This is a genomic window from Methanocalculus sp. MC3 (assembly GCF_054767395.1).
Map to the genome: position 1 here is coordinate 396,181 of NZ_BAABMP010000002.1, position 56,567 is coordinate 452,747.

Annotated in this window: 61 protein-coding genes (2 of these 61 only partly in view); 30 read left to right on the top strand and 31 right to left on the bottom strand. The window is 46.3% G+C overall.

All coding sequences use genetic code 11. The features are described from left to right. The 5 genes in view from ACYUBO_RS05645 to ACYUBO_RS05665 are tightly spaced (each overlapping or abutting the next) and all read left to right on the top strand, a layout consistent with a single transcriptional unit that may run on beyond the window. Window positions 1–230, top strand: the end of a protein-coding gene (locus tag ACYUBO_RS05645; RefSeq protein WP_460372997.1) for a prephenate dehydrogenase/arogenate dehydrogenase family protein. 613 nt of this gene lie to the left of the window's left edge; the window shows 230 of its 843 coding nt (coding positions 614–843); its start codon lies off the left edge, out of view; the stop codon is at window positions 228–230. Continuing rightward, entirely contained in the window at window positions 224–1,015 is a 792-nt protein-coding gene (locus ACYUBO_RS05650; RefSeq protein ID WP_460372999.1) for a prephenate dehydratase, read from the top strand. Before ACYUBO_RS05645 ends, ACYUBO_RS05650 begins: the two co-directional genes overlap by 7 nt. Further along, entirely contained in the window at window positions 1,012–2,295 is a 1,284-nt protein-coding gene (aroA, locus tag ACYUBO_RS05655) for a 3-phosphoshikimate 1-carboxyvinyltransferase (RefSeq protein WP_460373001.1), read from the top strand. The genes ACYUBO_RS05650 and aroA overlap by 4 nt, the downstream gene beginning before the upstream one ends. Continuing rightward, window positions 2,277–3,617 carry a shikimate dehydrogenase gene (gene aroE, locus ACYUBO_RS05660; protein ID WP_460373003.1) on the top strand — a complete coding sequence of 447 codons (1,341 nt, stop codon included), beginning with the start codon at window positions 2,277–2,279 and terminating at the stop codon, window positions 3,615–3,617. The genes aroA and aroE overlap by 19 nt, the downstream gene beginning before the upstream one ends. Then, window positions 3,614–4,606, top strand: coding sequence for a chorismate synthase (locus ACYUBO_RS05665; protein WP_300328989.1), 993 nt, complete (start codon window positions 3,614–3,616; stop codon window positions 4,604–4,606). The genes aroE and ACYUBO_RS05665 overlap by 4 nt, the downstream gene beginning before the upstream one ends. Here ACYUBO_RS05665 and ACYUBO_RS05670 read toward each other — a convergent pair. Genes ACYUBO_RS05670 through ACYUBO_RS05695 form a run of 6 tightly spaced genes read right to left on the bottom strand, consistent with a single transcriptional unit; the run spans window position 4,593 to window position 12,138 of the window. Beyond that, window positions 4,593–5,231 carry a type I 3-dehydroquinate dehydratase gene (locus tag ACYUBO_RS05670; RefSeq protein WP_460373005.1) on the bottom strand — a complete coding sequence of 213 codons (639 nt, stop codon included), beginning with the start codon at window positions 5,229–5,231 and terminating at the stop codon, window positions 4,593–4,595. The genes ACYUBO_RS05665 and ACYUBO_RS05670 overlap by 14 nt on opposite strands. Then, entirely contained in the window at window positions 5,228–7,786 is a 2,559-nt protein-coding gene (locus tag ACYUBO_RS05675) for a U32 family peptidase (RefSeq protein WP_460373007.1), read from the bottom strand. The genes ACYUBO_RS05670 and ACYUBO_RS05675 overlap by 4 nt, the downstream gene beginning before the upstream one ends. Before the next feature lie 40 nt (window positions 7,787–7,826). Next, complete coding sequence (locus ACYUBO_RS05680) at window positions 7,827–8,555, bottom strand: phosphate signaling complex PhoU family protein (protein WP_460373009.1); 729 nt, start codon at window positions 8,553–8,555, stop codon at window positions 7,827–7,829. 2 nt (window positions 8,556–8,557) lie between these two features. Then, window positions 8,558–9,316 (bottom strand): phosphate ABC transporter ATP-binding protein PstB, encoded by a 759-nt coding sequence (pstB, locus tag ACYUBO_RS05685; protein ID WP_460373011.1) that lies wholly within the window; start codon window positions 9,314–9,316, stop codon window positions 8,558–8,560. A gap of 3 nt (window positions 9,317–9,319) precedes the next feature. Then, complete coding sequence (gene pstA / locus ACYUBO_RS05690) at window positions 9,320–11,257, bottom strand: phosphate ABC transporter permease PstA (protein WP_460373013.1); 1,938 nt, start codon at window positions 11,255–11,257, stop codon at window positions 9,320–9,322. Window positions 11,258–11,277: 20 nt separating this feature from the next. Then, window positions 11,278–12,138, bottom strand: coding sequence for a phosphate ABC transporter substrate-binding protein (locus ACYUBO_RS05695; protein WP_300332441.1), 861 nt, complete (start codon window positions 12,136–12,138; stop codon window positions 11,278–11,280). Between the two features lie 135 nt (window positions 12,139–12,273). Between ACYUBO_RS05695 and ACYUBO_RS05700 the strand changes: the two genes are divergently transcribed. After that, the gene (locus ACYUBO_RS05700) at window positions 12,274–13,302 is read left to right on the top strand and encodes a PhoU domain-containing protein (RefSeq protein WP_460373015.1); all 1,029 of its coding nucleotides are present in this window, start codon (window positions 12,274–12,276) and stop codon (window positions 13,300–13,302) included. A 41-nt stretch (window positions 13,303–13,343) separates the two neighbouring features. Continuing rightward, entirely contained in the window at window positions 13,344–13,730 is a 387-nt protein-coding gene (locus ACYUBO_RS05705) for a thioredoxin family protein (RefSeq protein ID WP_300332437.1), read from the top strand. A gap of 596 nt (window positions 13,731–14,326) precedes the next feature. Here the strand turns inward: ACYUBO_RS05705 and ACYUBO_RS05710 are convergent. Beyond that, window positions 14,327–15,670 (bottom strand): deoxyribodipyrimidine photo-lyase, encoded by a 1,344-nt coding sequence (locus ACYUBO_RS05710; protein WP_460373017.1) that lies wholly within the window; start codon window positions 15,668–15,670, stop codon window positions 14,327–14,329. A gap of 87 nt (window positions 15,671–15,757) precedes the next feature. Between ACYUBO_RS05710 and ACYUBO_RS05715 the strand changes: the two genes are divergently transcribed. Beyond that, complete coding sequence (locus tag ACYUBO_RS05715) at window positions 15,758–16,654, top strand: HhH-GPD family protein (RefSeq protein ID WP_460373018.1); 897 nt, start codon at window positions 15,758–15,760, stop codon at window positions 16,652–16,654. A 9-nt stretch (window positions 16,655–16,663) separates the two neighbouring features. Here ACYUBO_RS05715 and ACYUBO_RS05720 read toward each other — a convergent pair whose 3' ends face one another. Together ACYUBO_RS05720 and ACYUBO_RS05725 are read right to left on the bottom strand one after the other, a co-directional pair. After that, window positions 16,664–17,140, bottom strand: coding sequence for a pyridoxamine 5'-phosphate oxidase family protein (locus ACYUBO_RS05720; RefSeq protein WP_300329255.1), 477 nt, complete (start codon window positions 17,138–17,140; stop codon window positions 16,664–16,666). A 56-nt stretch (window positions 17,141–17,196) separates the two neighbouring features. Continuing rightward, window positions 17,197–18,354 carry an MFS transporter gene (locus tag ACYUBO_RS05725; RefSeq protein ID WP_460373020.1) on the bottom strand — a complete coding sequence of 386 codons (1,158 nt, stop codon included), beginning with the start codon at window positions 18,352–18,354 and terminating at the stop codon, window positions 17,197–17,199. Window positions 18,355–18,442: 88 nt separating this feature from the next. Here ACYUBO_RS05725 and ACYUBO_RS05730 point away from each other — a divergent pair, with 88 nt between their 5' ends. Beyond that, window positions 18,443–19,129: an HAD family hydrolase gene (locus tag ACYUBO_RS05730; RefSeq protein ID WP_460373022.1), complete on the top strand. Its 687-nt coding sequence runs from the start codon at window positions 18,443–18,445 to the stop codon at window positions 19,127–19,129. A gap of 238 nt (window positions 19,130–19,367) precedes the next feature. Next, window positions 19,368–20,315: a cation diffusion facilitator family transporter gene (locus ACYUBO_RS05735; RefSeq protein ID WP_460373024.1), complete on the top strand. Its 948-nt coding sequence runs from the start codon at window positions 19,368–19,370 to the stop codon at window positions 20,313–20,315. 45 nt (window positions 20,316–20,360) lie between these two features. On the opposite strand, the gene ACYUBO_RS05740 is transcribed toward ACYUBO_RS05735, so the two are convergent. Both ACYUBO_RS05740 and ACYUBO_RS05745 read right to left on the bottom strand, forming a co-directional pair. Beyond that, entirely contained in the window at window positions 20,361–21,983 is a 1,623-nt protein-coding gene (locus ACYUBO_RS05740; protein WP_460372630.1) for an IS1634 family transposase, read from the bottom strand. A gap of 162 nt (window positions 21,984–22,145) precedes the next feature. Further along, window positions 22,146–22,481, bottom strand: coding sequence for a DUF1622 domain-containing protein (locus ACYUBO_RS05745; RefSeq protein WP_460373026.1), 336 nt, complete (start codon window positions 22,479–22,481; stop codon window positions 22,146–22,148). 157 nt (window positions 22,482–22,638) lie between these two features. Between ACYUBO_RS05745 and hxlB the strand changes: the two genes are divergently transcribed. From hxlB to ACYUBO_RS05760, 3 genes are read left to right on the top strand one after another with little or no spacing between them, the layout of a single operon-like run. Further along, window positions 22,639–23,241: a 6-phospho-3-hexuloisomerase gene (gene hxlB / locus ACYUBO_RS05750; protein ID WP_460373028.1), complete on the top strand. Its 603-nt coding sequence runs from the start codon at window positions 22,639–22,641 to the stop codon at window positions 23,239–23,241. An 11-nt stretch (window positions 23,242–23,252) separates the two neighbouring features. After that, entirely contained in the window at window positions 23,253–24,347 is a 1,095-nt protein-coding gene (locus tag ACYUBO_RS05755) for a pyridoxal phosphate-dependent aminotransferase (RefSeq protein ID WP_300329268.1), read from the top strand. A 9-nt stretch (window positions 24,348–24,356) separates the two neighbouring features. Continuing rightward, the gene (locus ACYUBO_RS05760; RefSeq protein ID WP_460373030.1) at window positions 24,357–25,388 is read left to right on the top strand and encodes a M42 family metallopeptidase; all 1,032 of its coding nucleotides are present in this window, start codon (window positions 24,357–24,359) and stop codon (window positions 25,386–25,388) included. A gap of 82 nt (window positions 25,389–25,470) precedes the next feature. On the opposite strand, the gene lysS is transcribed toward ACYUBO_RS05760, so the two are convergent. Continuing rightward, entirely contained in the window at window positions 25,471–26,988 is a 1,518-nt protein-coding gene (gene lysS / locus ACYUBO_RS05765; RefSeq protein ID WP_460373032.1) for a lysine--tRNA ligase, read from the bottom strand. A 205-nt stretch (window positions 26,989–27,193) separates the two neighbouring features. Further along, window positions 27,194–28,588 (bottom strand): DUF4352 domain-containing protein, encoded by a 1,395-nt coding sequence (locus ACYUBO_RS05770; protein ID WP_460373034.1) that lies wholly within the window; start codon window positions 28,586–28,588, stop codon window positions 27,194–27,196. Window positions 28,589–29,096: 508 nt separating this feature from the next. Here ACYUBO_RS05770 and ACYUBO_RS05775 point away from each other — a divergent pair. Beyond that, a complete protein-coding gene (locus ACYUBO_RS05775; protein ID WP_460373036.1) occupies window positions 29,097–31,643 on the top strand; it encodes a PGF-pre-PGF domain-containing protein in 2,547 nt (848 codons plus the stop codon). Window positions 31,644–31,782: 139 nt separating this feature from the next. Here the strand turns inward: ACYUBO_RS05775 and ACYUBO_RS05780 are convergent, their stop codons facing one another. Beyond that, the gene (locus ACYUBO_RS05780; RefSeq protein WP_460373038.1) at window positions 31,783–32,478 is read right to left on the bottom strand and encodes a TIGR00266 family protein; all 696 of its coding nucleotides are present in this window, start codon (window positions 32,476–32,478) and stop codon (window positions 31,783–31,785) included. Window positions 32,479–32,691: 213 nt separating this feature from the next. On the opposite strand from ACYUBO_RS05780, the gene ACYUBO_RS05785 reads away from it, so the two are divergent. Further along, window positions 32,692–33,897: a tyrosine-type recombinase/integrase gene (locus ACYUBO_RS05785; RefSeq protein WP_460373040.1), complete on the top strand. Its 1,206-nt coding sequence runs from the start codon at window positions 32,692–32,694 to the stop codon at window positions 33,895–33,897. Here the strand turns inward: ACYUBO_RS05785 and ACYUBO_RS05790 are convergent. Beyond that, window positions 33,894–34,685: a hypothetical protein gene (locus tag ACYUBO_RS05790; RefSeq protein WP_460373041.1), complete on the bottom strand. Its 792-nt coding sequence runs from the start codon at window positions 34,683–34,685 to the stop codon at window positions 33,894–33,896. The genes ACYUBO_RS05785 and ACYUBO_RS05790 overlap by 4 nt on opposite strands. A 167-nt stretch (window positions 34,686–34,852) precedes the next feature. On the opposite strand from ACYUBO_RS05790, the gene ACYUBO_RS05795 reads away from it, so the two are divergent. The 3 genes from ACYUBO_RS05795 (at window position 34,853) to ACYUBO_RS05805 (ending at window position 36,411) form a co-directional block, all read left to right on the top strand. Next, window positions 34,853–35,011: a hypothetical protein gene (locus ACYUBO_RS05795; protein WP_460373043.1), complete on the top strand. Its 159-nt coding sequence runs from the start codon at window positions 34,853–34,855 to the stop codon at window positions 35,009–35,011. A gap of 522 nt (window positions 35,012–35,533) precedes the next feature. Then, window positions 35,534–35,893, top strand: coding sequence for a hypothetical protein (locus tag ACYUBO_RS05800; RefSeq protein ID WP_460373045.1), 360 nt, complete (start codon window positions 35,534–35,536; stop codon window positions 35,891–35,893). 176 nt (window positions 35,894–36,069) lie between these two features. Beyond that, a complete protein-coding gene (locus ACYUBO_RS05805) occupies window positions 36,070–36,411 on the top strand; it encodes a hypothetical protein (protein ID WP_460373047.1) in 342 nt (113 codons plus the stop codon). A gap of 805 nt (window positions 36,412–37,216) precedes the next feature. Here ACYUBO_RS05805 and ACYUBO_RS05810 read toward each other — a convergent pair. Next, entirely contained in the window at window positions 37,217–38,944 is a 1,728-nt protein-coding gene (locus ACYUBO_RS05810; protein WP_460373049.1) for a TIGR03768 family metallophosphoesterase, read from the bottom strand. 486 nt (window positions 38,945–39,430) lie between these two features. On the opposite strand from ACYUBO_RS05810, the gene ACYUBO_RS05815 reads away from it, so the two are divergent. Together ACYUBO_RS05815 and ACYUBO_RS05820 are read left to right on the top strand one after the other, a co-directional pair. After that, complete coding sequence (locus tag ACYUBO_RS05815; RefSeq protein WP_460373602.1) at window positions 39,431–39,520, top strand: type II toxin-antitoxin system HicA family toxin; 90 nt, start codon at window positions 39,431–39,433, stop codon at window positions 39,518–39,520. Further along, the gene (locus ACYUBO_RS05820) at window positions 39,520–39,729 is read left to right on the top strand and encodes a type II toxin-antitoxin system HicB family antitoxin (protein ID WP_460373603.1); all 210 of its coding nucleotides are present in this window, start codon (window positions 39,520–39,522) and stop codon (window positions 39,727–39,729) included. Before ACYUBO_RS05815 ends, ACYUBO_RS05820 begins: the two co-directional genes overlap by 1 nt. Window positions 39,730–39,994: 265 nt before the next feature. On the opposite strand, the gene ACYUBO_RS05825 is transcribed toward ACYUBO_RS05820, so the two are convergent. The 3 genes from ACYUBO_RS05825 to hcp are packed head-to-tail and all read right to left on the bottom strand — an operon-like array spanning window position 39,995 to window position 42,264. Next, window positions 39,995–40,261: an NAC family transcription factor gene (locus ACYUBO_RS05825; RefSeq protein WP_460373050.1), complete on the bottom strand. Its 267-nt coding sequence runs from the start codon at window positions 40,259–40,261 to the stop codon at window positions 39,995–39,997. A gap of 2 nt (window positions 40,262–40,263) precedes the next feature. After that, window positions 40,264–40,635 carry a cupin domain-containing protein gene (locus ACYUBO_RS05830; protein ID WP_422656650.1) on the bottom strand — a complete coding sequence of 124 codons (372 nt, stop codon included), beginning with the start codon at window positions 40,633–40,635 and terminating at the stop codon, window positions 40,264–40,266. Between the two features lie 15 nt (window positions 40,636–40,650). Continuing rightward, entirely contained in the window at window positions 40,651–42,264 is a 1,614-nt protein-coding gene (gene hcp, locus ACYUBO_RS05835; RefSeq protein ID WP_460373052.1) for a hydroxylamine reductase, read from the bottom strand. An 85-nt stretch (window positions 42,265–42,349) separates the two neighbouring features. On the opposite strand from hcp, the gene ACYUBO_RS05840 reads away from it, so the two are divergent. After that, window positions 42,350–42,709, top strand: a complete 360-nt coding sequence (locus ACYUBO_RS05840) for a winged helix-turn-helix transcriptional regulator (RefSeq protein WP_460373053.1) — start codon at window positions 42,350–42,352, stop codon at window positions 42,707–42,709. A 301-nt stretch (window positions 42,710–43,010) separates the two neighbouring features. Here the strand turns inward: ACYUBO_RS05840 and ACYUBO_RS05845 are convergent, their stop codons facing one another. Together ACYUBO_RS05845 and ACYUBO_RS05850 are read right to left on the bottom strand one after the other, a co-directional pair. Continuing rightward, on the bottom strand, window positions 43,011–43,268 hold the full coding sequence (locus tag ACYUBO_RS05845; RefSeq protein WP_460373055.1) for an MTH865 family protein: 258 nt from the start codon (window positions 43,266–43,268) through the stop codon (window positions 43,011–43,013). Next, window positions 43,265–43,462, bottom strand: a complete 198-nt coding sequence (locus tag ACYUBO_RS05850) for a hypothetical protein (RefSeq protein WP_460373057.1) — start codon at window positions 43,460–43,462, stop codon at window positions 43,265–43,267. The genes ACYUBO_RS05845 and ACYUBO_RS05850 overlap by 4 nt, the downstream gene beginning before the upstream one ends. Before the next feature lie 192 nt (window positions 43,463–43,654). On the opposite strand from ACYUBO_RS05850, the gene ACYUBO_RS05855 reads away from it, so the two are divergent. After that, a complete protein-coding gene (locus tag ACYUBO_RS05855; protein ID WP_460373058.1) occupies window positions 43,655–44,320 on the top strand; it encodes a winged helix-turn-helix domain-containing protein in 666 nt (221 codons plus the stop codon). A gap of 272 nt (window positions 44,321–44,592) precedes the next feature. Here the strand turns inward: ACYUBO_RS05855 and ACYUBO_RS05860 are convergent, their stop codons facing one another. Then, entirely contained in the window at window positions 44,593–44,997 is a 405-nt protein-coding gene (locus ACYUBO_RS05860) for a winged helix-turn-helix transcriptional regulator (protein ID WP_278100032.1), read from the bottom strand. Window positions 44,998–45,168: 171 nt separating this feature from the next. On the opposite strand from ACYUBO_RS05860, the gene artA reads away from it, so the two are divergent. From artA to ACYUBO_RS05875, 3 genes are all read left to right on the top strand, one after another. Beyond that, complete coding sequence (gene artA, locus ACYUBO_RS05865; protein WP_278100033.1) at window positions 45,169–46,008, top strand: archaeosortase A; 840 nt, start codon at window positions 45,169–45,171, stop codon at window positions 46,006–46,008. Between the two features lie 2 nt (window positions 46,009–46,010). Then, the gene (locus tag ACYUBO_RS05870; protein WP_278100034.1) at window positions 46,011–46,766 is read left to right on the top strand and encodes a heparan-alpha-glucosaminide N-acetyltransferase; all 756 of its coding nucleotides are present in this window, start codon (window positions 46,011–46,013) and stop codon (window positions 46,764–46,766) included. A gap of 76 nt (window positions 46,767–46,842) precedes the next feature. Beyond that, window positions 46,843–47,067 (top strand): hypothetical protein, encoded by a 225-nt coding sequence (locus ACYUBO_RS05875; protein WP_278100035.1) that lies wholly within the window; start codon window positions 46,843–46,845, stop codon window positions 47,065–47,067. Between the two features lie 22 nt (window positions 47,068–47,089). Here the strand turns inward: ACYUBO_RS05875 and ACYUBO_RS05880 are convergent, their stop codons facing one another. Further along, on the bottom strand, window positions 47,090–47,425 hold the full coding sequence (locus ACYUBO_RS05880) for a winged helix-turn-helix transcriptional regulator (protein ID WP_278100036.1): 336 nt from the start codon (window positions 47,423–47,425) through the stop codon (window positions 47,090–47,092). A gap of 94 nt (window positions 47,426–47,519) precedes the next feature. Here ACYUBO_RS05880 and ACYUBO_RS05885 point away from each other — a divergent pair, with 94 nt between their 5' ends. The 4 genes from ACYUBO_RS05885 to ACYUBO_RS05900 all read left to right on the top strand — a co-directional run bounded on the left by ACYUBO_RS05885 (window position 47,520) and on the right by ACYUBO_RS05900 (window position 51,170). Further along, complete coding sequence (locus ACYUBO_RS05885; protein WP_278100037.1) at window positions 47,520–49,427, top strand: heavy metal translocating P-type ATPase; 1,908 nt, start codon at window positions 47,520–47,522, stop codon at window positions 49,425–49,427. A gap of 178 nt (window positions 49,428–49,605) precedes the next feature. Then, window positions 49,606–50,451, top strand: coding sequence for a DUF63 family protein (locus ACYUBO_RS05890; protein ID WP_278100038.1), 846 nt, complete (start codon window positions 49,606–49,608; stop codon window positions 50,449–50,451). A 20-nt stretch (window positions 50,452–50,471) separates the two neighbouring features. After that, the gene (locus ACYUBO_RS05895) at window positions 50,472–50,624 is read left to right on the top strand and encodes a hypothetical protein (RefSeq protein WP_460373062.1); all 153 of its coding nucleotides are present in this window, start codon (window positions 50,472–50,474) and stop codon (window positions 50,622–50,624) included. 204 nt (window positions 50,625–50,828) lie between these two features. Next, a complete protein-coding gene (locus ACYUBO_RS05900; RefSeq protein WP_278100039.1) occupies window positions 50,829–51,170 on the top strand; it encodes a YnfA family protein in 342 nt (113 codons plus the stop codon). A 146-nt stretch (window positions 51,171–51,316) separates the two neighbouring features. On the opposite strand, the gene ACYUBO_RS05905 is transcribed toward ACYUBO_RS05900, so the two are convergent. From ACYUBO_RS05905 to ACYUBO_RS05940, 8 genes are all read right to left on the bottom strand, one after another. After that, window positions 51,317–52,744: an IS1634 family transposase gene (locus tag ACYUBO_RS05905; RefSeq protein ID WP_460373064.1), complete on the bottom strand. Its 1,428-nt coding sequence runs from the start codon at window positions 52,742–52,744 to the stop codon at window positions 51,317–51,319. A gap of 222 nt (window positions 52,745–52,966) precedes the next feature. After that, a complete protein-coding gene (nifU, locus tag ACYUBO_RS05910; protein ID WP_278100040.1) occupies window positions 52,967–53,383 on the bottom strand; it encodes a Fe-S cluster assembly scaffold protein NifU in 417 nt (138 codons plus the stop codon). A 75-nt stretch (window positions 53,384–53,458) separates the two neighbouring features. Further along, a complete protein-coding gene (gene nifS, locus ACYUBO_RS05915) occupies window positions 53,459–54,616 on the bottom strand; it encodes a cysteine desulfurase NifS (RefSeq protein ID WP_460373066.1) in 1,158 nt (385 codons plus the stop codon). A gap of 162 nt (window positions 54,617–54,778) precedes the next feature. Further along, entirely contained in the window at window positions 54,779–55,447 is a 669-nt protein-coding gene (locus tag ACYUBO_RS05920) for a bifunctional DNA primase/polymerase (RefSeq protein ID WP_460373068.1), read from the bottom strand. Next, on the bottom strand, window positions 55,444–55,626 hold the full coding sequence (locus ACYUBO_RS05925; RefSeq protein ID WP_460373070.1) for a hypothetical protein: 183 nt from the start codon (window positions 55,624–55,626) through the stop codon (window positions 55,444–55,446). The genes ACYUBO_RS05920 and ACYUBO_RS05925 overlap by 4 nt, the downstream gene beginning before the upstream one ends. Next, window positions 55,619–56,062, bottom strand: a complete 444-nt coding sequence (locus tag ACYUBO_RS05930; RefSeq protein WP_460373071.1) for a hypothetical protein — start codon at window positions 56,060–56,062, stop codon at window positions 55,619–55,621. The genes ACYUBO_RS05925 and ACYUBO_RS05930 overlap by 8 nt, the downstream gene beginning before the upstream one ends. Further along, window positions 56,055–56,210, bottom strand: a complete 156-nt coding sequence (locus ACYUBO_RS05935; protein WP_460373073.1) for a hypothetical protein — start codon at window positions 56,208–56,210, stop codon at window positions 56,055–56,057. The genes ACYUBO_RS05930 and ACYUBO_RS05935 overlap by 8 nt, the downstream gene beginning before the upstream one ends. Further along, the gene (locus tag ACYUBO_RS05940) at window positions 56,185–56,337 is read right to left on the bottom strand and encodes a hypothetical protein (RefSeq protein WP_460373075.1); all 153 of its coding nucleotides are present in this window, start codon (window positions 56,335–56,337) and stop codon (window positions 56,185–56,187) included. Before ACYUBO_RS05940 ends, ACYUBO_RS05935 begins: the two co-directional genes overlap by 26 nt. A 77-nt stretch (window positions 56,338–56,414) precedes the next feature. Between ACYUBO_RS05940 and ACYUBO_RS05945 the strand changes: the two genes are divergently transcribed. Continuing rightward, on the top strand, window positions 56,415–56,567 hold the 5' portion of the coding sequence (locus ACYUBO_RS05945) for a hypothetical protein (protein ID WP_460373076.1). The gene runs 678 nt beyond the window's last position; only the first 153 of its 831 coding nucleotides appear in the window; its start codon is at window positions 56,415–56,417; its stop codon lies beyond the right edge, outside the window.

Genomic DNA, 56,567 nt, shown 5'->3' on the forward strand with positions numbered 1-56,567 from the left:
CACAGGACAGCAGCCTGTATGGGGGCATCCTCCAGGGAAATCAGTCAGTTGAAGAGGCGATATCCGCCTATCTGAAGGCTGTCAGAGAGGTAGGGGAGATGATTCTTCAGCACGATCCTGAGGTATTCAGGGAGGAATTTGATAAGGACGCTGCACACTCCGCCTCATTTCAAAAAGAGGCAATTGCTCTTACCGATCGACTCCTTGATCAGGTGGTGAGCGAGTGGTAATAGCAGTCCTTGGACCTGCCGGGACATTCAGCCATGAGGTGGCTGTCCGGCTGAGCGGGGCTGAGCCGCTCCTCCTCCCTACGATATCTGCGGTCTTTGCACTCGCGGAGAAGGGAGAGGCAATTGGTATTGTTCCCATAGAGAATAGCGAGGCAGGAGGTGTCGGGCCGACCCTTGACGGGCTCTGCCGGTACGATGTGAAGATCACAGGAGAATGCTATCTCCCTATCCACCATACCCTTGCCTCATCTGTTTCGATTGAAGATGTAAGAGAAATTTATGCACATCCCCAGACACATGAGCAATGCAGCGAGGCATTTGATCGCCTCGGCCTGCCGGTGATCCATACAAGCAGTAATGCAGCCAGTGCTCTCAAGGCACTGGAGAACAGGCAGGGTGCTGCTGCCATCTCTGATGCGGCAGCAGAGTATTATGGCATCCCGATCATCCTCAGGGGACTTGAGAACAACGCCTCAAACACCACCCGGTTCATCAGGATTGAAAAGAGCGGATACTCAGGGGAAGGTATCATCAAATGCAGTATCCTGATAGATCCAGAGGAGGATGTTCCGGGTCTTCTTCATACACTTCTGAGCCCCTTTGCCAAACGTAATATCAATCTCTCACGAATCGAATCACGCCCATCCGGACGCGGAATCGGCAGTTACCGGTTCTTCCTTGATTTCGAATCCGGGCAAGCAGCACAGGAGGCTCTAAATGAGCTGAAGAAGACCGTTCCTGTCAGGGAATTTGGGTGTTACCCGAAGCTTGTGGTGCAGTTATGATCGTGAGACTTGAGAAGAGGACTACGCCTGTTGATCTACGTGTGAGGGCTCCGCCATCCAAGAGCTATACGCACCGGGCACTCATCGCTGCCGCACTGGCAGAGGGTGATTCAATGATCATTGAACCATTGGTAGCAGAGGATACCCTCCTCACCCTCTCTGCCCTCAGGCAACTGGGTGTTGCCATTGAAGAGCGTGAGAATGGACTCCTGATCCATGGTACTGGGGGAGTCCTCTCCCCGGGTGGAAGAGTTACCATTGATCTGAAGAATTCGGGGACAAGCATGCGGCTCCTCGCATCAGTTGCATTGCTTGCAAATCAGCCTGTCGTACTCACCGGGAGTGAGAGGATGTGTGAGCGGCCGATTGGGGATCTCGTCTCTGCATTAAATGCAATCGGGGGGCAGGTCAGGTATCTTGGCAGAACCGGCTATCCTCCGATCGAAGTATCGGGGCGGATTCTTGGTGGGAACGTTGAGATATCTCCTGAGATAAGCAGCCAGTTCGTCACCTCGCTATTAATGGCAGCACCCTATGCAGAGGAAGATCTCATCATATCGCTCAGGGGCAAATCCGTATCTGCCAGTTACCTCGATATTACCCTTGACCTTATGGCTTCATTTGGCATATCTGTCAACGTCGATGCAGTGAAAACGTTCCAGGTTGGATGCGGGAAGCCATTTGCAGGAAGAAGCTATGAGGTTGAAGGCGACTACTCATCTGCGTCCTACTTCTTTGCGTTCGCAGCGGTCTGCGGGGGGGAGGCTGCGGTAACAAACCTGAAACCCACATCTCCACAGGGAGATCGGCAGTTCCTCTCTCTCCTGAGGGAGATGGGATGCCAGGTACTCTCTCATGAGAATGGATACCAACTCATCCGGGATGGTCCGCTCACCGGGATCACCTGTGACATGTCCGGGATGCCAGACACCGTCCAGACATTAGCAGCAGTGGCACCGTTTGCCAGCGGCACGACGATGATCCGGGGGATTTCACATCTCAGGCATAAGGAGAGTGACAGGATAGCGGCAATCGAACAGGTATTGTCTGGTTTTGGGGCCGGTGTAGCTACAACCGGGGATTCCCTTTCAATTACTCCCGGGGAACTGCACGGGGGTATGATCGATCCGGCAAATGATCACCGGACCGCAATGAGCGGGGCAGTTCTTGGCCTTGGGATTGGAGGTGTATCAATCCGTGATGCAGGATGTGTCGCCAAATCCTATCCGGAATTCTGGGATATCCTGAAAGGAGCAGGTCTATGGAACGGTATGTCTTAATCGGGCTTCGGGGATCCGGTAAATCTGCTATTGGCAGGAGGCTGGCAGAAAAGCTCCAGATACCCCTGTATGATACCGATGTCTTGATTGAGAAGAGGGCAGGACAGAGCATCCCGGAGATCTTCTCTGATCTTGGAGAGGAGGCATTCCGGCAGATGGAGCGGGAGGTGATCGCCTCTCTTCCTGATGGACCGGCCGTCATTGCAACCGGCGGCGGGGCAGTGATGGATCCGGAGAATACTCGCAGGCTCCGAAGGCGATCACACATCATCCTCCTGACAGCAGATGAAGAAACCCTTCACTCCCGGATACAGGGGAGCAGCCGTCCGGCACTCACCCATCTGTCGGATCTGGATGAGATTCGCCATCTTGCCGGGGTGAGAATGCCGGTATTTCGCGGTCTGGCCGATCTCTGCATTGACACTGTCTTGCTCAGGGCTGATGAAGCCGCAGCCAGGATCATCCATCTGAATGGGATGCGAAGACGGAATCCGGATCTCTTTGCAGAGACCCTGGCAGAACTCAATTGCGATACTCCGGATGATCTCATCAACTGCCCGCTTATCTTTGGGATCACAGGAAACCCCGTCTCCCATAGCAGGAGTCCGCATCTCTATAATACACTCTTTCCTGAGTATGCCATACCCGGAAGGTACCTCTACCTCCCCGCGAAATCGGCAGAGGATGCAATCCGGATAATGCGTGGCCTTGGAGCGAAAGGGCTATCTGTCACGATTCCATTCAAAGAGATGATGATCTCCTGTATCGATGAGCCGGATGCGGATGCCCATGCTATTGGCGCCGTCAATACTGTTATCTCCTGTGATGGGCGGCTCTATGGACACAATACTGACTGGATCGGCATCCGTGAGCCCATCCGCGATCTTCGCGGAGGGGATGCTCTTGTGGTGGGTGCAGGCGGAGCAGCGGCAGCCGCAGTCTATGCCCTTCAATCGCTTGAGATGGATGTTACCATCTCAAACAGAACAGAAAAGCGTGGTGAGGTGCTTGCAGAGCGGTTTGGATGCAGGAGTGCCCCGCTCTCCTCTTCGATAAACGCCGATCTGATCGTCAATGCGACCCCTGTCGGGATGAAGGAGCGTGACCACTCTCCGGTTCCATCCGGATTATTGAAACCGGATACAACCATCTTTGATCTTGTCTACACCCCCCCGATGACCCCGCTCCTCAGGGAGGCCGAAGCAGCGGGATGCCGGATCATACAGGGAACAGAGATGTTCATCCATCAGGCGCGGGCCCAGTTTACCATCCTCACCGGTATCGATCCCGGAATCGATCGGATCAGGGAGGTGCTCTCATGAATATCTTCGGCCGCCTCTTCTGCTGCACCACATTCGGCGAGAGCCATGGTCCCGGACTCGGGGTGGTGGTGGATGGCTGCCCCCCCGGTATACCGCTCACTGAAGATCTGATCCAGCCATACATGGATAGACGGCGTCCGGGCCGGGATCCGACCATGTCGCCTCGGGCAGAACCCGATCATGTGGAGATCCTCTCCGGAGTTTTTGAAGGCAGAACCACCGGGATGCCGATAGCGATACTGATCCCATCAGTTGCACAGAGAAGCGGTGATTACGACTCTCTCAGATCGGTATTCCGTCCGGGACATGCGGATTACACGTACCATCTGAAGTACGGGCACCGCGATCACCGGGGTGGCGGGCGGAGCTCAGGGCGGGAGACAGCGGCACGTGTGGCTGCGGGTGCAGTTGCATTCCAGTGCCTTTTCAATCAGGGGATCTCGATTAGATCCCGCATACTGGAGATTCATGGAAATTCCAATCCCGATCAGTTCGAAGAGGAGATCCTTGTGGCAAAGGAGCGCGGCGATTCAGTCGGTGGCATCATCGAGCTTTTTGCTGTGGGTTGCCCACCAGGGCTTGGGGATCCGGTCTTTGGAAAACTGGATGCTGCCATTGCCGGTGCGATGATGGGGATCGGCTCGATCAAGGGAGTTGAGATCGGGGAAGGGTTTGCTGCTGCACGGATGTCTGGGAGCGAGCACAATGATCCCATGCAAAAGAGCGGCTTTGCCACAAACCATGCAGGGGGTATCCTTGGTGGCATCAGCAATGGAGATCCGATCGTTATCCGGTGTGCTGTCAAGCCGACACCCTCGATCTCGCTTCCACAACAGACGATCAATTCGGAGGGTGAGGAGGTCGAGATATCAATAAGGGGGCGTCATGACCCCTGTATTGTGCCAAGGGTCCTTGTCGTTGCCGAATGCATGCTTGCACTCGTGCTTATAGATGCAGTTCTGATGCAGAAGAGGTTCACTGGCTTTTGAGCAGGAGCCTGATAATCTCTCTCATCTCCCTCATATGGTACTGTCCGGCAGCAGTCGCATTCCCGGCATGGCAATAGGCATATCCTGATCCCATAACAAGGAGCAGGGGCCTGAGCCATGCATACCCGGATCCCATAATCGAGACGCAGATCGGTTTTTCCGCTCCAATGGTATATCCAAGGAGTGTAACCGCATCTTCGTTCTTTTTCGGAGAGACGACAATCTTTGGGATATCACCATATGACCGGAGCTCTTTTTCGCAGAGTGAGAGCTGATCAGAGTCCGGCATCTCTTCGGTATGATACGAGGCTATGATCGTCTTCTGCTGCGTCCGCACCCAGTCTGCATGATGAGAGAACCGACGCTCTATATCGACCATATCTGCATAGGGAAGAAGGATCTCAATGCGGCGTTTCCATTCCGCCGCATCCCCGGCAAACCGTCCTCCTTCATGTACACTCCTGATCGTAAGGAGCAGCAGTCCTGTCCATTTTGATCTGATCGCCTGAAGGTCTGCTGGCGTGCAGGTCTCCATCAGGTCAAGCCGAAGCTCGATTGCCCATGGATCCTCGGCTGCTGCACCCTCAAATTGTGAGAGGTCATTAATTGATATGATATACTTCATCTGAAACCACCGCCAAGGAAGGGGCCTGTTGTGATTCCCCCCCATGAGATCGAACGGATATCATCTTTGAGCTGATCGATAGTGCCACCTGAGAGAGCTGAGGAATAAGCCCGGCATATAGCAGCGGCATACTCTTCAGTTCTGGACCGGAGCTCAATCCCGAGAATTGCAATTCCGGCATCAAGGATGAGATCCAGATGATCGATGAGGCAGGTCTCAACGGCATTTCCTATAATTGTCCTGCACTCGCTATCAACCCTGAGCGGAAATGATCGTCCGGTCTGATCCATTATAGCTGCAAGATGCAATCCGGTATGTGACGGACAGGGGTATCTCCCATATGCAATACAATGTTCGGTGATCATCGCCGGAACCGATCCCTGTACAAAGAACTCAACCAGTTCATCATCCCCGATGCAGAGGCTTTGAAGTTCTGCCAGTGAGATCTCTCTTGAGAGGGCAACTGAGTTGTGTGCTGGTTTGAGTGCTTCGAGCGCAGAGTGATTGGTGATATTCAGTGCTGAAGATCCACCAACCGCCATCTCCGGAACATGTGCCCGTACTGCCTCGGAGACACCCACACCCCCGACCATCACTCCATCGATTCCGGCAGCGTACAGATCACCCAGAAGGGGCAGGGCATCATCAAGGAATCTCCGGCGTGTGATATCCGGGAACTTCCAGAAACAGGCTGCCCCATGCTGATGGCAGAGTTCCTTTACGACACAAAGCTCACTAAGGACGGCCGCCTGCCATTCTGAATGATCAAGCTTCTGCCTTCTTCCGCATGAGGAGAGTGCGGCTGCTGGTTCATAATAGATCCGTCTGCACCCGCCTGCAAGCGCACCCCTCACCTGATCGATTGAATCGGCATAGGCGGCGATCACCGGTGGATCGGATCGCCTGACAGCGGGGTTTCTTCTCTCTTGTCTGAAGAGCCCGAGTCGCTTCCTTGATTCTTCCACTTCCCCGGGAGCGGGCTCAGCAGATTGGATCAGGGCTTTTTCTGCTTCGGAAAGAAGCTCTCTCCTGAGTGCGGTTATCTCCTGTATAGGAAGGAAGAGCCCGCCATCATAGTGCAGCTCTTCGATAACAGCCTCAAAGTGTGTCTCACCTGTGCGGGTTAAGAGATCTGAGATAGTTTCCGCAGTCAGCGGCCTTGTCCTCGCCTCTGCCATCGGGGAGGCAGACCGTGCGGTGACGATAAGATCCTCCCCCTTCATCCCCCTGAGATGGCCGGACACAGAGAGATGCCCCTTATCCATCCCAATGAAAAGCGATATCCTGACCCTCCTGCCGCCTCCACGTCCAAAGGTTGCGATAATTGCTGCGGCTGCCTGCTCCACAGAGGCACGCCTGTTGATCGCAACCTCCATCCCCCTCTTCACGGGAACCGGGACTTTCACCCGCATCCGTCCGCTTTCAATTCGAAGATTGGTCCGGATCTCACAGCCGATATCTTCCTCTCCATCTTTTGAGAAGACGATCCCATCCCCTCTCTCCGGGTATGGTGCCGTCAGATCCCCGACGACTGCCTCACCGCGCTCACGATCATACCACTGGACGGTTCCAAATCTGACACCGCGGTTGTCAGGGCGATCTTCTGAGACAAATGCTGATCCAATTGCGCCAAAGAGGTGTCCCTCAGTAAAGCCGCGATTAAATGCAAACTGTGCTGAGAGCAGTTCCACCGGATCGGGTGAGAATGTCCCGGATTGAATCTGATCGAGTGCCTTTCGGTAGAGCGAGATGACGGTTGCCACATATTCAGGGGATTTCATCCTCCCTTCAATCTTGAGTGCCGCGACATCCATCATCTCAGGTAACCGGGGATATGTAGCGAGATCCTGGGGTGAGAGGAGGTACCCCCCGTCCCTCTCCTCCCCATCCGGAATTATTCTCCCAAATCGATCTCCTGATCCGATGATCGGAATGTACTTCCGGCGGCATGGCTGGGCGCAGGTGCCACGGTTTCCGCTTCGCCCGCCGATGACAGAAGAGAGAAGGCATTGCCCCGAGTACCCCATACAGAGGGCTCCATGTGCAAAGAGTTCCAGTCCTATGCCAAGCGTCTCTGCCTCATGCTGGAGACTCCTGACTTCATCGATTGAGAGCTCACGCGCAAGGACGACACGGCTGATCCCATGTGCTGCGGCATATCTGAGCCCTTCGATGGAATGGATCGTCATCTGGGTTGAGGCATGGAGCGTGAGCTTTGGCACAATCCGGCGTGCAATCGAGAGGACCCCGTGATCCTGGATGAGGATGGCATCGGCTCCGATCCTGTAGAGGAAGAGGAGGTATTCGGCTACAGCAGGCATTTCATCATCAGATACGAGGGTATTGACGGTAACATAGACCTTTATGGAACGGGCATGGGCATCCTGTATGGCCTGTACCAGTGCATCATCATCGAAGTTTGCAGCATATGCCCGTGCGCCGAAACGGCTGCCTGAGAGGTAGATCGCGTCTGCTCCTGCTGCAACGGCAGCCTCAAATGCCTCGCGGGAACCGGCAGGTGCCAGAAGCTCAGGGATGTGGGTACTCCTCTCCATTATGCATACTTTTGGCACAGATGGAGATAAAAAGAGGGGATTACCGGATATCGACCCGCTCGCCGGTGACCATGTAATGGATCTTTTCGGCAGTCTTGCATGCATGATCCGCACACCGCTCAAGATAGCGGTCGATGAGGAGGTATGTTGCGCAGTAGGGAATGGTTTTTGGATCCTCTTCCATGATCATGATACAGTCCTCATAGATGGAATAACGCAATCGATCAATGACATCATCACGTTCAGAGAAGCCCTTGATCATCCCGAGATCATGTGTCCGGAAGGCGGTGATTGCATCTTCGAGCATCGAGATAGAAAGCGCAGCCATCTCCGGGAGCCCGACCATATCATGAACATGAATCCCCTCAGGGAGCTTGTAGGTGCAATGGCAGATATCCTTTCCATATCTTCCGATCCTCTCTGATGAGCTGATGAGGTTCATACAGCATGAGATGGTCCGGAGATCCCGTGCCACAGGCTGGTTAAGCCCTATCAGCTTGAGCCCCTCCTCTTCAAGCTGATCGCTCTTCAGGCCTAGGAATACCTTTCTTGGAACCATTATCTGCTGATGCATCTCAGGCTGCCCGTTTGAGGTGCCGCAGGATAGGCAGTGGCTCTCCATGCCGCCGGCAATCTCACATGCCTGCTCCCGATCAAGCGATCGGAACGCATCAAAGGAATCACGGAGCATTGTGAGGGCGAATATACTGTACTTCTCAACCGATCTCTGGTATTCCTCAAGTTCTATGTGGAAGTGGTCTTTCATCATTATCACCCGAATCTCCCGGTAATATAGTTCTCAGTCAGCTCTTCCTTTGGACGTTCAAAGATAACCGAGGTGTTATCGAACTCGATTAATCTCCCCATATACATAAATCCGGTGTAATCAGATACGCGTGCTGCCTGTTGCATATTATGAGTGACGATTATGACAGTATACTTTTCTTTGAGTTCGGAGATAAGGTTCTCGATCTTGGCTGTTGCAATCGGATCGAGGGCTGAGCAGGGCTCATCCATAAGAATGATATCGGGATCAACAGAGAGTGTCCGTGCGATACAGAGGCGCTGCTGCTGCCCCCCTGAGAGACCCCGGGCAGGTGTATGGAGCCTCTCCTTTACTTCATCCCAGAGGGCAGCACCTTTCAGGCTCTTCTCTGCAATATCATCAAGCATTTTTCTATCCCGAACCCCATGAACCCTCGGTCCATAGATGACATTCTCAAAGATGGATTTTGGAAAAGGATTTGGTTGCTGGAAGACCATTCCAATCTTTTTCCGCAGATCCACAACATCAGTTGATCTCCCGGTAATCTCTCCGCCGTGATAGAGGATCGAGCCGTTTATCGTACACCCGGGTATGAGATCGTTCATCCTGTTGAAACACCGGAGTAATGTGGATTTACCGCACCCCGACGGACCGATCAGTGCCGTGACTTTGTGTTTTGGGATTTTGATGTTTACATCAATGAGTGCCTGCACCTCGCCATAATACAGGTCAAGGTTTCTTGTTTCAAGAGCTTTTTCTTTCATATCTTACCACGTAACGGTCTTTCTTGCATGCCTTCTCAGGATGATGGCAATGGTGTAAATGCCGGTGACCAGGGCGAGGAGGACAAGTGCGGTACCATATTTCTGCGTGTCAGCACCTGGGACATTTGTTGCCAGGATGAAGAGATGATAAGGAAGAGCCATCACCGGCTCAAATACCGATGTCGGGAGATATCGTTTTGAGAAGACAACGGCAGTGAAGAGGAGCGGTGCAGTCTCTCCTGCGGCTCTTCCAATTCCAAGGATCGTTCCTGTCAGAATGCCGGGAGCAGCAGCAGGGAGTACAACCCGTGAGATGGTATGCCATCTGGTTGCTCCAAGCGCAAGACTTCCATGCCTGAGAGAGTCGGGAACAGACTTCAGCGCCTCTTCGCTTGTCCTGATGATCGTTGGGAGTATCATCAGGGCAAGGGTAATCTGTCCGGCTATTAGCGAAACGCCAAGACCGACAAAGAGGACGAGGAATGCAAATCCAAAGAGACCGAAGACGATCGAGGGCGTACCATTCAGGAGGTCGTTTCCGGCACGTATGATCTTTGTGAGGCGTCCTTCAAGGGTATATTCATTCAGGTAGATTGCAGCTCCAACACCGATCGGGAGTGCGATCGCCACAGCTCCTGCAACAAGATAGAGGGTACCGATGATCGCAGGGAAGATGCCGCCGGAACGGCCAAGATTTCGTGGACCTTCGGTCAGGAATTCCCATGTGATCGCTGGCAGCCCGTTTGAGACGATGTCGAAGATGATCGCAACCAATGCAAAGAGGACGAGAGCTGTTGCAGAGGTGACGATGCCGAAGGCAATTATCTCCTTTGACTGTCGTGAGAGGAGCTTTGATCCGGCATACAAAAGTGCAAGTATCGCTGCAAGAATGGCTATGCCCGGTAATCCGACGATCAGGTATGCTATCCAGCCAGAAACGACAAGGACACTCAGAATAATGATTGATTTGATCTGGTTTCTCTGATTGTAAGAGAATAAAGGCGTTTCTGAGCAACCCATCTGCCCATCCCGTATCTTCGACATTATGAATGTAGCAGAGATGTTGATGATCAATGTGATCAGAAGGAGTACAAGAGCCATTCCAAACAGGGCATGGTAATGTGTGCTCCCTATTGCAACCTCCCCCATCTCAATACCCAGTGTGGCAGTGAGTGTCCTGATAGGTGAGAGGATATTGTAGAGCGGATCAGGAATGACTGCTGCATTTCCGGTTACCATGAGCACTGCCATCGTCTCGCCGATTGCCCTGCCGAGGCCAAGGATTATTGCCGCTGTGATGCCTGATAGGGCAGAAGGGATCAGAACGCCGGTGATCGTCTGCCAGCGTGTTGCTCCAAGGGCAAGAGACGCAGATCGAAAGTCTTTGGGGACACTGCTGATTGCATCTTCAGATACGGAGACGATTGTTGGTAGCGCCATGATCCCAAGGATAATTGATCCTGCAAGCCAGGTGGCACCGGATGAGAGATCAAAAGAGATCCTGAGCCAGTTTGTCAGGACAACAAGACCAAAAAAACCATACACAACAGATGGTATGCCTGCCAGAAGTTCGATTGCGGGCTTTACTGCCTCACGGAACTGTGGAGGTGCAACTTCTGCAATGAAGATTGCCGATCCGATCCCAAGAGGAACAGCAATGAGAACAGCTCCGATTGTTACAAGAATTGTTCCGACGATCAGGGAGTAGATACCATATTGGGGGAACTCACTGGTTGGAGTCCAGATCTCATTGAAGATGAATGCAGGAATACCTATCTCAAGGATCGCAGGAAGACCTTCTTTTAGCAGAAAGCCGATGATCAGAATGATCGTAATAACTGCCACAAGTGCAGTTCCAAGCCAGATACCACTGATTGCTTTTTCTTTATTCTGCCTGGTAAAGAGATCAGTAATCTGTGATTCAAATCTGTTCTTCTGCATGATGATCAGAAAAAGAGAGATTAATTAATTGGCACAAAGCCTTCTTTCGAGACGATCTGCTGTCCTTCTGCACTCACCAGGAAGTCAAGATAGTCTTTGATCAGACCGGTTTCGGGGCCATTTGTATACATGTGAAGACCACGGGCGATCGGGTAGGTTTTATTCTTCACATTATCAATCGTGGGTGCAACGAGCGTGCCATCCTTGTTGATGCTGATTGCTTTGACGGTTGTGTCGATATAGCCAAGCCCGACATAGCCGATTGCATCAGGTGTCTGGGCAACCGTCTGTTTAACCGCACCATTGGAGTTCAGTTCCTGCTGGGTTCTGACGAACTCTTCCTTCTTCATGACCTCGTCATAGAAGAACTCACGAGTTCCCGATGCACTATCTCTGCCAACCACAACGATCTGGCGATCACTGCCACCAACATCCTTCCAGTTGGTAATCTCTCCCTTATAGATTGCTTTTATCTCAGCCATCGTGAGCGAGGAGACCGGATTCTGAGGGTTTACAATGAGTGCAATCCCATCAACTGCAATAACATGCTCTACAACTCCCGGATACTGCTCCATCTCAGATGATTTGATGTCACGGGATGCCATTCCGATATCTGCGGTTCTCTCACCGACTGCCTTGATACCTACACTGGATCCTCCCCCTGAGACGAGAATCTCATCATTTTGGTGTTTATCCATATAGGCGTCGGCTGCTATCTGTGCAATAGGCAGGACGGTTGTCGATCCGGTGACTGAGATCGAGCGTTGTTCAACTGATGGGTCGCTGCCGACACAACCGCTTACAAGGGCTGCTGCAAGTAGGAGAACTACTGCTCCGGCGAGGAATGCCGGAGATGATCTAATGCTGAATGAACGAGTCATCGATCATCTGTATGGTAGAAAATACTATGATAAATCCTGATAGAGAGTATTGGTATATCAGAAAGTATATGTGTATATATAGTAATATAAATTCTAAATAGGAGTATATCTTCTCTTCAGGCAGTGATAGATACTATGGATATCCGGAAGATCCAGGTGACCGGGGGCTCATCTTTTGTCCTCTCTCTCCCAAAAAGCTGGGCAACAAAACACCATATACAGAAGAACGATCCGATCGGGATTATCACCCAGGCGGATGGCAACCTGCTGATCACAGCGGATATCAAAGGAATTACCTCCCAGAGGGAGAAGGAGTTTTTCCTGAAGGATTATGCCGATCCTGACTGCCTCTTCCGATGCTTGATCAGCGCATATATCACTGGCTATACTGCGATCAGGATTACATCAAAGGTGAGAATTCCCCCTGAAGTAAGGCAGATGGTGAGGCTCTATACCCAGATGACGATCGGCCAGGAGGTTGCTGAAGAGAATGACACTTCCATTACCTTAAAGGATATCTTAAATCCTTCCGAGATGCCGCTTGACAACACGATCAAACGGATGTATACGATTGTGAAGTCGATGCATGAGGATGCCATCACCGCTCTTGAGGAGAAGAACGCCTCACTCTGCCAGGATGTCGTATCGCGCGATAACGACATCGATCGCCTCCACTGGCTGATAAACAGGCAGTATCACCTGATCACCCATGATCCGGCGCTTTCACGGAAGATGAATATCACAGCTGGTGCTGCCATGACATTTTTCCAGATATCCCGTACAATCGAGCGGATCGCCGATCATGCAGTGACGATTGCAACCTATGTCCAGAACCTTCTTCTCCTTGAATCAGAGACTGGCGATAGCGCTCTAATCGATACTGAAACGATTCAGGTTTTCAGAAAAGCAGATGAACTGGCTCTCACAATTTTTAAGCGAAGCATGCGTTCTTTTTACGATCGGAATATCTATGAGGCAAATGCCGGTATCGTCTCTCTCCGTGACCTAACAGTACTATATAAAGAACTTAAAGCCCTGAGCATACAAAAGAGAAGCCCCGCCAGCATCTATTTTGGATATATAGCCAACAGCATCGCCCGTATTGGGGAGTACTCAAGTGATATTTCAGAGATCGTCATCAACCACTGCATTGGCGAGGAGTAAGTTCAAGTAGTGGTGGAGCAATATCCGGAGATAGTGTTCCTATGTCATCTGTCATTGAACTTGATACCATGAACTGGGAGAAGACGGTTGAGAAAACATATGATCCAATAACGCTCCTCTTCTATTCTCCAACCTGCCCCCACTGCCACTCGATCATGCCCTATTATGAGGAATATGCAGAGGAATTCAAGGGTGCAGTCGCCTTTGCCAGGATTGATGTCACACAGAATCCCTGGATTGCCGAGCGTTATGGCATTATGAGCACACCTACAATTGCGGTATTCTGCCATGGGCGATCGGTTGCACAGCTGGTCGGTTCTGTCTATCCGGCACTCATCAAAAAAATGATTGAGGAAGGATTGAAGAATGCAAAGGAATGTGCCGGTCAATCGACTGTTATTGATTATGAGATCACCGGGTATGGATGATCTCCGGTTACTCGCCAATTAACTCCTCTTTTATGGATCTTCTCTTATCCGTGCGGATTTTAATCAGCGAACACATCATAATCTGGCTATTTGGTGTTTGAATAATGCAATTGGGATCTGTTCACTCAGGCGCTGGATATCCAGAAATCATAGACGGTGAAAGGGATAGAATTCCTGCATCTATCGAGATGGTTACCATATATGCCAAACTAGCTACAGTATCATAGTAGAGAAAACCCTGGAACATTCCCCACCACCCCTTCCCCCGTCCGTACGTGCTTCGCAGAGTGGCAATGGATGTTCCGAGATGGGTTGCCCCCCTTCCCCCGTCCGTACGTGCTTCGCAAGGAGGTTGTACTGGCTGACCGCTGATGCAGCGCGGGAGGGGCGGGAATGTTTCGGTGGCTGCCAGAGTAGATAAACACCCGATTCTTTCGGAATCGCCTTTCAGGTTGCTCTGATGAGCAAGGGTTTATCATCTCTGTCACCCTGCTCCCTCGCTACCCCGCCCCCCGATACCCGCGCCGCACCTGCTTCAAACTACCCTCATGAAATAGCAAAGAGGCTCTTTTATTGAGATCCCAAAATGATCTTCGCTATCCGGATGCACCAGATAACTGTTGTATCCTTTTGATATATCCATCAATATCTCCTTTCCGCATCAGTCCGTTTGCATTCATGTACCGCACCTTGCCAAAGATGGGACGTTCCTTCCAGGCGCGGTCATGTTTCCCAAAACACCATGCAACCCCGGCATATCCGTTTGGATCCCGGCCATCCAGCTCATAGGTATCATTTAAGAGAAGGGCATTTTGGTATCCGGTTTCCGGTGTTTCAGACCATTCAAGGATCTTCTTCCCCCAGTACATCCGCATATAATTGTGCATCTTCCCGGTGAGGATCATCTCCTTCTGGGCCGCATTCCAGAAGGGATCATGTGTCTCTGCCCGCCCGAGTTCCTCATATGAATAGCAATAGTCGCGGGTGTCTTCGGTATGTTCCATAAGAGTCTTCTTTGCCCATTCCGGCAGGCAGTTGATGGAATCATACTGTTCATTATACCAGACAAAGTTGATGGCAAGCTCCCTTCTGACGATCAGCTCCTCAAGAAAACCGGGCCGATCCGAGGCTGCGCGTGCCACTTCCAAAGGGGATATCTGGCCGAAGTGCAGGTAGGGGGAGAGGCCCGAGGTGACCTCGCGTCCGGGATCATTTCGTGCTGTATCATAGAGATGAGCGGGAGTGGCAAGAAATTCTGCCAGTCTTCTGGCAGCTTCAGCTCGTCCGCCACGCGCCATGAGTGGGCTCTCAGGCTCAAAGAAGCCGATCTTCTTCAGCAAACCATCAATATCGGCAGGATCGTGATCCGATTCTGCATCCTCAGGGGCGGGTTTTTTCAATTTGATCTCTTCCACAGGAGAAAGGAAATCGGAGATCTGCGGAGTTATCCTGCGCCTTAGCGTGGCAGCAGACCACTCTTCTTTAACTGACGCCGCCCTCACCGGCACCACGCAATCTGATTCGACCTCAATCACCGGGCAGTCAGCCTCTTCTGTAATGGCATGACGGATCAGCCTCTCATGCCTGAGATATCCACGATCCATGACCAGTAATGCAGTATCCTGGATAAAACGGGGCACCAGTTGATCCGGATCACCAAGTTTCACAGATAGAGGTATGCCACGTTCAAGAAGATTCTTGTGAGTTTCTGCCAGCCCCTCGATCATGAAACGGAACGAACGGGATGTTGCGAGGGGGTAATCCGGATCGAGACAGAAGAGAACATTGAGTGGAACTCCACGCTGATTCGCCTCATGAACCGCATACTCAAGGGCATGATTCTCTTCTGCCCTCTGTGATCGCTGCATCCAGTAGATTACACGGTCTCCGCCCTCCCCACCTCCCTCTTTCCGGTAATGTATCCGTTCCGGATTGATCATAGGTGGAGATATCGGGGATAGAGCTGATAATACCTCCCTATGCAGGAACAATGAAGTATTTGTTCAGCCACGATCGAATAATGCATAGTGAACGGAACTATTGACTCTGAGCTCGTCCGGAAAGAGAGGGCGGTCCTGAGAGCCACAGCAAAAGGTCCGGATAAAGAATCAATTGAACTTTTTTCTGACCTTATACTCTCATATTACCGACAATACGGGCGTGATCTCCCCTGGCGTAGAACAACAGATCCCTACTCTATCCTCGTCTCAGAATTCATGCTCCAGCAGACCCAGGTGGAGCGGGTGGCTCCAAAATATTCCCTCTTCATTGAGCAGTTCAAAACGATCGATTGCCTTGCCTCCGCTCCGCTCTCTGCTGTTCTTTCAGCCTGGTCCGGGCTTGGGTATAACAGGCGTGCGATAAATCTCCAGAAGACGGCAATCATCCTGAGGGATGAGTATAATAATCAGGTTCCAGAGGATCCGGCTGTCCTTGAAAGGCTTCCGGGCATCGGGAAGGCAACCGCGTCAGCAATCTGTGCATATGCATTTAATTTGCCGGTTGTCTATATCGAGACGAATATCCGGAGAATTTTTATCCATTATTTCTTCCAGGATCGCGATGATATCCATGATGCTGAGATCCTGCCTGTCATCCGCGATGCACTCTACCTTGATAACCCAGGGGAATGGTATAGTGCGCTCATGGATTATGGAACAAATCTGAACAAACGGCTTACAAATCCAAATAAGCGGAGCAGGCATTATACACGCCAGGCTCCGTTCGCAGGATCAGATCGGGAGATCCGGGGCTCTGCCCTCCGACTCCTCCTTGAGAGAAAAGAGATCGAAAAAAGCGCTCTTATCAGTGCGCTTACGGTTACAAAAAACAGAGAGAAAGGACGAATCGAGAGAGTACTTACAGATCTCGAAAAGGAGGGTTTTGTCCGGGAAGATGCGGGTTTCTATTCTATAAAAGAATGATAATATTGATTACACATTCTTCAGCGCGACAATATCCTTTACACCGGATAGTCTCCAGACCATCGATCGCTCTTCCAGCGCGATGGATTCGGGTGGATCCTGTGGAGAGTGACCGAGCGCTGCGAGAATATTGTTTGAGAGTTTCCGTTCTTTGATCAGGCTTACAAAATTCTCGCGAACGATCTTTTTCTCGATTGAGTCGGTTACCTCCTCAATTCTCCCCTGCATAGTCACGAATGTGTAGCAGGAGAGATCCTTTGAGTACTTCTCCACCTCAACGGAAACATAGGGACTCTCCCGGAAGAGGTTTACTTTTCTGCCATACTTTGTCGAAAGGAAATACAGGTGTTTTCCATCGAATACGTAGAGAAATGGGGCAATGTAGGGGTATTTCTCTCCCTGAAACGCTATCCGGGATACATATCCTTCCTCAATAAGCCGGTCGTACTCCTTCTTCTCCATCTTCGGGATCTTAATGATCTCCATCCAATTCACCTGATTAACGATACTGTCTCAGTCGTTTTAAAGGTATTGTTTTTATCTTAATGATAGGAGTCAATGCCTGCACGCCAGGCAAGTATCAGAAATGCTATGGCAGCAATAAGGGAAATAATACCCGCAATCTCAAATACTGCCCTGATATCAAGGATATCCATGATGTAGCCGGAGATGATTGGTGAAGATACCATTCCGACACTCATAGCGGTATTAAATGCACCCATACATGCTCCCTGCCCAAATTCCCGTCCGGCAATAGCAACTACTGCCGTGGATGCAGGCATTGCAAGTGCACTGCCGATTCCAAGAATAAAGGAGACGACGATCAATCCAAAGAATCCTGAGGTAAAAGGAATAACGATCAGGCAGAGAGAGACAATGACGGTTCCGATCACAATAAGGCCGGTTTTCGAAAAGATATCTGCAAATAATCCAAATGGACGCTGGAGAAGACCGGTTGCCAGTATTGATAATGAGATGATAACTCCTGCCTCAAATGCAGAGAGTCCAAACCAGAAGGTGGCAATGACCGGCAGAAATACCATGAATGTCCCATTTGCATAGGCATTCATGATCCGGAAGAAGAGGATCGGCTTCATGTGGGTACTCCCCGCTGCCAGCCGTATTGACGAGTTCATCCGATGAAGAGATGGGGCTTCCGGAAGGAATACAAGGCAGATAAGAAAAGCAACGAATGATAGTGCTGCCATAAGGAGAAAGACCATCTCAATACCCACAGCATCAAGGATGGCACCTCCGATCAATGGCCCGCAACCAAGGCCGAGGAAGAGCGAGGTATTGAATGAGCCCATGCAGATTCCTTCCCTGCCGGGCGGGGAGAAATCCGCAACATATGCCATGGCAACAGGAACAACCATAGCCGAGGCAAATCCATGAGCAATCCTGACAAGAGTCAGCCCGGCCACAGAGGAGGCGAAGATATAGGCAACCGAGAGGATTGTAAAGAGCGCAAGTCCGATGAGGATGAAATATTTCCTCCCTTTCCGATCTGAATATCGGCCGATGAGGGGCATAAAAACCGCACGGGACAGGGCAAAACCTGAAAAGATCAGCCCGATTCCAATGCCTGTAGCTCCAAGGGTGTCGGCATAGTAGGGGAGGAGAGGAACCACAATCCCAAGCCCAAGCATCGAGGCAAAGACGGCGATGAAGAGAACCCGGAGACTAAGCCTCTTAGTCAAAAGAAACCCCTCTTTCTCGCATTGTATCAACTGTTTCTATCCAAACCTGTATCAAGCTGCGCATGCAACCTTAAGGTGTCTGGTGGATATGCAGGATTTCCTACTCCATGACGGTCTCTTTGATGCCGTCCTTTTTGATCTCGATAACACACTTGTTGATTTTATATCCGCTAAGAAGAAGGCCTGCGCTTCTGTCATCGAAGAACTGGGTTGTGGCAATCCTGATGAACTCTTCTCATACTTCCTCAGGAAGCGGTATGGGTTTGAAGACTATGGAAATATCTTTGATTATCTCTCTGATATCGGGATTCAGGGATCAGCAACATATCTTGAGTCATGTACAATCTATGAGAATGAAAAACTCCTCAATATCCATCCATATCAGGGGATTGAAGAGATACTTTCAGGACTCCGCTCGAAAGGAATGCGGCTTGGCGTTGTAACGGACGCAGATTCAGATCATGCGGAAAAAAGGCTGAAAAAGGCAGATCTTTTTCAGTATTTTGACATTATAATGACTCCGGATATCAGTGGCAGCCGAAAGCCAAATCCAGACTCATTTCTGATGGCCCTGGACTCGGTCCGGGCCGATCCGGTTCATACAATACATGTCGGAGACAGTATCCGCCGGGATATCGAACCGGCAAACCGTCTTGGGATCTGCACCATTCATGCTGCATATGGAGACTGGCATCCTGATGAAACGAAGGAGTCCTCTGTCCGGACGCTCCGGGTTGATCGATCCGAGGATCTTCTCCGCCTGATGCTTGGGTAACTAGTGGTGACTCTTACTCATTTTTGTACAAATATGTACTATATGTTATCTGTCCTGATCAGTACAGAATGATTAATGGTATTTGCTCCTTTATTGAAATGAAAATAGAATCTGGTTTTAACGGATATGGACGAACTAGAAATAATTCCACAGCGTGATTCTCTCAAGGCTGGCAGGGAACGAGTACAAATATTGTGATATTCTATTTAGATACAGAAGTATATATTATAAGAATTCTATGACCGCTGCAATCAAATCCTTGCCGGCTAAGGAGGGATCTGTCGATGTGGCAGAACATGAACGGGAACATGCCCTGTTCCTGAACCTTCTGGTGGCAACTGCTCCTGCAATCCCAAAGCTCATCGCAGCGGCACTCTCAGGATCGGTAACCCTGCTTACGTCCGGCATGAAAACGATCAACGAGGCCCTCGCAATCCTGATTGTGTGGATTATATCCCGGACAATTTCTCGGGGAAATAATGGTAAATATGATTACGGGATGGGAAAATTTGAGAACCTTGCCAGGATCGTTACCGGTGGCCTGATCCTTGTATCGGTTCTGATCCTTATCCTCGCTGCCATATTCCGCATCCTCTTTCCTGCAAATATCGGCAGCGGATGGGCCCTTGTCGGGATGATCATCGTCATCATCATGGCTGCGGTTGACAGTTACTTCTGGATTAAGAATTACCGGATCGCTCTGCGGGAACCCTCGCCCATTATGGATTCACAATCCCACCTTTTCCGCCTAAAAGCAATTTCAAATCTTGTCGTCCTTGCAACCCTGGTTATTGCAGTCCTATGCGCAGGGAATTGGTGGTCGGTTTATATCGATCCGGTTGCCTCGTTTGTTGTCATGGGAATTCTCCTCTATTCCGGCTATACCATGATCATCTCCTCGCTTCCCGATCTTCTGGATCAGACAATTGAAGAGGAACTCCAGCTCATCGTGATGAAAGAACTGGCTGAACATTTTCATAACTACAAACAGATCCATGAGATAAAATCCCGGCAGAGTGGAGGGAGCATCTATGTTGATATTTTCCTGGAGTTTGGGCCAGATCAGCTGATGGGCGATGTTCAGGATATCATGGATCTGATGAAATCATCTCTTGAGATCCAGATCCCAAAAAGCTCGGTGAATATTATCACTTCACGTGGTAGGGACAACCTTTGCAGGCTCTAAAATACTATACATGATGCTTTCAGCTCGCATTCGGCAGCTAATTTTTCACGCATAATATTTTTCCACCCCAGACCCGAACAGCCGCGTTATATCCTGTAATTCATCTGTATAATTGAGAATACGGCATTCAACCCCTGCATCAGTCACTTCTTCAATCTGCCGAACCCGCCTGAAGAGATGGTAGATCCGTTTTGTCGTCGGTTTGTCGGTCTTCTTCTTGACATCACGAACCGTCTTCTTCTGCTCCTTAAGGATCTCCCTGATCTGCCATTGAGTAACCGTGTACACCATTAGACTGAGCACCATTAGCATTGAGACTGCGGCTATTCTATTCGGGTTTTTCAGAAAGATCTCTGAGATATGGAAGCTATTATCCTTTAAAAACCGGAAGCCGCGTTCAACTGCACCCTGCTCCTTGTACCAGTCGAGAAGTGTATCAGGATCGATCTCACAATCGTTTGTGGCGAGAATGAACCGTCCAAGCCGCTCTTTCTCCCGGTGCACCTCATCATCATTAAACATCAGCTTACAAGAGATGAGGAAGACCTCCTTCAACTCCTCTCCAATTTTTGGCCGCCCCTTCTTACCATCTGCACGACGGTGCTTGGTTATCACAAGAATGTTGCCAGGTAGGTATCGGTGATGTTTTCCAAACCATCGTTCAAGTTCAGCACGTGCATCAGTTTCACAGGCATATTCATGAGAAAATATCTTTTTCAGAGCGGTTTCATCCTTTTTTCGTTGCTTTTCTATGCGGGATGTGAACTTCTTTTCCGATCTGGTTTGTTGATCCCGTGAATGGTACAGCACCCATTTCTGAGGGATATCAGCATACCCAGATTGGAGTTCGTGGTAGTGATACCGGTCATCGGCACAGGGTTGCCAGGTGACGCCTTCCAGGTGAATGAGTGTTTTTGCTTCTTTAATCGTGTTTGGAACATGAGAGATCCAGTAACACTGGGTTCCCAGGGTTTGGAGATTTAATTTCGTATAAAACGCTGAATCTGCGATATGGTAGATTCGTTGATCGGTCACCAGATTATTCCGGACAGCCTGAATTGACCTGAGAAGGGATTTTTTATCCGAGGCATTCCCGGAGAGGGGTTCCATGAAGACGGGAATGCCATGCTGGTTGGTGACCAGGGTTATGACGAATTGGTTGAGATCGTTTCGGTGATCTTTGGAGTGGCCACGGACAATCTGAATTAGTCGTGTTCCAAAATCACTGTCATACTCTCCTGTTACCTTAAAAGAGCTTGTATCATGATGAAGTCGAGGAGAGTCCTGAGGTTTGGGAGGTTCGGGTGTGAGCTTTTTCATCATGGTGAGGCTGATTGCAGTGAAGAGCTGGGTCGGGTTAAACCGTGCAATTGCATCCAGCGTCTCACCAAAGAGAGATTCATTAAGATGATCAGGATGGATTCCCGGACCAAGGAGTCGTTCTGTTGCAATATCATCGAAGTAATCCGGCATGATATAGAGCCGCCGCTCCACAAAGCCGAGAGAGTTGAGGAGAAGTGCTTTGACAGCGGTGCCATGGGAGACGATGTGATGCCGTTTCTTGGGTATGAGTTCGTCAATGAGATCGCCGATCCCAAGCGAGTCATACACACCGGCAACGAGCCCAAGATGGGATATTGTGACATTCGAGCCATCTACAAGAGCCATAGTAGAACAATTGAATATTAAACATGTACTCTCATATAAAACTATGTACGTAAATGTTTGATAGTTGGATCTTTACTGCCGAAGACCGGTTTCAGGCAAACAGGCATACAACATGAAAATACCATGATAATGTTTCAGTTTTTCGAAAATTATGAGGATTATTTAGCTATCTTCCAATGGATACTCCTGCGTCTCTTTTGAAAGGAAGTAGGAGAGGACAGTTCGTATTGCGACAATTGCACCGAGGAGCATAACATCCTCTATTGAAGGCGCGATGATTGTTGCAAGAAGATCAGCTGCAATGATAAACTCAAGCCCAAAAATCAGCTTGTTTGTGAAATCTCTCCGTATGTAATTATATGAAAAAGCGGGATTTTTCAGGACTTCGATTTGGAAAACCCCGACAGCTCCCCGCAAGCCCCCATAGATGATCATGATAGCACCGACAATCTCGAATAGGATGATAAAGGAATCCAGGAAAAGATGCAGATAATCCATAATAATCTATCAATTGAGTGACCCCTACATAAGGTTCACGGAATGTCCGTTTGTTTTCAGAGTCTTCCATCAGAACCCAGGGAACCTCTTCTGTTTATTTCATCATCTGGGATATTCTCAATAAGGGTGCGGTATAAGATGATCACAGGTATGCCCAATGAGTAACAATGGAGGAGTTCTCGGAATGATGAAGCTGATGGCAAAAAAGATACAGTCCATCGCCGAATCAATCGCTGATGAAGAGGTGGAGGGATTTTCAAAGGCCATTTTATCTGCAAATCGCGTCTATGTTATGGGGGCCGGGAGATCAGGGCTGGTGGCAAAAGCATTTGCGATGCGCCTGATGCATCTTGGCTTCACCTCATTTGTGGTTGGAGAGACGATTACCCCGGCAATTGAGAAGAATGATATGCTTATTGCTTTTTCAGGGTCAGGAAACACCCGATCAATTGCCGATGTCGCCCAGACAGCAAAAGGACTTGGTGCAACTGTCGGACTGATAACATCAAATAAAGAATCAACGATCGGACAGATCGCCGATACAATCGTGGTCATAGAAAGCCAGCGTGATGCTGTCACTGATGAGTCTCATGAATATGATATCCGCCAGATGATGGGTGAACACCGATCATTTGCTCCTCTTGGAACTATATTTGAGACTACATCAATGGTCTTCTCCGATGCCCTTGTCTCCTATCTGATGGAGATCACCGAGACATCCGAGGGAGAGTTAAAGAAACGGCATACCAATATCGAATAAGAGGATTGTTTATGCAGTTTGCTGACAGGGTAATGAATCTTGAAATCTCCGGGATCAGGAAGATCTTCGAGGCGGCCGGGCCGGATGCGATCAGTCTTGCCCTTGGCCAGCCTGACTTTGATACACCGCTTCACATAAAAGAGGCGGCGATACAGGCGATACGCGATGGGAAAACCGGATATACGCCAAATTCCGGAATACCGGAATTGCGTGAGGCAATCTCCCAAAAATTCAGGCGTGAGAACAATCTCCAGTATTCGCCATCAGATATCATTGTCTGTGCAGGTGCAAGCGAAGCACTGAATATCGCAATACAGGCGATAGTCAATCCCGGTGATCGGGTTGTCTATTCAGATCCCGGATTTGTCTCGTATGGTGCGCTCGCAGAACTTGCCGGAGGCATCCCGGATCCGGTTCCGCTGGGAGAGGATCTGAGAATCGATCTCAATCGAACCTGTGAGGCAATAGATGGTGCCCGGATGATCGTCCTGAACTCCCCCTCCAATCCGACAGGAATGGTTGAATCTGAGGAGACGATCAGGGGTATTGTTGAGTATGCTGATGATCAGGGGACTCTTGTCATCTCTGATGAAGTATATGAGCACTTCATCTACGGGGGAAAGCATTACAGTGCTGCCCTGTATGGAGATAATGTCATCACCATCAATGCCACCAGCAAGACCTATGCGATGACGGGCTGGCGGCTCGGACTTCTTGCAGCACCTTTAGAGATAGCCGAGGAATGCCTGAAAGTCCATCAGTACACAATCGCCTGTGCATCATCCATCTCCCAGTATGCTGCTCTTGCAGCGTATACCGGGGATCAGGGTGTTGTCAAAGAGATGAGGGATGAATATCATGCCCGCCGCGACCTGATGGCAGGAGGCTTGAAGGAGATGGGCTTTGATTTCTGCGTTCCTGAAGGGGCGTTCTATCTCTTCGTCCCGATGAGCGCAGAACAACTGGAGGCGATCATCTCAGCAGGCGTGATTATTGTACCGGGCACCGCGTTTGGCGCCAAAGGGACCGGATATGCCAGGATCAGTTATGCAGCCTCACAGGATGCCCTGAAAGAAGCACTTAATCGGATACGAAACGTTGTATAAGTGAATATCATGGTACTCGAATTACTCAGAAAGCTCTCGGATGCGCATGGCCTCTCTGGCCGTGAACAGAACATCCGGGAGATCATCAAAGAAGAGATTGCCCCTTATGTCGATGAGATCAGAACCGATTCTATGGGCAACCTGATTGCAGTTAAGAAGGGTGGGAACTTCAAGGTGATGCTGGCTGCCCATATGGATGAGATCGGTTGTATGGTCCAGTATATTGATGACCGTGGCTTCATCAGGTTTGTCACCATCGGTGGCTGGTTCACCCCTGCACTCTATGCCCAGCGTGTGATTCTCCATGGAACAAAAGGTCCTGTTACCGGAGTGCTTGGTGGAAAGCCTCCCCATATGATGTCCGATGAAGACAGGAAGAAGACGCTGAAGCCGGAAGATCTCTTCATCGATATTGGTGTTACATCGGCTAAAGAAGCAGCAGAACTCGGAATCGAGATCGGATGTCCGATCACTATCGATCGGGAGCTCAGGGAGCTTGCAGGCAGCAGGATCACCGGGAAGGCATTCGATGATCGGGTCGGTGTTGCAATGATCATCGAGACGCTGAAGCAGCTTGAGACTGAACATACGGTCTATGCAGTATTTACAGTCCAGGAAGAGGTGGGGCTGAAAGGTGCAAAGACAAGTGCCTATGCAATCAACCCGGACTGCGCCATAGCACTAGACGTCACTATCCCTGGCGATCATCCGGGTATTGAAAAGAAAGATGCGAGTATCGAGATGGGCCAGGGTCCTGTTATCATTCTTGTTTCTGCCAGTGGGAGAGGTTTGTTATCTGATCAGACAATGGTCCGGTGGTTGAGGAGCACAGCCGATGCATCCGGCATTCCATACCAGATTGAAGTTGGAACAGGAGGCAATACCGATGCGACTATCATTCATCTTGAACAGGGTGGTATCCCAAGTGTCCCGTTCTCGATTCCTGCCCGCTATATCCACTCCCCGGTTGAGGTGGTGGATATGCAGGATATCAGGGATGGGATCAGGATCCTTTCAGCAGCATTAAAAACAAAGCCATAAGAGGAATAATCTCTCTTTTTTTCGAAAAAAATTGTTGAGATTATCAGGATAACCCGATAATCTCTCTGTGGGTATCAATTTCTTATTCTGATACTTCTTCTTCGGACTCCGCATCACCGAACCTGATCGGCTTCATGGAGGGGAAGAGGATCACTTCCTTGATCGAGTTCTGCCCGGTTGCGAGCATCACAAGCCGGTCGATCCCAATCCCGACTCCGCCTGTCGGGGGCATGCCGTACCCAAGCGCATTGATAAAATCATAATCGATCATCTGTGCTTCGAGATCGCCACGCTGGCGTTTGGCATCCTGTTCTTCGAATCTCGCCTTCTGATCGAGTGGATCATTCAGCTCGGAGAAGCCATTTGCAATCTCCATGCCTGCGATAAAGAGTTCAAAACGCTCGGTGAAGCCGGGTTTTGTCCGGTGCTTCTTGGCAAGCGGCGAGTTTTCAATCGGGAAGTCATAGATGAATGTTGGCTGGATCAGCGTTGGTTCGACATAATGCTCAAAGAAGAGCACAAGGAATTCACCCGGAGTTGCAGCCTTCTCCCAGCCGTCTATCCTCTCTTTCTCAGCAAGCTCCCTGAGCTCTTCAACCGTCTGGGCATGGATATCAATCCCGGCTGCATCAAGCACCGCTTCTTCCATGGATATCCGGCTCCATGGTGTGGAATAGTTGATTGGCTCCCCTTCAAAGACAACTTCAGATGTTCCGGCAGCCTCATTGATGATACCTGATATAAGATCCTCGGTGAGGGTCATCATATCATTGTAATCTGCATAGGCAGAATAGATCTCAACCATCGTGAACTCGGGATTATGATGGGTATCGATATCCTCGTTCCTGAAGTTCTTTGCAATCTCAAAGACCTTCTCAAACCCTCCGACTATCAACCGTTTCAGGTACAGTTCAGGGGCAATCCTGAGGTAGAGTTTCTGATCGAGATAGTTGTGGTATGTCGTAAAGGGCCGGGCATTTGCACCCCCATAAATTGGCTGGATAGTCGGGGTCTCAAATTCCATAAATCCGTTGCCAGAGAGATCTGATCTGAGCTTGCTGATGATTCTGCTCCGGGTTTTAAAAATTGACCTTGCCTCATCGTTTGTGATGAGATCGAGGTATCGCTGGCGGTATCTCGTCTCCACGTTTGTCAGACCATGGTACTTTTCAGGAAGTGGACAGATTGCCTTTGAAAGAAGGGTGATCTCATCAATCCAGATGCTGATCTCGCCAACCTTTGTCCTGAAGATATGCCCCCTGACACCGACGATGTCCCCGACATCAATATTTTTTGCAAAAAAGGTAAACGCGTCATCACCAAGATCATTTTTCCGGATATAAAGCTGAATCCTTCCGCTTTCATCTCCGAGATCGGCAAAGACAGTCTTCCCATGTGATCGCTTGGTATAGAGCCTGCCTGCAACAGATACTGCCTCTTCACTTTTATCATGTGAGATCTCTGAGAATCTGTCTTTTATCTCCGCTGCATGATCTTTTCTTGCATATTCCCAGGGATAGACCAGGATCCCGCTCTCCTGCAGTTCCTTGAGTTTATCCACTTTCTGTTCATCAAAATTCAGGCCGGGCGTCTCAGTCATTCATTATCTCCCTCTGTGAGAGTTTTTTGGAAATGATATATTTGCAACAGATTGCAATCCATCAAAATCCTGTTAACCCAATATAATCGCATGGAGAAGTATTAAGGTGTGAGGGTGGGCTTCATCAGTGAGGATATCTTTCTGGTTTTCTGTAAGATTTTTCCCTTATATTGATAGTGAAATGAAACAGGAAATGAGTAAATATTCATGTTCCAAGATGCCAGATTTGTGTTCCATAATCACCCCCAAGTGCAATTTTCAGATACATATTTTCTATCTCAAGTAAGGAAGGTACTTCAAAGACAAGATACCCTTCTGTCCCCTCATTCCGGTTGAGTGTTTTTCCAGAATATACCTCTCCTTCCGAGATAAATTTTGGGAGGTTACCCATTGGGGGGTAACTCCTGCCATGTCCTGATAGTGTATGGGATGATAGTGACGGTGTGGTTGTGGTGTAATGTGCTCCTACCCAGTTTCCAAGGTGAGTATACCGAATATTGACAAATAAATAGCTATAGCCGGTTGGTGCGTTAAACCAGATTGTCCCGGTTGGAGAATCAATCCAGAACTGGCTACGTTTGTGAACACTCCTCGGCAGGACTGATAGCTGGTTGGCTTTCCGGGAATCAAAGTATACATACCTCTGCCGTAGTGAGAGGGCATCTGGATACGATGTTTGCGTGGCATAATGTGTCAGGGTGGATGTATGTCGTAGCATATCCGGTGTCATGACGATTCCAGACGCATCCTTCGACGCCTCCATCAGGCGGTCCGTTCCCTGTACAATATGTGAGATATCACGGTTTTTTTGTGTGTTGTCCAGAGGCAGCCCTAGCCTGAGGGAGTTGGATGCAACCAGATATTCCTCCATGGAACGGAGGAATGCTGTTTTCTTTGGGAGGTATTCATAACTTACATTGAGAGAGTCTGCTTCCTCCCAGGATTGAACAGATAAAATAAAGAGATCATCAGAATGTTTCATCAGTTGGTTTTCGTCGCATTGATCGATTGCCAGTACCATCTGGAGGGAGAGAAGTGTAGCAGGTATTACTGAATCTGCAATCAGGATATCGAGTTGTGCATCCTGATGGGGATCTGGCTTCTCGTCTTTTTCAGCTTCAATCTGTTTGGTATTATTATCTGTTGCACCATCAATTGGATTTGATTCGGTTTTGTCTTTGGAAAGAATGTGTGCGGCTTTCTCTTCTGTCTGAATAGTTACATTATCACTATTATGGTCTTTTCCGTATCCGGGTAGATGTGTTGGATCGATCAGTACTTCAAATGATATGAGATTGAATGGCCAGTTGAGCGAATCAGTCCCACTTTTAGCTTGTTGGATCATGGATATCTCATCTGGATATGATGGTGGATAGACGGCCCGGGTGTTCGTAGCTAAACTTTTATTATCGCTGAATAGCCCTCTGAATGTATCTGAGTATATAATTCCCTCAACATGGACTGAGGTGGTTGTAACCACATCAGATAATCCTGCTCTCGTAACGATCTCATTCTCAGCCATGGTTTCTCCAAGGCCTACACTTATTCCTGCAACAAAAGCGATTATGCAGATAAAAAGTAGAAGGAGGATGATCCGCAAGAAACGCCTCTTCAAGGAAGCTTTCTGAATTTGAGCGGTTTTCCCAGATCTCCTTTTGTTCATCTGTTAGGAGTTAGCGTATTGTGATATTAAAACACTTCGGTTAGAGCCCAAAGCATTGGTTTTCTAAGAGAGGAACGAATCCATAATGGTGGATCTAGATGTTTAGTGTCCGAAAACCTTTTTCATCCGTTGATATTCAGCCTTAAATAAAGGAGAGTATGACTAAGAAAAATTGTTTCTGTATGATATGTCATTCGTTCAGAATAATACTCCTAAATTGGCTCTGGAAAGAAAAGGTATTGTGTGAAGCATCTCCCGTAACAACATGAGACTTGGATGGGAACATGCGCATTGAGCATGTGTATAGAAAAGGGATGATGAGGTTTTCATATCGAGATTAATATGTAAGAAATCTCTCGGAAGTGCTATCTCTCCTTTACTTGAAATAGTGATAGAATTCTTGAATCTTGTTATGGTCTCGAATGGTTTGGAAAAAAATTGATCAATGAAGCACTGTCAGAATCACAATACCGAAAATTTTATTATCCTTGAAATCCTCTACGTTCTCTATTCCAGACAACACTATGTTAAGTCTGATAATTATTTGAGAGGTGTACATATTATGGAAAAACAATTACGTTTATTTATGGCCCTGATCATGGTTCTGGCCCTGGTACCATGGGGAGCAATGGGGGTTGTTCCAGTATCAATCCCAGGTACAAATGCGTCAATTGAAGAGGCTATTCTTTATGCAGTATCACAAGATGATGATCTAATCATTACTATTGGCCAAGATGGTTACAGACCAAATCTCACCTTAACACAAGGCAATGTGACATTCATAAACAGAAATGTTACTATTAATTATGATTTTGCCACATTGGATATCATAATGAATGGTTCTTTACTATTCAATGGTACGGATACATGGCTGACAATAAACAAACCAACGATTATTAATGCGAGCAAAACATCATATGATGTATCATACTATAATAATGCATCAATCCTTCAATTCTATGGAAATAACGCAACTCTGAGTGCAAGCTCCCTTACATTAAGTGGTCAGAATTTCCTTACTGCAGTAAACCATTCCAAATATGCTACTCTATCAAATATAACCGCATCTACTACGATATCGAATGCAAGGCGGGGAATGGAAATTTTTGGTAGTAATAGTAGATTTGAGAATGTAGTTTTTACTGGGATAACTGAAACGGCATTGAATATTACCGGGAGTACAAATGATATATTGAACCCGGTTATTTCCGACGCAAGTGCCGCCAAATTCGGTATAAACCTTACCGGCAACACCAATAACATTACTGCAACACTCAATACTCTGACTGGCAGTACTGATGGTATATTCTACATCGGTCCAGGTGCGACCGGAAACACAATAACACTCGGTCTCGATAATTATGGTTCAGCATCCGTTTATAATGGAACTCAGATCAGTTCCAGGCAGATTGCGTATTTCTTCAATGAGACGCAGTCCCTGAGCGGTAAAAACATGAACATGACTGTAAACTTCACAGGTTTCCCATTATATGGTGCTGTGGACTTTTCTGTAAACGCAACAAATATGACAGGAATCGCCAATAACTGGTGGTCTAACACTTCTTCAACACTGATGGATCAAAAAGGACAGGGAACAATCTGGAACCTGACATATCAGACCATATTTGCTGCAACAAACACTTCTCCGGCGATGGTACTTCCAGTAAACGCCTCACTTCGTGGTGGAAATACACTCAATGGCAATACAATCATAACCGGTATGTCACCAATTGTGATCATTAATTACAACCCATTCTGGTCATTGCCGGGAGGTCCCGGTGAATATTCATGGAACCAGACTTACACGAAGAACTGGACCGAACTGGATGATTTTAGTGCGGTAAATGGTCTGATATTTGCTGTTAACAATGCTAATGGAAACCTTCTCGCTAACCTCACCTTTAATGAGGCAATTGACCTAACTGATCAGGCAACAGGGTATGGTCTGGCTGAACTAGGCACGGCACTCTCAATGAATAAGACGACGATTGGCCTTGATGTATCGGGAGCCCTTTCAAAACTCAACAAAAAAGCCATTCTAACAATATATCCAGAGTTTGCCTTTACTGCTGACGCAGCTTCGATCATCAGGGTTGCAGATGACGGGACGGAAAAAATCCTCTTTACAGGTGGAGAGAAAACAGTGAATTTCAGCACATATGCTGAAGGAGCCGTTACGATTGGAACAGATAACATATCTTTCACCACAAAAGGCTTCTCAAATTATATCTTTGGCAACAGCAACTCAAAACCGTCCACAGCTCCGACACCCGCCCCAAGTGACGGAAGAAGTGGAGATAGCGCTATCTCCTCATCAGGTCCGGTCACTGCTGGAACCGGAACAACCCTGACCTACATTGGAGTTCCAATTAGTGCAATTACCCTGGAATCCGATGCTGAGCTGCCATCAGCTATTATTCTCGTAGAAAGAGTGAGATTACTTCCCACTGGAATAACTCCTCCATCACAGGAGGTTTACCAGTATGTCGAGATCACCCCGATCTCAGGTACGGCAGAGCACATCAAGGAAGGAGCAACAATCAGCTTCAGTGTCCCGGTTGGCTATCTCTCAGCGATGGGCATGACCACAAATGATGTGGCACTGCTCAGAAACGTGAATGGTGTCTGGACCCAGCTTCCAACACGGCTTGTGAAGGTTGAGCGCGGAGTAGCATATTATGAAGCCACAACACCCGGCTTCTCAACTTTTGCCATCGCACTCCAGAAAGACGGGGCAAGCGAAGTTGCACCAGTGGCAACACCAAAGCCGGAGACTGAGGTTAAAGTAGTAGTCGAAGAAGAAGAGGTTGTAACACATGTTCCGGCAACACCTGTGCCTGTAGCAGACGTAACGCCCGCTCCCTCCGCACCGGCTGCACCAGGAGATGCACCTGCACCATTCCCAATGACATATGTTATCATTGGAATTGTCATAATCCTCCTGATAATTGGTGGAGCATACTACTTCACAAAGAAAGAAGACAAAAAATAATTCTTCTTTAACATTTTTTTTTAGTGTAACAGGTTAGTACATGTATCCATCAAAGGGGTATTCAGGAGAGAATCCTTCATGCCCACCGTTGCTAAAAAGTATAGCTGACCTGTTACACTTTTTTTGAAAAAATGAAGGATTACCTGGATTTTGCCTGCACCCTCGGCTCAATGATCGACCAGATCATCTCTGCCAGTTCGCGGACATTCTTTGTCTGGATATAAATCTCACCAGGTCCGGTGATCTCTGTGACAAGCCCCTCACCTGAGAGGAGAGTTTCTTTCAGCCCACCAAACTTAGTCACGCGGTACTGGCAGGTATCGCTGAAGGCAACAAGATGGAAATTATCCACAATCATCTTTTCACCATATTTCAGCAGATGCTTGTCAATTGCTCCAAACGTATTAATAAAGAGCGTTCCCTCTCCGGATACCTTGATCATCAACAGTCCCTGCCCAAAGAGACCTTTTGTGAATCCCTCCCACTTCATATCAAGATCCACACCTTCGGTGGCGGCGAGATAGGATGATTTCTGGACGATAAAACCACTTCCGGGCGCGATCCCAAGGGTTTCCACATCCCCAAGTGGTGCTGCACTAAAGGCGGCTTCGGCGGGTTCACTACCGGCAGTATAATCAGTAACAAAGAAGCTCTGCCCGCCAAGGAGGGAAAGCCCGATTGATCCGAGCAGGCTCTTCTCGCGCTTCCTCGTCGATACAGTGATCGAGGGATGCATATATGTCATCGCACCGGCTTCTGCTGTGATCTTCTCACCGGGACTTAAAGTTACCACAAGAAGTGAGAAGGATGGCTTGTACCGTATCTCATATTTCATCGGTTATTCACCTGACGTTCTGTATATCCGGGAATACAGATGAAGGTTTCCTGATTTATAGGAGTGAAATGCAGAATGGATTGGATAATTCATGTGATTAAAAGAAAGAGGACGCCCCGGCCGAGTGAGATAGATATATATACTTATTCCCGATATATAGGTATAACAACAATATATCTGAAGGAATAAGATATATGGGCAAAGGTGAAAAAAATGACAGCAAATAACGAAGAAATTTGGTTTCACAACCCGCCTTCAGCTTATTTTAAATATATAGATAAGAGGATGGCAAGTGTATTGGAAGAAGGAAATCTCAGTCAAAAGGACCACTCATTGCTGGATGAGTATCTTGGAGAAATATCCGGAGATATGTGTTCAGAAAGATTGTACAAGTATTGTTACATAATTTCTTCCTGGAGAGATTACATTGGTCCGTTTAATGAAAATACTGCAAGAGATCTCTTTAAGGGTATTGAATTAATTCGTCATTCTAATTCAAAAAGAGGGAAACCCTTCTCTTCTCACACTCTTTCAGATTACGTAAAAATATTGAAAAGGTTCTACTTCTGGCTTATAGAAAATGGTTATTCAGATATTCCTGAAAAAAAGATTCAAAAAATTAAGGTTCCAAAATTGGATTCAATGACTTTAACTGCAGAGGAATTACTTACTGAAGAAGAAGTCAATGATATGCTGGAGGCCTGTACTAATTCAATGGATCGGGCAATAATATCATTTGCTTATGAAGGTGGTTTTCGGATTAGTGAGATTGGAAAACTCAGGTGGAGACAGGTTAAATTCAATGACTGGAATCTTGCTGTAAATGTTAATAATAAGACGAATAAACCAAGATATATTCCCCTTACCATGTCCAGACCTTATCTGGCACAATGGAAGAATGATTATCCCGGAGAACCTGAGGGTGATAATTTTGTTTTCCTGACTCTTATTATGAAGAAACCATTTCATTACAGGGGACTCAAAACAAAAATTATCAGAATTGCTGAAAGAGCTAAAATAGAGAAAAAGGTTACACCCCATCTTTTCCGCCATAGCAGAATCACACACTTAATGCAGAAAGATTACAGTGATTCATTTATAAAAAAGATGATGTGGGGTAATTTGACGACTAATATGTTTTCTGTATATGCGCATCTGACAGATAATGACTCTGATAATGAGCTCGCACGCAGAGAAGGTATAATAGTTCCTGAGAAAAATGACAGCAAATGTAATCTTCAGGCCAGACAGTGCTCTGTATGTTATACAATAAACGCTCCTACAATGCAATTCTGTTCCAAATGTGGAAAACCACTTACAGAAGATGGTTTGGCTGAAAGAGAAGAATTAAAAGATATTTTAGAGAAACTGCCGCAGGAAACATTAATTAAACTTGTCAATCAGGCTCTTTCCAACTAAACTTCTTTTTTTGGAGAATATTTTAGTATTGTTTCATAAATTTTAGACATTTGGTTAAATCCATTATATTGGCAGATAAGATAATCTTCAATATCCGCTCCAATGGGTGAATAATTAACCAATAAATATGTAAATTTTACAAAAATATCCTGAATTTTTTCATCGATATCAATTTTACCAGATATTTCCGGTTCAAAAATTAAGTGATGGATATATTTATTCTTAAAATATTCCTCTCTGGACTCCACGGTAGATAAATTATCAGAAAAATCTAGCTGTTTTAATTTATTATTGAATCTCTGTTTAGTCTCAAGTTCTTTTAGAAAATCTTTTGATCCCAGATCAAGAGCATAAAAACAGATGGCAGGCCAGAATTCTTTCATTCCACCCATTTCTGATGCAAAAACTTCTGATTTTTCCGGGATTGCTATTAGCTCATCCCATTTTGAAAATATGGCAGGACAAAGAAATTCATAAGTTTTAAGTAGTGAACGTACCTCATCCCACGGTACCGAATATTCATTAAACCTGCGTTTGGAATTTATTTTATTGAGTTCAATAATATATACAGCAATTCCTTTTAATGAAAGACGATAAATTATTTTTTGTCTCCCATTTTGTCCGATCTCACGTTTATATTCTATTAAATACCCTAATTTAGAAAGTTCTTTTATTTGAGGATGAATATTGCCATAAGATTTACTCATCATTACTGCAATATCATATGTCGATAAAGGCTTGTTCTGCGCAAAAGTTTTGATTATTGCAATTGATGTCTCTTTTTTCATGGCTTTCCTGAATATGATCTTTATCAATCTGTTCTTTCAATTTTTTTGATATATCTGATTTAGATATATATTTTTTTGATAGATCTATTTTTAATACACAATATATGCATATTTAAAATATATATCTTGCGATTAGACATATATATGTAATAAATCAGGAGTTAATTATGAAAATAGCTAATAAAGGTAAGTATCTTACATTTAAAATAAAAACAACAAAAGAATGCATTGATTCGTTAGGACCCATAGATAAAAAAGTTTTTAATTATCTGGTTAAAATAGGAGATGTGATCATCATTAATAAATTTGAAAAAGAATCTGAATAGTTTGTAATACTAAATAAGTAGAATGCTTTAGCACGATATCAGGATTTTCCAGATTGATTTTTAACGTTATTATTAACGTTAAATTCTGAAAAAATCCTTTAACGTTAATTTATTGTTCAGTTTTAGAGATTACAATAGAATTGCATATATTGAGATCATCATTACATGAGAAAGACTGGTTATCAGAATAAATTTCATTACCTAAAAGACTTTTTTCCCGTGTAATAAATAGTTATTTTCCTGGTTCTGCAGAACATTTAGGCATTTATCTGCTTAAAATTTTTTCAAGATCAACATTAATATTTTGAGAGTAACCAAAACACCCTGCATAACAAAATATTAATTATATTTTTCTCCCAAAATTAAAAGTAATTTTTGATTATTGTTAGAGGTATAACCTATAAAAAATAAAATAATTATGCGCCCAATTTCAATTTTTAACGTTAATAATTGCATAAATTACATCTACGATTATAGCTTTTTTCAAAATTATTATATACCCCGTCAGATTAACATATAAATATGGTAAAAATAAATAAAAGTATAAAGATAATAATAGAGAATTTATTATCTCGCGAAATGTTTGTTAGTAGAATATTCGCAAGAATGAACTGCTTATTAAATCTGGTTTCAAAAAATGGATATTTATTATGCAGCACTGAACAATTCATTACAAGTTGCAGCAATTCCGGAAAAGAATTTGAATTAAGAATTCATAAAAAAATACCCGGGACAATAGCCGGAAAAAAACCTGAAAAACTTCTTTATTTAAAAAAGGCAGTTGCAAATTATCTGAATTATAAGAGCGATCTTATCTTTACTAAGGAATTGCAAGCTAAATTATTTTGGGGGTCTATGTATGAAACTTTGTCCATATTGTAAAAAAAAGTGGTTCAAATCACTTCAGGCTTTAAGGGCTCATCTACGTTTTTGTGAAGCTTACCAAAAAGCTAAACAAGATTACTGCATAGAAGGCCGTTATCTTCAAGCACTGCCCAATGGCCATAAACTTCGATACAATCCTGATTATCAGCCGGATGCGATGTGGAGGGATTTTGATGATTCAATGTGAATGTGGGAGATGGTTCAAAAATAAAAAAGCACTATCAGCACACCAGAGATACTGTTTGATATATAAGAATAATAAAGAAGAAAACTCCCCTGAAAAAATTATTGAAAAATTGAAATCTGAGCTGAAAATAAAAAGTGAAGATTTTGAATTACTTGAATATCAAAAAGAAAAAAACCAAAAAACATATGAAAAAATTATAAGGGATCTTAAGTTTGAATTGAATGAATCTTTGACAGCCATGAAAGTTTTTAAAAGCCAAAATAATAGATTGAACCTGCTTTTATCTGAATTAAAAGATGAACGTACGGAAGCTGATACAGAAACCTAATTTTTTTTTGTTTTTACATTTATTTTAATTCAAAGAGATAATTGTTTTTTTAAAAATACTGAATTGAATCTAAAAAAATATGGTTGATTAAAATTATCCCATTTTTTTTGTTTTTCTTATTTTCAGAATAAATTCATCTTCATTGCTAAATGAAAGAAAATGTTTCACTATTACTTCTCATGTACTTTCTAAATGCGGTAATGATGAAGCATAACACCCAAATTTTTTAAAATTTTTATTTCTTTTAGGCCATGCGATAGCTGTTTATTCTTTAGCAAAAAGAAATGACCGCACAAAAATTTCACACTGGTCCCAAATAGACATCTGAATAAAATTGTTTTCTAAATATTCAATACTTTTATGCGGTAACTCATATTGAATATATTAACGTTATAAGAAGGATATTTTTGAACAGTAACATTCAGTCTGAATGATTTCCGGCACTTTTAAAGATTGTTTGTCAGGCATCCGTATGTTCTATGTTCCCGTTATGTTTTTAAAAAGGTGGATTTAGTTTTCATTGCCGGACTGCAAAGTTTGCATGAGGGCAAAGAAATGTTTTGGCTCACCGGTACTAAAATAATCATACCAGGATTCCAGTGTGCTGCTCACAATACAGGTTATTAATTTAGTTTTTTAAAATTTTACTTCTTTGCTTGTTGAAAACCCAAGTTTGCCACATCACTCAGATTCATTGTATTGCGCAGGAATTAGCTCTATATAAAAAAGAAAAAGGGTGGCCGGTTTGCGGTCTGCCATCATGGCTCACCGGTCGATCGAACCCGACAGAAGTATTTTCGCCTGCCTACAGATCTTTTTCTGTCTTTTGAAGTTTCTCCTGCATCTCCGGGGTCAGTTGAACGAGAAGTTCTGCATTATAGGCACCGCCAGGCATCATCTCAATTGGATAATTAAAAATCTGCCAGGCTGCGATAGCATACGAACGCCCCTTTGCAGCAGGCGTTTCGTCTCTGACTGCCGGATCTACATTGGTCACAAAGATTGAGAGAGTATTGTCGCTGTTGCAGACGAACTCGAAGTTTCGGAACTGCTGAGGAAACTCCCGCAGTGATGCGGTTTCAACCTGCCAGAAACCGAGTTCCGGACGGGAAGAATCCAAAGATTTTACCGGTATCACGGTATTTTGATGGCGATGCCCCGATATCCATGCCAAAAGATTTGGATAGGTCTGAAGTTTTGCTATCAGATCAACATCAGATACGGCCGCATACTGACTCCATTCCATGATCGAACAGGGAAAAGCCGGATCATGATTGATGACTATCGGGATGTGTGCTGCGATTATCATCAGTTTTCCTTCAGCCTGACCATCCTCAAGTTCCTGTACAAGCCAGTCGTAACGTTCATTATCAATAGAACCTAATCCTGAGCTTTTTTCACTTGGGTCATCGTCTCTTTGGGTATCATCAAGCACAATAACCTTTATCGGAATATCTGATCGCGGTTCGAATGAATAGCAGGCAAATCCCGTTGTTCTGGCGGACTGGCTGAATCCATGCCCTTGTGGGTCTGAAGAGGAGTTGAAAAATTCATCTATCCACTCTGTTCTCGAGAGGAAACTGCGGTTTAGATCGGCCGGGACTTTCGGAGGGCCGTCAGGGAAGAGGGCAACAGGCCCTGCACCGATAATATCACCATATGGTGTCCGGCCATCGACTGCTCCCATATAGAAGCCACGGCTTTTGAGGCGGAGAGGGTCGAAGAAGATATTACCTAATTCAAGCACTTCAGAGCCGGTCATCATACTTTTTACATGATCATCCGGAGGGAACATGCCCATCCAGAAGTGATCGTGATTGCCGAGAACCTGATACCAGCTGATAGATTCATCAAGCCCTGCTGCACGGTATTCATCCTGGTAATCATTGAGAGGGCCGGGGATGGGATCATCCATCTCACCGGAGTCGGGTATGACTGTCCTGCCGTCAAGAACATCGATATACCATTGCAGTTCGTTGTACTGGCCGCAGTTTATTGCATCGCCAAGGAATATGCCGAAGTCATATGGATTTTCTTTATGAAGGGCGTTTGCGGTCTGAACTGCTGCGTCAAAGGTATGGGTTGTATAAAGCATTGCCGGAGTGTATCCTGAATAGATACTTCCTTTATAGCCGTAATAGATCGCCTGAGCAGGAGACTCTTCGTCGGTAAGATGAAGATCGGTCATGGCAAAGAAGGTTAAAAGTTTCTCTGTACTGTTATCTGATGCAGGGGTGTATCCATCCGGCATGAGATCCAGTCTCTTCTCATAATCCAGCCCTTCGCCAAACTCCCAGACTCCATACCCGTACTCTGAAAAGTTTGCAATCTGTTCCGGACCCAGAGCAGGCGATGTTGATGGGACGGGGACGGGAAGAACGGTTCTGTCATATGTTGTCATAACAACCAAGTCTATCGGATAATCCGGTCCGCCATCATCCGGAGGCTGGATTTCAGGAGAAGTACATCCTGCTGCAGCGATGAAGATTACAATAAGCAGAGCCGTTACGGCACCTGCTTTGAAATGGTGCATATTTAGCTTTGGATATGGGCGATGTTAATGTTATTTACTGAAGAGCACCCCGATTCCGGAGGATGACGGGTGCACTTAATTATTGGATCTGGAAGTGTGATAATCATGAGAAAAATGGTTGGTTTTTTGCTTTTTGGGAAGGAGGTGTTGCGGGTGAAAGTTTGATTATTATAAATGTGGGATAATTCTTTAAAACGGATTCTAAAATTAAAAAATAGATATATCATTTTTTAAAAATATTCGGGATAAGTCTTTTGATAAGAATTTTTTTTCATTATCTCATATTATTAAGGGCAAATCTGAACAAACCAAAATATTTAAAATCATTTAAATAAAAAAACCCGTTAATATGAATTTGATTAATATTTGTTCATATAGATGGAATTTTTATTTGAGAGAGCCTTTTGGCATTGTAGAGGAACGGACTTTTACATGTATTAATCATTATTTACCTGCTCTTTTAGATAAGCCAAAACTGCCGGGAGAATAACGGTTCCGGGCAGTATGAACGATTCGCTTGCGCCGGGAACATTGAACAGTATATTAAAGCAGGCAGGAATTAAGGAGAGGAGATGATGTTTAGGTTTCTGATTATTGTTGAGAAGGCGGATTTGAACTATTCCGCATATTCCCCGGATATACCCGGATGTGTTGCGACAGGAAAAACCTGTTTAGAGGCGGAGAAGAATATGCACGAGGCGATTGCATTTCATATTGAAGGTTTAAAGGAAGACCGTCTTCCGATCCCCGAAGGTAAATCTTCTGCGTCCTGGGTTCTGGTTTAATTTCTTCAAATTTGGATGAAAACATTCATGAAATAGTGTTTCATCTAAAATTGTCAGGATAATTCATACTATTTTTTTGGCTGTCTCTTCATTCCTTTGCCGAATTATAAAACCCGAATATCGCCGTTATCCAGTAGAACCCAAACATTACAAACATATAGATATTTTCTGTGAATGCACCCTCTAAAATCCAGATAAAATTTCCAATTACCCAGCAGGCAAAAACGAACCGCCAAGAGGGCAGAATAGTCGCAGAAAAATCATTCTATACTTTCAGATATTCCTTCAAAAGAGCATCCGCATAGAGATTCTCCTTCTTTGTCGGAACATAATTAAATTTCTTAACCCTCACCATTATCTCTCTTACAATCTCCTTATCGTTTGTCAGGTTCAACTCCCTGACATTCTCCAGGATGAAATCAAGGTTTTCTATACCTGTTGCCTTCCCGTCAATTAGGATCTTTTTTGTGGTTATCTTATCAGGCGGAATTCCGCCGCAGATAGAACAATAGTCTCCGTCTTCTGATGACATCCCTAAGCCTCTTTGATCATTGTAAGCATCATCTTAAACTTTGTCACTGCCGATAAGGCATGGGGCACGTTCGCCGGGAATATTATCGTATCGCCCTCCTTCATCATATGGGTCTCTCCGGCAACCCAGACTTCGCATTCGCCGTCGAGAATAGTCACAACCGCATCAAACGGTGCAGTATGCTCCGAGAGACCTTCGTCTTCGTCAAATGAAAAAAGAGTTATGCTTCCGGATTTGTTGCTGACTATCATCCTGCTTGCAACAGTTCCGTCCTGGTACTGCAAAAGCTCCTTTAAATTCAGGACCTCTCCCAAAAGACCGGCACGTTTGTCCTTCCTTCCGGCACCCTTCATTGCTTCACTGAACTCTGCCATAATCACTCTAAAAAATTATTGGGGAACCATCTTTTTAAGATCTTCTTCAACCGTGCTGTTCTTTCCAAGGCCGAAATTCTTCACCAGAACGTCAAGAACCGCCGGCGAGACAAATGCCGGAAGAACAGGTCCGATAGTGATATTTTTGATTCCGAGATTTAAGAGGGCAAGAAGGACAAGAACCGCTTTCTGCTCGTACCATGCGATATTGTATGATACCGGAAGCTCGTTTATGTCAACGCCGAATGCTTCCGCAAGTGCTTTTGCGATTACAACAAGCGAGTAGCTGTCATTACACTGGCCTGCATCAAGAACACGCGGGATTCCCCCGATATCTCCAAGACCTAAGCTGTTGTAGCGGTATTTCGCACAACCAGCCGTTAGTATTACAGTATCTTCGGGGAGGGCTTTTGCAAACTCTGTATAATACTCACGCTCCCTGTGCCTTCCGTCACAGCCGGCCATAACGATGAACCGTCTGATTGCACCGTTTTTGATTGCATCTGTAACAGGGCCTGCAAGAGCTAAAACAGCGTCATGTGCACAGCCTGTTATCAGGTCGCTTTCGTTTCCCACAGCTTCAGGAGGGCTGCACTTCTTCGCCTGCTCAATTAATGCCGAGAAATCCTTGTGCCCTTTCTCATCAGCTTTTATGTGCTTTAATCCGGGATATCCCACAACACTTGTTGTATATATGCGGTCTTTGTATGAGTCCTTTGGCGGAACAATACAGTTTGTCGTTATCAGAACCGGACCGTTGAACGATTCGAACTCTTCCTTCTGGTGCCACCACGAACGTCCGTAGTTTCCGACAAGGTTTTCAATTCCCTTAAATGCCGGGTAGCCGTGCGCCGGAAGCATCTCTCCGTGAGTATAGACATCAACTCCCGTTCCTTTTGTCTGCTCAAGAAGCATCTTCAGGTCTAATAGATCATGTCCGGTTATTAGAATTCCCGGGCGATCCCTGACGGTAGTCTTTACAGTTGTAATCTCAGGTTTTCCAAATGTGGTTGTATGTGCCCTGTCAAGAAGTTCAAGAGTCTTAACCCCTACTCCGCCGCACTCCAAAACAAGTCCGGTCATCTCATCTACGCTCAGATCTTTAAGAGTTGATGCAAGACCTTTCTGGACGAATGCAGGGATTTCATCATCGGTAAACCCAAGTATTGCCGCATGATGATAGTAAGCGGAGACTCCCTTAAGCCCGTAGACTAAAAGTTCGCGAAGGGATCTCACATCCTCGTTTTCTGTTAATAAGACTCCGACCAGTTTTGCCTTTTCTTCGACTTCGGATTTATCTTTTGGCTTCCATATGCAGGCGTCATGTTCAGCACCGGCAGCTTTTGGTATTGAGTCCCTGATTGCAATAGCCTCACTGATAAGCTGATAGTAACGGTCTTTATCGAAATTGACATTTGTAAGGGTCGTAAAAAGCGAGTCCATAATGAATTTTCCCGCATCAGGGTTTCCGGCGCCATTCTCCATTGCCGGGACATTTCTGACCGATATTCCTTTGCACAGATATATCAGAAGATCGATTAAATTCGCAGTCTCTTCGTCCTTTCCACAGATACCCTTTTTCGTACATCCTTTTCCGTTTAGCGTTTCTTCGCACTGATAACAGAACATATTTTGTTCACCTCAATATCTTTTTGATACAATGTATGTATAGAATACTTTGGTATAAATATCAAAACGTTTCAAAAACTATACCATGGATCAGTCATGCACAGTATATCAGACCGTCCGCTATCTTACGAAGAAATGGACACTTCTCATCGTTCTTGAACTCTACAAGGGAGAAAATTACACCCGGAGATTTTCTGAATTAAAGGAATCAATCCCCGGAATAACATCAAAACTACTCTCCGAACGTTTAAAGGAGCTTGAGGATGAGAATATCATTAACCGGCAGGTTGATTCAACATCATTTCCCGTTAAGACCGAATATTCCTTAACAGAGAGCGGTGTTGAGATAATCGGCATAATTTCTGATATAAAAAAATGGGCGCTTAAATGGAAGATAGAAAATGTTGCCTGCGGAGATCAGGACTGCCGTGAGTGCATTCTATGAATTCCTGGTAACCTTAAACTATTATCATTTGAGAACAGTATTTTGGAGACTGAATAATAGTAATTTCACCTGCGATGTTTTAAAGTAACTTTCCTTTTCAACAATGCTCCTCCATTAATCTCTCAATCATGCTCCAGAGAAACTTATTTTTTAGCCCTTCTATAAAAAAAAAAATATCAGCTTAATACAAATCCTCAAAGATAAGAGCGACTAAAAGACTCTTAAGAATTTAGCACGTTTTAGTTTTATAATCCCTTGGTAATTTTAAAACATATAAAAAAAGCGGGGACGGGTAGATAAATCAGAGCCCGGCTCTTGTGACAACGACATCCGCGACATCTTTTGCACTTTTAAACGGGAAATCAGCAGGTTTTAGCAGCTTCCCGGCTTCCCCTGCGGCCATCTTCAGGTCACCGACACAGCACGTTGTATCCGCTCCGTTTGGAAACGCAGTGATAAGGTCTTCAGGTGTTGGAATCGGGAACTTTGCACCGGCGAGAGCACCGGTGATCTGGGCATGGATCTGATCCTTTACTGAAAGTTCTTTCTCTTCAGTCATAGTCTTTCCTCCTCAATCATAGCTGAGATATCACCGGCCGCTTTTGCGATTGAACAGTCTGACCTGTGGACATCACATCCAAAGCATGCACTCTTTATAGTCTTCAGCGACTCTTCGGCTTTCTCCTTTGATACGTCTTTTCCTGTGTAATTCCATTTCGGCATTTTTGTCACCAGAACTACTATGACAGTCATAAATATATATTTGAGCGTCATAAAAATATACAAGAGGATCGAGATACAGAATAATGACCTGAATCCTGAATAAAAATAACCTGAAAATATAATGTCGGTAAAGATATCATGGAGACAACACAGGATGGCCCGCCCGGTATCAGCGAACTGAAGGACGAGATATCCGAACTCAGGACGGAACTCAGGAGGTTCATGACAACCTCCGGCCGTCAGCATATCGATTCGATACTTAATGAGCTGAAAGCTGACTATGCAGATCTGTTCAGAGAACAGCAGATGAAGACCGCCGGAAGCGATCTTTTTGCACACATGGTTAACGACTGTGCTATGCGGGAGAAATGCTACGGGGTATTTTTGGATTTTCTCAGAAACACTTCCAGGCACATAGAAGACGGAAATGTCTCCGAAGAGATAGTAAATTCATACCGGGACGAACTGAAGAACCTCAGAAGCAAAGGGCCTTCGGATAAATGCGACACCTGCTTTTCGGAGGTCAGTCGTCTGTTTGAAAAGCAGGTTGACCTGATGGAATCGCTTGGAATATATAGCAAGGTCAAAGATGAAGATGAGACCCGGGATATCGATGATGCAAAAGCTGTCAAAGAGGTCCTCGAACCTCTTGCAAACATCCAGAGGTTCCAGATCCTAAAATCACTTACCACTCAGACGAGAACATTCTCGGAGATCTCACATATAACAGGACTCCGTGGCGGAAACCTCCTCTTTCACATAAAAAAACTGGCCGATTCGGAAATGATCTTTCAGAGGCACGAGCGGGGAGATTATATGATCACAAAAAAAGGTTACAAAACGATGAATTCAATTTTTGAATTGTCCAGACAACTTGAAAATATTTGACAGCCCCTGCATTCCAAAGGAAAACATCGAATAGTCTGTAATATTAATAAATTGCACTCTCTTATTTCCTAAATATTTTTCCAAAAAAATAGCAAAAAATAGATATTTCAGTTATTTAGCTGATTTGAAGTGATATCAATAAGTGCGGGTGATGTGTCAGGTTATTTAGTTAATCAGTATATGGCGCAAAAGGACATTTGGCAACAATAATCTTTTGTTGCTCTTATCCCGTAATCAGTAATATTTTGTCATTTCTCCGTGTAAACGCCGGTTTAATTACCCTTTGAAGTTTCCCCTGTTTCAGGGGAATTATTTCGCGCCCGTATCGGACAGCCCGGCATATCCTGCCCACCCCGTTCTGAGACCCAGATCAGCATCGGGATCAGATGCTTCCGCAATTCCCTGCCATCGGGAGTGAGCGAGTACTTCACGGCCGGCGGCGAAGTTTCCAGAACTTTCTTGCTCACAAGCCCGATTCGTTCAAGACTTTTCAGGGTATCCGAGAGTGGCTTTGGACTGATAGAACCGAGTTCTCTTTTGAGTTCATTAAATCCCTTCTCACCTTCGTTACCAAGGATAGCAACTATCAAAAGTGCCCATTTCTTCGCTATGATATCGAGGACCCCGGACAGCGGGCAGAAACAGAATTTATCATTTACAGATAGGGATTTCTTCATGGATACTACATAACCTGTATATTACTTATTTTTTTATCAGCTATTAAATAAATACTATGTATTATGAAATTACCAATAAACAGGGGAGGATAACATGGGTCATGCATGTTCAAAAATACACCAGTCAGGCCCGGATAACCCAGTTCCCGTAAAGAATACCTGGATAATAGCATGACAGAAATTCTGATCCTCCTGGCATTTATCGCGTTCATCATTTTCCTCGTAGCAAGGCGTGGGAAAAAGTATGCTGCCATCGCCGGCTGGACGCTCATCGCAGTCAATCTCCTGATCGAAGTTCCCGGGTATATCACGCTGGATAATTATCTGTACCTGGCAATAGCAGTCCTGTCGGTACCGTTTCTCGCAATCACCATCCGGGAGCTTCTCGCTGACAGTCCGATCCTGATGCAACTGTCAAATGCGGCTGCTGTCGGCACACTCATCTATGTCCCGTTTGCGTTCATCCCCCTGTTCCGGGATGCACTTATCTCGATCGTCGTCCAGCAGATTGTCTGGCTGCTTCATATCTTTGGCCGGGATGCACAGATTGAAGGATGGAACATCATCACGCGAAACGGGTTTTCAACTGAGATCATCCTTGCCTGCACCGGGATCACCGCAATTGCAATCCTGCTCGGGGTCGCGGCAGGTTACCGGGATCTCTCGATCAGACAGAGGGTGTACGCATTCCTCCTCGTAGTTCCCACCATCTATATCCTCAACCTCCTCCGGGTTGCGGGCGTGATCATTGCATGGTCGGAACAGTGGTTTGCTTTCATCCCCGACCCGACCGGCACTACCGAGTTCGGGGCAGGTTATGGGAGTTTCTTCTGGGCGCATAACGTCTTTGCTGAGGTCCTGTCGCTGGGAGTTCTTATCGCTATAACCCTGGCTCTTTTCAGGATTATCCCGGGACTTGCTGATTTCACCCGGGAACTGGTGAATCTTTACCTCAACGAAGCCCGGGCATTAATCCGATACGGGGGAGAGCAAAGGAGCGGACCTGAATAAGAATGTCTGACGGGATACGGGATCAGGGATCGCGGTACCTGGAAATCGATGGTGTCCGCGGCATCGCGATCCTGATGATGGTGATTTTTCATCTCGTCTTTGATCTCGGGTATTTTGGTATCTTCCCGGTCAGTACCAGCAGCGGGTTCTGGCGGTATTTCGGACTGTCAACGGCATCGTTATTCCTTTTGATTGTGGGTGTGTCGTTCTCCCTGAGCTATGCCCGGACCGCTGACATGATATCCGGCTGGCAATTGTACCGAAAGTTCTTGTACCGGGGTGCGGGGATCTTTGCACTCGGTATCCTGGTCACGCTGGGAACCTGGTGGTATCTTGGTGAAGGATATGTCATCTTCGGCATCCTGCACCTCATTGGGATCTCGATCATCCTGGCACCATTTTTTTACCGGTTCGGTGCATCCAACCTGCTGACGGGAGGAATCTGTATCCTGATCGGACTCGCGATCGGGAATATTACCGGACCTGCCTGGCTGCTCCCGCTCGGGATCCATCCGGCACCATTCTGGTCTGTTGATTATACACCGCTCTTTCCCTGGTTCGGCGTGGTGTTAATAGGTATGGGCGTGGGTTCCCTCTTGTACCCGGACGGTATGCGAAGGTTTTCTCTACCGTTTTCGTTGCCGGGATGGAGTTCGGTACTGGAATTTGCCGGAAAACACTCTCTGGTGATCTACCTGGTGCACCAGCCAATTATTATTCTTCTCCTGCTGGTTTTCACGGGAAAGGTCCCGGTTTGACCGGGGGGTCCTGTATTCAAAAAAAAGGAAGCGAAAAAGGAGAGCCAGATACAAGATTGAAACAAACGCGGTATGAATGGCATTTCTGTGGTGGATACTGGTAATCGTCCCGATGATTGGGATCCTGGAACTGATACTGTATGTCATTCTCCGGGAAAGCAGTGGGAATAAAATCACGAAAGGGAAGACTTCGATAGATATCCTGAAAGGAGAGGTATGCAAAAAGGGAGAGCACAAGCGGGCAGTTCCAGATGATAAGTGGAGAGCTGAAAAAGTAATTTCTTACTTAATATCCCTTTGACGTTTCCCCTGTTTCAGGAGAATTATTTCTCGCCCGTATTGGACAGCCCTGCATATCCTGCCCGCCCCGTTCTGAGACCCAGACCAGCATCGGGAGTGAGCGAGTAATTCACGGTCGGCGGCGAGGTTTCCAGAACTTTCTTGCTCACAAGCCCGATTCGTTCAAGATTCTTCAGGGTATCGGAGAGTGGTTTCGGGCTGATAGAGCCGAGATCTCTTTTGAGTTCATTAAATCCCTTCTCACCTTCGTTACCAAGAATAGCAACTATCAGTAGTGCCCATTTCTTCGCTATGATATCGAGGATCCCGGACAGCGGGCAGAAACAGATATTATCATTTACAGCTGGAGGTTTCTTCATGGATACTACCTAACTGGTACATTACTTATTTTTTTATCAGCTATTAAATAAATACTATGTATTATGAAATTACCAATAAACAGGGGAGGATAACATGGGTCATGCATGTTCACATAAAGATGAAGAAGGAGGTTATGAGGGGAAATGGTACGGTTTTCCTCCGCTCCGTAATGCGCTGATTGCCGGAGTGATTGCCGGAACCGGAATGATACTCGGCCACCTGGGAATTATCACGGGTCTGTACGAGAACCTGTTTTTCCTCATCGCTATTCCTATCGGTGCGTATCACTGGGTGAGAGAAGGATTAGAAGACCTGATCCACGAGCACGCGATCGACATCGAGATGCTGATGATCGCCGCAACGCTTGGGGCAATTATACTCGGGCTCTGGGACGAAGCCGCAACGCTGGTCATCCTGTACGCCGCAGCCGAAGGCGTGGAGCATATCACGTACGCACGGACACGCTCATCGATTCGGAAACTGCTGGACCTTGCGCCGAAGGAGGCAGTTCGGATCCGAAACGGGACAGAAGAGGTGGTTTTGGCTGATCAGCTCCAGGTTGGGGACATATTCCTGGTCAAACCCGGCGCCGGCATCCCCACAGATGGCATCATTGTAAAAGGTCGGTCCAGTATCAATGAGGCGGCTGTCACCGGTGAATCGATACCCGCAGAGAAGCAGGAGGGCATGAAAGTCTTTGCTGCAACCCTGAATGTCGATGGCGCCCTTGAGGTACGGGCAACCGCGACGTTTAAGGACAATACCCTTATGAAGATGATCCACATGGTCGAGGAGGCGCAGGAGCAGAAGGGAAAGATGCAGACCTTCATCGAGAAGTTCGGGCGGAAGTATACCCCGGCGATCCTCTTTGTATCCCTCATTCTTATCGTTGTCCCGCCGTTATTCGGCATACCGTTCAACGAGCTTGCAATCCGTGGTGTTGTACTCCTTATTGCGGCTGCGCCCTGCGCACTGGTGATGTCCACACCGGTCGCGGTTGCGGCAGGTATCGGATCTGCCGGAAAACGCGGCATTCTCATCAGGGGCGGCATCCACCTGGAGAACCTTGGGAAGACAAAGGCGGTCGCATTTGACAAAACCGGGACGCTTACGACCGGAACTCCGGCAGTGACCGATATCATCGCGCTGAATGGAGATGAACCTGAGGTCCTCCGGATCGCATACACGGTCGAGCGCTACTCCGATCACCCGATCGCCTGGGCAATTATAAAGCGGGCAGAGACTGAAGGCATCAAAGCGCATGGGGCGGTGGGCGAAAGCGCCCTTCCCGGCCAGGCCGCTACAGCAATCATTGACGGGACGCCATGGTTTGCCGGAAGACCGGAGTATTTCACCGGTACAGCAATGGATGCAGAAACACAGCGTACAACCGAAAAATTCCGTGCTGAAGGAAAGACAGTAATATTCGTAGGAACGCAGGAGAACGTCATCGGCATCATTGCCGTACGGGACCAGGTCAGGCCTAATGCAAAGGCCATGATCGATGAACTCCACACTATGGGTGTTGCAACCGTCATGCTGACCGGCGACAACGGGGTTACGGCAAAAGCAGTAGCAGCGGACCTCGGAATCGACGACATCCGTGCAGACCTGAAACCGGAGGACAAAACCGCTGCAATCATCTCTCTTAAAGAGACGTACGGGACGGTCGTCATGATCGGCGACGGCATCAACGATGCTCCGGCCCTTGCCAGAGCCACGGTCGGTATGGCAATGGGGACTATAGGCACCGATGCGGCAATCGAGGCGGCCGATGTGGCACTCATGGCTGACGACCTTTCCAAAGTTCCGGAGGCCATCGCATTCGGTCAAAAAGCCCTGTCAGTATCAAACCAGAACATCGTCTTCTCGGTTGCCGTGCTCGCCATCCTTATCCCTGGTGCCCTGCTCGGGGTTCTCGGGGTGACCCTTGCGGTGATATTCCACGAGGCGTCTGAACTGCTCGCGGTAGGCAACGGCCTCCGGGTTGCGAAGCGGTAATATTTACCACCCGCAATTTTCATTTTTTTATTATATATGCATTCAGCAAAAAAAATGCCTGCCGGCAAAAATCCCGGATAACAAAGACTGTATATCATGAAAAATAACAATTGTGAATTGTTCAGGGGCCTAATCTTACCCCCTGCCGGTTCCTGCCGGCAGACCAGGAGCTTAAACCATGATTCGCGAATTCATTATGAAATATTACATCGATCCCATCCGGTACGGACAGCCGTACACTATAGTGGACACTCTTACCTATGCAATAATACTCATCATTTCGGTGTACCTCATCTATCGGTGGCTGAACACTACAGGAATTGCGGTGGATAGGAAATTTATCCTTGCTACCATCCCGTTCATTGTCCTCGGGGGACTTCTGCGGGTTGTGGAGGACACCGGTTTTATCACATCCGATATTCATTTCCTCCTGATCACGCCGCTGATTTATTTTGTCATATTCTTCTTCACCATCGCGGCACTCCTGCTGTCGCGAACCCTTGAGCGTGCCGGATTAATCTCATCCTATCATATAGGGTATGCCGGGATCGGAACACTCGCCTGCACGATATCCGCAGCATTTCTGATATGGTGGGGGCTTACTTATTCGCAGGTCATGGTGAGCGTCATACTCATTATCATGAGTCTGGCCATTGTCACCTCTGCCGCCGTCTGGGGATTCATGCGGTACGTGCTCAAATGGGAATATGTGAGCGATCCGATCTACTGCGTGCTCATCTTCGGGCAGCTTTTGGATGCAAGCGCCACGAGCTATGGGATCGACCTCCACTCCATGACATACACCGAAGCGCACGTTGTCGGGGGTGCCCTGGTCGCATGGACTGGAACGGCATTCTCGATGTTCCTCTTAAAACTGGCAGTCCTGTTCCCTGCGATTTACATTCTCCAGCAATACCGCAAAGAGGGCAACCCAGTCTTATGGCACCTGATCCTGCTTGCCATGATAATCGTAGGATTTGCACCGGGGGTGCGGAACATGGTCAGGATGGTACTCTTCGTATAACCCCGTGAGGTGCAAAATATATGGCAGAACAGAGAAATTCGCTGGCAGGAGCAGTAATCGCATCCCTTAGCATGCCCCTCCATGCTGCATTGCCGTCTCGGATGCTTCGGGGGAAGATGGGGCATCTTCCCTTCATCCGGCGTTTTTTTACACGCCGGAAGCACTCCCTGTGATCTGCCTGGTAGACCATCACCCGGTTATTATTATTCTGCGGGTATTCACGGATTATGGCAACAGCCCGATCGGTTAAGCATCAATTAAAAAAAAATCCGCCATGCGATGTATTCCGCAGATACGGCAGATAATACCGGCAAATGACCAGATTCCCCGGTTTTTCGGGGAGTAATTATTTTCTCCCTCTAAATCTGTACCTGTATATGGTTTTTCAGTCAATTATTCTCTTCATCTTCGCCGCCCTGTGTGAGATCGGCGGCGGATATGGCATATGGCTCTGGCTAAGGGAGGGAAAGGGTATTGAGTATGCTGTTCTCGGGGCGGTCATTTTGGTCCTGTACGGGATCATCCCAACCCTGCAAACGGAAAATTTCGGGAGAGTGTATGCCGCCTATGGGGGATTTTTCATTGTCCTTGCCCTGCTCTGGGGCTGGCAAATCGATCATGTGGTGCCGGACAGGTTTGATATCATCGGCGCAACTGTCGCACTGGCAGGTGTATTTATTATTATGTACTGGCCAAGAGCAGCAACGATTGCACCATAATTCTTCAGGTCCCTCAGAAATCCTCTAACCCAAGTTTGACAGTTAGAGTTCAATCACCCGAGAAGACTATCCACTACAGCAATCAAAATTTTCATTTTTTTATCTGGATAATCTATTTGACAGTTAGCAGATTTTCCCCCATTAAATCATGAAATTTCCCATTTATGGCCTAAAATCATCATGTTTATGGCATCAAAATTCGAGTGGATGTAGGTTTTTGTCTTTCGCATCCATGAATCAACGGTAACTGTCAAATCCGATAACGATTTTTTGATGAATTTTGTCGATGTGTGCTTCAGCTCTGGAATTTCAAATCGTACCAGCGAGATGAATAATTGTGCAATAAACCCTATGATAATCGCTCCGTAAATGCTGTTATCTGTCCATACCCGCAGTGGTTTTATCTCGATTTCATTTTTTAGAGAGTGGAAGATTTTTTCAATTGAATCCTTTTTCCGGTATGTCAAAAGAGCTTCAGAAAGTGTCAAATTCTTACTTGATTTCAGGCAGAAAAATCCCTCTCTGCCGTTGATAAACTTCTCTTCAAGAAGCTTTACTGCATCATCTTCCGTGAGTTCAACCAGTTTTGTCTGGATGGAGTAGTCCACATCTATAAGTAGATTGTTAATCCGAAAGCGCTTTGGAAGGGCTTTATTTTTGTCAATGCTTTCCTGAATCTCTTTTGCTTCTTTTATCTGTCTAACCACTTTTCTGGCTCTGGATTCCAGTTGCTCTTTTTGCAGCTTTTTTGAGAAGAAGAAATAATTGATACTGTTTGGTTTTTCAATTTTAATACCTAAAATGCCTGTTTCTGCATCGATTACTTCTGGATGATATTCTTCGAATTTTGCAATGATCGTATCATCGCTTTTGTTCAGTTTCTTTGCCGTCATGTATTGCAAATTGTCTGCTCGAATCATTGCAGTATTGGCAACACTGTTCGCTCCTTTATCGAAGATTACCAGGGAACCTTCTCTGAGCCTGCCGCTCAATTGACGATATGTTTTTTTGAAGTGGGTCTGATCATTGAGATTTCCGGGTTCGATTGTGAGGCCAATTGGAATATTTACCGGGTCGGCCAGTTCACTCACACCCAACGTGATTTGCTTTTTATCCGGTCTGTGATCACGGCTGTAGCCATACTTTCCCAGTTTAGCTTCATTGCCGTGGAGCACAATACTGGTCCAGTCCATGTTGATATTGGTGTGTTCAAATTCATACCTCTCAAAAAGAACATCCTGGATGTCAGAAATTATTTCCTCTCGGTTGGTTCCGATGATTTCAAGAACCCGATACAGAGTTCTTTCACTGAATGATTCAAGGCCAAAAATATCACATACTTCCGGTCTGCTCATCCATTCATGAGATCGTGTTATGCTGAAGTTATCCGTTAGTTTGTAGCTGACGAGAGCTTTGAGTAATTTATTGATATCTATTCCATTCTTCTTGTGTTTCCCAAAAATATCGGTGAAATTTAGAATTTCATACAGCCTGTTAACAAGGAAAAGAGTTCCGATAGGAAAGGATATATTTTGATTCGGCTCAACTTCATAGGTTCTTAGTTCTTTTTGCATTTGATCAATTCAAACAAGACTAAGAACAACTTATTTCTTTTCAACTGTCAAAGTTGGGCTCTAAGAAAAATAACGACCAAAAGACCGTGCAGCAAGATGTTATGACAGATGCCGGCACAATCTGACAAAGAGCCAAAAAAGTCACCCATTAGCCTTGCGGGTTCACAGATAATGAATGAAACAGACTATTGTTTCATAGGAGTCAGTTGTAAAAATAGAGATTTAATGATGGTGGGACTCTTTTCCGGCCCTCTCTTCCCACGGGGAAAGCCCCTGTTTCACACGGTAATCATTTATCGCTTTGTGAATTGCATCCTCTGCAAGAACAGAGCAGTGCATCTTCTGCGGGGGAAGACCTTCGAGCGCCTCTGCGACTGCCTTGTTTGAAAGCTCCCATGCCTCCTCAAGCGTCTTTCCTTTGATAAGCTCGGTTGCCATACTGCTTGACGCAACCGCAGCCCCACATCCAAATGTCTGAAACTTTACATCAGAAATCCTGTTGTCGTCAACTTTGATGTAAATCTTCATGATATCACCGCACTGCGGGTTTCCTTCCTCGCCGATTCCGTCAGGGTTTTCGATTGTGCCCTGGTTTCTCGGATTTTCAAAGTGATCCATCACTGTCTCGCTATAATCCATTCATATCACCTAAACTGTTTTTTTTCTTAAAATCTCATCTTTAGTCTGCCTTTTACAACTTAAATCTCTCAGTTGTCAGGTTGTCCTTAACTCCTGCGGTGTCAGAGGAGACATATTGCGAAGCTTCTGCACAATCTCCGGGACAACCTCCAAAAGATAGTCAACATCACCTTCTTCAGTCATATCTCCGATTGTCAGCCGGAGCGACCCGTGCACAATCTCCTGTGGAAGACCACATGCAGTTAAAACATGAGACGGCTCAAGGGAGGAGGAGTTGCAGGCGCTTCCGGTTGAGGCGGCAATGCCTTTTCTGTTCAGCATCAGGAGTATTGATTCCCCCTCAATATACTCAAATATAACATTGACATTGTTTGAAAGCCGCATTTGCGGATGACCGTTTAAATGCGATTTTGGAACTTTCAAAAGGCCGTCAATAAGACGGTTGCGAAGCTCTTTAAGATGCTCTGTTGTTTCTTTCATCTCAGAAACGGAGAGCTCAAGTGCAAGACCAAGACCAACGATTCCGGGGACGTTTTCTGTTCCGGCACGCCTCTTTCTCTCCTGATCACCACCGTGCATCAGGGGAACAAGCTTCACTCTCTTTCCGATGTATAAGGCACCTGTTCCCTTGGGGCCGTTAAACTTATGGCCTGAGAGTGAGAGCATATCGATATTCATCGAAACAACGTCAATCGGAACATGCCCGACTGCCTGAACAGCATCAGTATGAAATAATATTCCTCTCTCACGTGCAATTTTTCCGATTTCTGCTATTGGTTCAATTGTTCCAATTTCATTATTCGCAAACATTATTGTGATAAGTATGGTATCATCCCGGATTGCAGCTGAAACATCATCAGGATTCACAAGGCCGTACTTATCAACAGGAATATAAGTTACTTCAAATCCCTGTTTTTCAAGCCACTCGCATGTGTGGGAGACTGCATGATGTTCAATAGGGCTTGTTATAATGTGTTTTCCTTTGTTTTTGTTTGCAAAACAGACGCCTTTTATCGCCCAGTTGTCAGACTCTGTTCCTCCGGATGTGAAATAGATTTCTTTTGGCTGTGCACCAAGTGCTGCTGCGACCTGAGAGCGTGCTTTTGCAACCGCCTCGCGGGATATTTTGGCTATATCGTAAAGAGAGGAAGGATTTCCAAAACTATGTGTCATAAAGGGAATCATCGCATCCAAAACCTCCGGTCTTACAGGTGTTGTTGCGGCATTATCCATGTAAATTACTCGTTTATCCTCAACCATTTGTAATTTCCTTTTCCCATTAGGAATTATTTCATTTTAAATTTTTGAAAGATTAAACCCTTTTTTTATCTTCAGGTTAATCAATTTTTTTATCTATATTATACTGAGTTCTTATGGTTTCTTTCCTAAAAACGTTCATGAAATTATCATTTTGCGCAATTCGGTATTTTTGTCTTTTTTCGCTGATTCAACGAATTTAAAGCCGTGATTTTCAAGCGAAGTGAAGACAAGTGAACCTGATCTGATCGGTGCATCCCGGACAACATGATAGACCGGCGGCATCCCCTTGATCGCGCCATCTTTGATCTCAGTCCGGCGTAACCATGAGCCGGGTGATACTGCATATACCCGATCTGATTGCACATCGATAACGGTGATATCTCCGTAATCGGGATGAACGAAACCGCCGTTATAGGCGCGTGAATCGTTCACACAATAGATATGCCATCCACCTGAAGGCGTGCGGACGGTGAAACAATCACACTCATCAATTACCGCCTCTATTCGGGTGATATAGCCTTCTCGTTGCGTCTCTGGAATGTTTGCGATATCGGGATCAATGATAATCAGGCTGTCCGGGCCCTCGTCCATACAGAGAACAGCAAGGTTCAGACCTCCTTCAATATGTGCGATCGCCTCGTCTCTGTTGCTTACCGCCGATTCGAGTATGCCGCCATCTTTCGCTTTCCATGAAGGCGGTTTGCTTTTCCGTCCACTCATATCTAAAGGAAGGAATCGGTATGATGCTCCCACTTCATCAGCACGATTGAGGAAGATCCGAAGCTGATCGGGATCTGTTGTCACCGTACTTCCTCCCCCGTCTCAAGGATTGCGATCATCCTGTCGAAATTGGATTCGACTTTTGCCAGAAGATGAGTAAGTTTTATATATTCACTGCCATAAATAGAACAGTGACTTACACCCTCCGTGTTTGTCTGGCTGCTCGGATTCGTCCCCCGGCGGCCCTCTTCTGATTCAGTCATCACCCAATACCTCCGGGTTCTGATCGGGTTCTGTCGGTGAGCCGACTATATACCCAATAACCGGGAATGGGAACAAATCATCTTTAGCAATAATATACCTCGAATTATAATTTTTTAGGAATGCGGCTGCTTCCATGTAATTAGATCCGCGTATCTTGCGTGTCGCCCCCGCAACCCTGGTGAGCGTGTCCATGTCGATATATAATTCGAATTCCTGATCTCCCCGGATAAATTCCATAAGCTTCATCGCTTCAGTAGGTGTGAACATCTCCGACGCGATGATATGGCCGGACGGGTAATCTTTGAGGATATCCTCGAATGGTTCTGGCGGGTTTGCCCGGTGTGCGGTAAATTCGATCTGCTCACCGTAAAGGGTGGCGGCATGTACCCGGTAAAGCACCGATGATACAAAACTTAGGGTTCTTATGTCACTCATTTATATCACATCCATCTATCGTTGATTCGTCTGTCTGGTCTGAAAGCTTCCATTTTCCTTCATGAATAAAGGCCCGTGCAATTACCTGCTCCAGTGGATCAAGGAGTTCGATGAGTGCGGGATCAACAGTTCTGGATTCGGTTGTCATCCTTCAGCGCCTCCTTCAAAATTCGTTCAATATACCGCGATCTGGGTATGTCTCCGCGTTCATGGTCGATTCTCCCTATCACCTTTGGATCAAAGGTGAAGGCATATGTCCTGCGTTCTCGTGTCATAATACACACAATATATTACTATACGTGCAAAGACTTAAATCTCCTGAAAACAAAAATATGGTAAAAGCGTGTAAATTATGAAGCCTGATAATTGTTTACCAAAAAAGACCCCGGCGATCTATGATCTTGCAAAAAACGATCTGCCTATTCCGGAAGAGTATAAGAATATGGATGTCGATGAGTTATCAGAAAAAATACATGATAATTCAATAAATATTGTTTTGATTTTC

Bases quoted from the DNA above. Each gene is read 5' to 3' on its own strand.
- ACYUBO_RS05775 (WP_460373036.1), top strand. From the start codon at position 29,097: ATGAAGCACTGTCAGAATCACAATACCGAAAATTTTATTATCCTTGAA.
- aroE (WP_460373003.1), top strand. From the start codon at position 2,277: ATGGAACGGTATGTCTTAATCGGGCTTCGGGGATCCGGTAAATCTGCT.
- ACYUBO_RS05665 (WP_300328989.1), top strand. From the start codon at position 3,614: ATGAATATCTTCGGCCGCCTCTTCTGCTGCACCACATTCGGCGAGAGC.
- ACYUBO_RS05930 (WP_460373071.1), bottom strand. From the start codon at position 56,062: ATGAGTGACATAAGAACCCTAAGTTTTGTATCATCGGTGCTTTACCGG.
- ACYUBO_RS05840 (WP_460373053.1), top strand. From the start codon at position 42,350: ATGGATCAGTCATGCACAGTATATCAGACCGTCCGCTATCTTACGAAG.
- pstA (WP_460373013.1), bottom strand. From the start codon at position 11,257: ATGCAGAAGAACAGATTTGAATCACAGATTACTGATCTCTTTACCAGG.
- lysS (WP_460373032.1), bottom strand. From the start codon at position 26,988: ATGACTGAGACGCCCGGCCTGAATTTTGATGAACAGAAAGTGGATAAA.
- ACYUBO_RS05935 (WP_460373073.1), bottom strand. From the start codon at position 56,210: ATGACAACCGAATCCAGAACTGTTGATCCCGCACTCATCGAACTCCTT.
- ACYUBO_RS05880 (WP_278100036.1), bottom strand. From the start codon at position 47,425: ATGAAGAAACCTCCAGCTGTAAATGATAATATCTGTTTCTGCCCGCTG.
- ACYUBO_RS05885 (WP_278100037.1), top strand. From the start codon at position 47,520: ATGGGTCATGCATGTTCACATAAAGATGAAGAAGGAGGTTATGAGGGG.
- ACYUBO_RS05855 (WP_460373058.1), top strand. From the start codon at position 43,655: ATGACAACCTCCGGCCGTCAGCATATCGATTCGATACTTAATGAGCTG.
- ACYUBO_RS05720 (WP_300329255.1), bottom strand. From the start codon at position 17,140: ATGGAGATCATTAAGATCCCGAAGATGGAGAAGAAGGAGTACGACCGG.
- ACYUBO_RS05820 (WP_460373603.1), top strand. From the start codon at position 39,520: ATGTTTAGGTTTCTGATTATTGTTGAGAAGGCGGATTTGAACTATTCC.
- nifU (WP_278100040.1), bottom strand. From the start codon at position 53,383: ATGGATTATAGCGAGACAGTGATGGATCACTTTGAAAATCCGAGAAAC.
- ACYUBO_RS05730 (WP_460373022.1), top strand. From the start codon at position 18,443: ATGCAGGATTTCCTACTCCATGACGGTCTCTTTGATGCCGTCCTTTTT.
- ACYUBO_RS05830 (WP_422656650.1), bottom strand. From the start codon at position 40,635: ATGGCAGAGTTCAGTGAAGCAATGAAGGGTGCCGGAAGGAAGGACAAA.
- aroA (WP_460373001.1), top strand. From the start codon at position 1,012: ATGATCGTGAGACTTGAGAAGAGGACTACGCCTGTTGATCTACGTGTG.
- ACYUBO_RS05900 (WP_278100039.1), top strand. From the start codon at position 50,829: ATGGTTTTTCAGTCAATTATTCTCTTCATCTTCGCCGCCCTGTGTGAG.
- ACYUBO_RS05890 (WP_278100038.1), top strand. From the start codon at position 49,606: ATGATTCGCGAATTCATTATGAAATATTACATCGATCCCATCCGGTAC.
- ACYUBO_RS05760 (WP_460373030.1), top strand. From the start codon at position 24,357: ATGGTACTCGAATTACTCAGAAAGCTCTCGGATGCGCATGGCCTCTCT.
- hxlB (WP_460373028.1), top strand. From the start codon at position 22,639: ATGAGTAACAATGGAGGAGTTCTCGGAATGATGAAGCTGATGGCAAAA.
- hcp (WP_460373052.1), bottom strand. From the start codon at position 42,264: ATGTTCTGTTATCAGTGCGAAGAAACGCTAAACGGAAAAGGATGTACG.
- ACYUBO_RS05680 (WP_460373009.1), bottom strand. From the start codon at position 8,555: ATGATGAAAGACCACTTCCACATAGAACTTGAGGAATACCAGAGATCG.
- ACYUBO_RS05755 (WP_300329268.1), top strand. From the start codon at position 23,253: ATGCAGTTTGCTGACAGGGTAATGAATCTTGAAATCTCCGGGATCAGG.
- ACYUBO_RS05740 (WP_460372630.1), bottom strand. From the start codon at position 21,983: ATGGCTCTTGTAGATGGCTCGAATGTCACAATATCCCATCTTGGGCTC.
- artA (WP_278100033.1), top strand. From the start codon at position 45,169: ATGACAGAAATTCTGATCCTCCTGGCATTTATCGCGTTCATCATTTTC.
- ACYUBO_RS05780 (WP_460373038.1), bottom strand. From the start codon at position 32,478: ATGAAATATGAGATACGGTACAAGCCATCCTTCTCACTTCTTGTGGTA.
- ACYUBO_RS05705 (WP_300332437.1), top strand. From the start codon at position 13,344: ATGTCATCTGTCATTGAACTTGATACCATGAACTGGGAGAAGACGGTT.
- ACYUBO_RS05895 (WP_460373062.1), top strand. From the start codon at position 50,472: ATGGCAGAACAGAGAAATTCGCTGGCAGGAGCAGTAATCGCATCCCTT.
- ACYUBO_RS05810 (WP_460373049.1), bottom strand. From the start codon at position 38,944: ATGCACCATTTCAAAGCAGGTGCCGTAACGGCTCTGCTTATTGTAATC.
- ACYUBO_RS05940 (WP_460373075.1), bottom strand. From the start codon at position 56,337: ATGACACGAGAACGCAGGACATATGCCTTCACCTTTGATCCAAAGGTG.
- ACYUBO_RS05825 (WP_460373050.1), bottom strand. From the start codon at position 40,261: ATGTCATCAGAAGACGGAGACTATTGTTCTATCTGCGGCGGAATTCCG.
- ACYUBO_RS05745 (WP_460373026.1), bottom strand. From the start codon at position 22,481: ATGGATTATCTGCATCTTTTCCTGGATTCCTTTATCATCCTATTCGAG.
- ACYUBO_RS05875 (WP_278100035.1), top strand. From the start codon at position 46,843: ATGGCATTTCTGTGGTGGATACTGGTAATCGTCCCGATGATTGGGATC.
- ACYUBO_RS05870 (WP_278100034.1), top strand. From the start codon at position 46,011: ATGTCTGACGGGATACGGGATCAGGGATCGCGGTACCTGGAAATCGAT.
- ACYUBO_RS05860 (WP_278100032.1), bottom strand. From the start codon at position 44,997: ATGAAGAAATCCCTATCTGTAAATGATAAATTCTGTTTCTGCCCGCTG.
- ACYUBO_RS05710 (WP_460373017.1), bottom strand. From the start codon at position 15,670: ATGATCAATCCGGAACGGATACATTACCGGAAAGAGGGAGGTGGGGAG.
- ACYUBO_RS05805 (WP_460373047.1), top strand. From the start codon at position 36,070: ATGATTCAATGTGAATGTGGGAGATGGTTCAAAAATAAAAAAGCACTA.
- ACYUBO_RS05735 (WP_460373024.1), top strand. From the start codon at position 19,368: ATGACCGCTGCAATCAAATCCTTGCCGGCTAAGGAGGGATCTGTCGAT.
- ACYUBO_RS05695 (WP_300332441.1), bottom strand. From the start codon at position 12,138: ATGACTCGTTCATTCAGCATTAGATCATCTCCGGCATTCCTCGCCGGA.
- ACYUBO_RS05675 (WP_460373007.1), bottom strand. From the start codon at position 7,786: ATGGAGAGGAGTACCCACATCCCTGAGCTTCTGGCACCTGCCGGTTCC.
- ACYUBO_RS05905 (WP_460373064.1), bottom strand. From the start codon at position 52,744: ATGCAAAAAGAACTAAGAACCTATGAAGTTGAGCCGAATCAAAATATA.
- pstB (WP_460373011.1), bottom strand. From the start codon at position 9,316: ATGAAAGAAAAAGCTCTTGAAACAAGAAACCTTGACCTGTATTATGGC.
- ACYUBO_RS05785 (WP_460373040.1), top strand. From the start codon at position 32,692: ATGACAGCAAATAACGAAGAAATTTGGTTTCACAACCCGCCTTCAGCT.
- ACYUBO_RS05700 (WP_460373015.1), top strand. From the start codon at position 12,274: ATGGATATCCGGAAGATCCAGGTGACCGGGGGCTCATCTTTTGTCCTC.
- ACYUBO_RS05850 (WP_460373057.1), bottom strand. From the start codon at position 43,462: ATGACTGTCATAGTAGTTCTGGTGACAAAAATGCCGAAATGGAATTAC.
- ACYUBO_RS05670 (WP_460373005.1), bottom strand. From the start codon at position 5,231: ATGAAGTATATCATATCAATTAATGACCTCTCACAATTTGAGGGTGCA.
- ACYUBO_RS05925 (WP_460373070.1), bottom strand. From the start codon at position 55,626: ATGACTGAATCAGAAGAGGGCCGCCGGGGGACGAATCCGAGCAGCCAG.
- ACYUBO_RS05795 (WP_460373043.1), top strand. From the start codon at position 34,853: ATGAAAATAGCTAATAAAGGTAAGTATCTTACATTTAAAATAAAAACA.
- ACYUBO_RS05845 (WP_460373055.1), bottom strand. From the start codon at position 43,268: ATGACTGAAGAGAAAGAACTTTCAGTAAAGGATCAGATCCATGCCCAG.
- nifS (WP_460373066.1), bottom strand. From the start codon at position 54,616: ATGGATAATGCCGCAACAACACCTGTAAGACCGGAGGTTTTGGATGCG.
- ACYUBO_RS05800 (WP_460373045.1), top strand. From the start codon at position 35,534: ATGGTAAAAATAAATAAAAGTATAAAGATAATAATAGAGAATTTATTA.
- ACYUBO_RS05790 (WP_460373041.1), bottom strand. From the start codon at position 34,685: ATGAAAAAAGAGACATCAATTGCAATAATCAAAACTTTTGCGCAGAAC.